Source organism: Shewanella sp. OMA3-2, from assembly GCF_021513195.1.
In the GTDB taxonomy this organism is placed as follows: Bacteria; Pseudomonadota; Gammaproteobacteria; order Enterobacterales; family Shewanellaceae; genus Shewanella.
On sequence record NZ_CP090974.1, the window covers coordinates 1,125,072 to 1,182,742 of the forward strand.

Annotated in this window: 52 protein-coding genes, 1 other RNA gene and 1 pseudogene (1 of these 54 only partly in view); 35 read left to right on the top strand and 19 right to left on the bottom strand. The window is 40.8% G+C overall.

What is annotated here, in order from left to right:
* Nucleotides 1-148 precede the first annotated feature (148 nt).
* From dusA to L0B17_RS05005, 4 genes are all read left to right on the top strand, one after another.
* The gene (dusA, locus tag L0B17_RS04995) at nucleotides 149-1,147 is read left to right on the top strand and encodes a tRNA dihydrouridine(20/20a) synthase DusA (protein ID WP_235088042.1); all 999 of its coding nucleotides are present in this window, start codon (nucleotides 149-151) and stop codon (nucleotides 1,145-1,147) included.
* Between the two features lie 367 nt (nucleotides 1,148-1,514).
* Nucleotides 1,515-1,844 carry a hypothetical protein gene (locus L0B17_RS05000; protein ID WP_235088043.1) on the top strand — a complete coding sequence of 110 codons (330 nt, stop codon included), beginning with the start codon at nucleotides 1,515-1,517 and terminating at the stop codon, nucleotides 1,842-1,844.
* Between the two features lie 2 nt (nucleotides 1,845-1,846).
* Complete coding sequence (locus tag L0B17_RS18085) at nucleotides 1,847-1,969, top strand: hypothetical protein (RefSeq protein WP_268834033.1); 123 nt, start codon at nucleotides 1,847-1,849, stop codon at nucleotides 1,967-1,969.
* A 59-nt stretch (nucleotides 1,970-2,028) separates the two neighbouring features.
* Nucleotides 2,029-2,229 carry a PspC domain-containing protein gene (locus L0B17_RS05005; RefSeq protein ID WP_235088045.1) on the top strand — a complete coding sequence of 67 codons (201 nt, stop codon included), beginning with the start codon at nucleotides 2,029-2,031 and terminating at the stop codon, nucleotides 2,227-2,229.
* Between the two features lie 205 nt (nucleotides 2,230-2,434).
* Here the strand turns inward: L0B17_RS05005 and L0B17_RS05010 are convergent, their stop codons facing one another.
* Entirely contained in the window at nucleotides 2,435-3,169 is a 735-nt protein-coding gene (locus tag L0B17_RS05010; protein ID WP_235088047.1) for an enoyl-CoA hydratase-related protein, read from the bottom strand.
* A 35-nt stretch (nucleotides 3,170-3,204) separates the two neighbouring features.
* Between L0B17_RS05010 and L0B17_RS05015 the strand changes: the two genes are divergently transcribed.
* From L0B17_RS05015 to pyrC, 4 genes are all read left to right on the top strand, one after another.
* Nucleotides 3,205-3,693 carry a copper chaperone PCu(A)C gene (locus L0B17_RS05015; protein WP_235088049.1) on the top strand — a complete coding sequence of 163 codons (489 nt, stop codon included), beginning with the start codon at nucleotides 3,205-3,207 and terminating at the stop codon, nucleotides 3,691-3,693.
* Between the two features lie 12 nt (nucleotides 3,694-3,705).
* The gene (locus tag L0B17_RS05020) at nucleotides 3,706-4,677 is read left to right on the top strand and encodes a DUF2333 family protein (RefSeq protein WP_235089594.1); all 972 of its coding nucleotides are present in this window, start codon (nucleotides 3,706-3,708) and stop codon (nucleotides 4,675-4,677) included.
* Between the two features lie 2 nt (nucleotides 4,678-4,679).
* Nucleotides 4,680-5,453, top strand: coding sequence for a TIGR04219 family outer membrane beta-barrel protein (locus L0B17_RS05025; RefSeq protein WP_235088050.1), 774 nt, complete (start codon nucleotides 4,680-4,682; stop codon nucleotides 5,451-5,453).
* A gap of 342 nt (nucleotides 5,454-5,795) precedes the next feature.
* Nucleotides 5,796-6,827 carry a dihydroorotase gene (gene pyrC / locus L0B17_RS05030; protein ID WP_235088052.1) on the top strand — a complete coding sequence of 344 codons (1,032 nt, stop codon included), beginning with the start codon at nucleotides 5,796-5,798 and terminating at the stop codon, nucleotides 6,825-6,827.
* Between the two features lie 617 nt (nucleotides 6,828-7,444).
* Here pyrC and L0B17_RS05035 read toward each other — a convergent pair.
* The gene (locus tag L0B17_RS05035; protein WP_235088053.1) at nucleotides 7,445-9,205 is read right to left on the bottom strand and encodes a hypothetical protein; all 1,761 of its coding nucleotides are present in this window, start codon (nucleotides 9,203-9,205) and stop codon (nucleotides 7,445-7,447) included.
* A gap of 141 nt (nucleotides 9,206-9,346) precedes the next feature.
* On the opposite strand from L0B17_RS05035, the gene L0B17_RS05040 reads away from it, so the two are divergent.
* Together L0B17_RS05040 and L0B17_RS05045 are read left to right on the top strand one after the other, a co-directional pair.
* Nucleotides 9,347-9,922 carry a pilus assembly protein gene (locus tag L0B17_RS05040; protein ID WP_235088055.1) on the top strand — a complete coding sequence of 192 codons (576 nt, stop codon included), beginning with the start codon at nucleotides 9,347-9,349 and terminating at the stop codon, nucleotides 9,920-9,922.
* A 72-nt stretch (nucleotides 9,923-9,994) separates the two neighbouring features.
* Nucleotides 9,995-10,975, top strand: coding sequence for a hypothetical protein (locus L0B17_RS05045; RefSeq protein ID WP_235088057.1), 981 nt, complete (start codon nucleotides 9,995-9,997; stop codon nucleotides 10,973-10,975).
* A 24-nt stretch (nucleotides 10,976-10,999) separates the two neighbouring features.
* On the opposite strand, the gene L0B17_RS05050 is transcribed toward L0B17_RS05045, so the two are convergent.
* Nucleotides 11,000-12,168, bottom strand: a protein-coding gene (locus tag L0B17_RS05050) for an IS3 family transposase (RefSeq protein ID WP_235088059.1) whose coding sequence is annotated in 2 segments (ribosomal slippage) — nucleotides 11,000-11,922 and nucleotides 11,922-12,168 — 1,170 coding nt in all. Because the reading frame shifts where the segments join, the coding sequence is not laid out codon by codon here.
* 269 nt (nucleotides 12,169-12,437) lie between these two features.
* On the opposite strand from L0B17_RS05050, the gene L0B17_RS05055 reads away from it, so the two are divergent.
* The 4 genes and pseudogenes from L0B17_RS05055 (at nucleotide 12,438) to L0B17_RS05070 (ending at nucleotide 15,269) form a co-directional block, all read left to right on the top strand.
* A complete protein-coding gene (locus L0B17_RS05055; protein WP_235088061.1) occupies nucleotides 12,438-12,929 on the top strand; it encodes a hypothetical protein in 492 nt (163 codons plus the stop codon).
* Nucleotides 12,930-13,040: 111 nt separating this feature from the next.
* On the top strand, nucleotides 13,041-13,754 hold the full coding sequence (locus tag L0B17_RS05060) for a hypothetical protein (protein ID WP_235088063.1): 714 nt from the start codon (nucleotides 13,041-13,043) through the stop codon (nucleotides 13,752-13,754).
* Nucleotides 13,755-13,779: 25 nt separating this feature from the next.
* A pseudogene (locus L0B17_RS05065) lies at nucleotides 13,780-14,415 on the top strand (hypothetical protein); the annotation flags it as partial.
* Nucleotides 14,416-14,681: 266 nt separating this feature from the next.
* A complete protein-coding gene (locus tag L0B17_RS05070; protein ID WP_235088064.1) occupies nucleotides 14,682-15,269 on the top strand; it encodes a hypothetical protein in 588 nt (195 codons plus the stop codon).
* A gap of 108 nt (nucleotides 15,270-15,377) precedes the next feature.
* Here the strand turns inward: L0B17_RS05070 and L0B17_RS05075 are convergent, their stop codons facing one another.
* The 3 genes from L0B17_RS05075 to L0B17_RS05085 all read right to left on the bottom strand — a co-directional run bounded on the left by L0B17_RS05075 (nucleotide 15,378) and on the right by L0B17_RS05085 (nucleotide 18,605).
* On the bottom strand, nucleotides 15,378-16,820 hold the full coding sequence (locus tag L0B17_RS05075) for an OmpA family protein (RefSeq protein WP_235088066.1): 1,443 nt from the start codon (nucleotides 16,818-16,820) through the stop codon (nucleotides 15,378-15,380).
* Between the two features lie 79 nt (nucleotides 16,821-16,899).
* Nucleotides 16,900-17,526, bottom strand: a complete 627-nt coding sequence (locus tag L0B17_RS05080; protein ID WP_235088068.1) for a helix-turn-helix domain-containing protein — start codon at nucleotides 17,524-17,526, stop codon at nucleotides 16,900-16,902.
* A 233-nt stretch (nucleotides 17,527-17,759) separates the two neighbouring features.
* Nucleotides 17,760-18,605 (bottom strand): DUF72 domain-containing protein, encoded by an 846-nt coding sequence (locus L0B17_RS05085; protein ID WP_235088070.1) that lies wholly within the window; start codon nucleotides 18,603-18,605, stop codon nucleotides 17,760-17,762.
* A gap of 304 nt (nucleotides 18,606-18,909) precedes the next feature.
* Here L0B17_RS05085 and L0B17_RS05090 point away from each other — a divergent pair, with 304 nt between their 5' ends.
* Nucleotides 18,910-21,981, top strand: a complete 3,072-nt coding sequence (locus tag L0B17_RS05090) for a transglycosylase domain-containing protein (protein ID WP_235088072.1) — start codon at nucleotides 18,910-18,912, stop codon at nucleotides 21,979-21,981.
* Between the two features lie 181 nt (nucleotides 21,982-22,162).
* Here L0B17_RS05090 and L0B17_RS05095 read toward each other — a convergent pair whose 3' ends face one another.
* Complete coding sequence (locus tag L0B17_RS05095; RefSeq protein WP_235088073.1) at nucleotides 22,163-23,083, bottom strand: manganese-dependent inorganic pyrophosphatase; 921 nt, start codon at nucleotides 23,081-23,083, stop codon at nucleotides 22,163-22,165.
* A gap of 180 nt (nucleotides 23,084-23,263) precedes the next feature.
* Here L0B17_RS05095 and gloA2 point away from each other — a divergent pair, with 180 nt between their 5' ends.
* The 6 genes from gloA2 to L0B17_RS05125 all read left to right on the top strand — a co-directional run bounded on the left by gloA2 (nucleotide 23,264) and on the right by L0B17_RS05125 (nucleotide 28,368).
* On the top strand, nucleotides 23,264-23,653 hold the full coding sequence (gloA2, locus tag L0B17_RS05100; RefSeq protein ID WP_235088075.1) for an SMU1112c/YaeR family gloxylase I-like metalloprotein: 390 nt from the start codon (nucleotides 23,264-23,266) through the stop codon (nucleotides 23,651-23,653).
* A 78-nt stretch (nucleotides 23,654-23,731) separates the two neighbouring features.
* Nucleotides 23,732-24,682, top strand: coding sequence for an ion transporter (locus L0B17_RS05105; protein ID WP_443019923.1), 951 nt, complete (start codon nucleotides 23,732-23,734; stop codon nucleotides 24,680-24,682).
* 149 nt (nucleotides 24,683-24,831) lie between these two features.
* Nucleotides 24,832-25,695 carry an AzlC family ABC transporter permease gene (locus L0B17_RS05110; protein WP_235088077.1) on the top strand — a complete coding sequence of 288 codons (864 nt, stop codon included), beginning with the start codon at nucleotides 24,832-24,834 and terminating at the stop codon, nucleotides 25,693-25,695.
* The gene (locus L0B17_RS05115; RefSeq protein WP_235088079.1) at nucleotides 25,695-25,997 is read left to right on the top strand and encodes an AzlD domain-containing protein; all 303 of its coding nucleotides are present in this window, start codon (nucleotides 25,695-25,697) and stop codon (nucleotides 25,995-25,997) included. The genes L0B17_RS05110 and L0B17_RS05115 overlap by 1 nt, the downstream gene beginning before the upstream one ends.
* A 205-nt stretch (nucleotides 25,998-26,202) precedes the next feature.
* Nucleotides 26,203-26,934: a dihydromonapterin reductase gene (gene folM, locus L0B17_RS05120; protein ID WP_235088080.1), complete on the top strand. Its 732-nt coding sequence runs from the start codon at nucleotides 26,203-26,205 to the stop codon at nucleotides 26,932-26,934.
* Nucleotides 26,935-27,045: 111 nt separating this feature from the next.
* Entirely contained in the window at nucleotides 27,046-28,368 is a 1,323-nt protein-coding gene (locus tag L0B17_RS05125; protein WP_235088082.1) for an O-acetylhomoserine aminocarboxypropyltransferase/cysteine synthase family protein, read from the top strand.
* Nucleotides 28,369-28,498: 130 nt separating this feature from the next.
* Here L0B17_RS05125 and L0B17_RS05130 read toward each other — a convergent pair whose 3' ends face one another.
* The 3 genes from L0B17_RS05130 to L0B17_RS05140 all read right to left on the bottom strand — a co-directional run bounded on the left by L0B17_RS05130 (nucleotide 28,499) and on the right by L0B17_RS05140 (nucleotide 29,847).
* A complete protein-coding gene (locus tag L0B17_RS05130) occupies nucleotides 28,499-29,305 on the bottom strand; it encodes a 5-formyltetrahydrofolate cyclo-ligase (protein ID WP_235088084.1) in 807 nt (268 codons plus the stop codon).
* Between the two features lie 8 nt (nucleotides 29,306-29,313).
* Nucleotides 29,314-29,496: non-coding RNA, 6S RNA (ssrS, locus tag L0B17_RS05135), on the bottom strand.
* 42 nt (nucleotides 29,497-29,538) lie between these two features.
* Nucleotides 29,539-29,847, bottom strand: a complete 309-nt coding sequence (locus L0B17_RS05140; RefSeq protein ID WP_235088085.1) for a cell division protein ZapA — start codon at nucleotides 29,845-29,847, stop codon at nucleotides 29,539-29,541.
* Between the two features lie 216 nt (nucleotides 29,848-30,063).
* Between L0B17_RS05140 and L0B17_RS05145 the strand changes: the two genes are divergently transcribed.
* From L0B17_RS05145 to L0B17_RS05180, 8 genes are all read left to right on the top strand, one after another.
* Entirely contained in the window at nucleotides 30,064-30,639 is a 576-nt protein-coding gene (locus L0B17_RS05145) for a UPF0149 family protein (RefSeq protein ID WP_235088087.1), read from the top strand.
* Nucleotides 30,640-30,730: 91 nt separating this feature from the next.
* A complete protein-coding gene (ubiH, locus tag L0B17_RS05150) occupies nucleotides 30,731-32,014 on the top strand; it encodes a 2-octaprenyl-6-methoxyphenyl hydroxylase (protein WP_235088089.1) in 1,284 nt (427 codons plus the stop codon).
* Nucleotides 32,015-32,085: 71 nt separating this feature from the next.
* Nucleotides 32,086-33,309 carry an FAD-dependent oxidoreductase gene (locus L0B17_RS05155; RefSeq protein ID WP_235088090.1) on the top strand — a complete coding sequence of 408 codons (1,224 nt, stop codon included), beginning with the start codon at nucleotides 32,086-32,088 and terminating at the stop codon, nucleotides 33,307-33,309.
* 231 nt (nucleotides 33,310-33,540) lie between these two features.
* The gene (gene gcvT / locus L0B17_RS05160) at nucleotides 33,541-34,635 is read left to right on the top strand and encodes a glycine cleavage system aminomethyltransferase GcvT (RefSeq protein WP_235088092.1); all 1,095 of its coding nucleotides are present in this window, start codon (nucleotides 33,541-33,543) and stop codon (nucleotides 34,633-34,635) included.
* A gap of 67 nt (nucleotides 34,636-34,702) precedes the next feature.
* A complete protein-coding gene (gcvH, locus tag L0B17_RS05165) occupies nucleotides 34,703-35,092 on the top strand; it encodes a glycine cleavage system protein GcvH (protein ID WP_235088094.1) in 390 nt (129 codons plus the stop codon).
* Between the two features lie 199 nt (nucleotides 35,093-35,291).
* Nucleotides 35,292-38,180: an aminomethyl-transferring glycine dehydrogenase gene (gcvP, locus tag L0B17_RS05170; RefSeq protein ID WP_235088096.1), complete on the top strand. Its 2,889-nt coding sequence runs from the start codon at nucleotides 35,292-35,294 to the stop codon at nucleotides 38,178-38,180.
* Between the two features lie 530 nt (nucleotides 38,181-38,710).
* Nucleotides 38,711-39,241: a mobile mystery protein A gene (locus L0B17_RS05175; protein WP_235088098.1), complete on the top strand. Its 531-nt coding sequence runs from the start codon at nucleotides 38,711-38,713 to the stop codon at nucleotides 39,239-39,241.
* 2 nt (nucleotides 39,242-39,243) lie between these two features.
* Nucleotides 39,244-39,840 (top strand): mobile mystery protein B, encoded by a 597-nt coding sequence (locus L0B17_RS05180; RefSeq protein WP_235088100.1) that lies wholly within the window; start codon nucleotides 39,244-39,246, stop codon nucleotides 39,838-39,840.
* A 78-nt stretch (nucleotides 39,841-39,918) separates the two neighbouring features.
* Here the strand turns inward: L0B17_RS05180 and L0B17_RS05185 are convergent, their stop codons facing one another.
* Together L0B17_RS05185 and L0B17_RS05190 are read right to left on the bottom strand one after the other, a co-directional pair.
* Nucleotides 39,919-40,479: a hypothetical protein gene (locus L0B17_RS05185; protein ID WP_235088102.1), complete on the bottom strand. Its 561-nt coding sequence runs from the start codon at nucleotides 40,477-40,479 to the stop codon at nucleotides 39,919-39,921.
* Nucleotides 40,452-41,066 (bottom strand): hypothetical protein, encoded by a 615-nt coding sequence (locus L0B17_RS05190; protein WP_235088104.1) that lies wholly within the window; start codon nucleotides 41,064-41,066, stop codon nucleotides 40,452-40,454. The genes L0B17_RS05185 and L0B17_RS05190 overlap by 28 nt, the downstream gene beginning before the upstream one ends.
* A 326-nt stretch (nucleotides 41,067-41,392) precedes the next feature.
* On the opposite strand from L0B17_RS05190, the gene L0B17_RS05195 reads away from it, so the two are divergent.
* Nucleotides 41,393-42,865 carry a peptide MFS transporter gene (locus tag L0B17_RS05195; protein WP_235088106.1) on the top strand — a complete coding sequence of 491 codons (1,473 nt, stop codon included), beginning with the start codon at nucleotides 41,393-41,395 and terminating at the stop codon, nucleotides 42,863-42,865.
* Between the two features lie 124 nt (nucleotides 42,866-42,989).
* Here L0B17_RS05195 and L0B17_RS05200 read toward each other — a convergent pair whose 3' ends face one another.
* The 3 genes from L0B17_RS05200 to L0B17_RS05210 form a co-directional block, all read right to left on the bottom strand.
* Nucleotides 42,990-43,682 (bottom strand): transposase, encoded by a 693-nt coding sequence (locus L0B17_RS05200; protein WP_235088108.1) that lies wholly within the window; start codon nucleotides 43,680-43,682, stop codon nucleotides 42,990-42,992.
* A gap of 238 nt (nucleotides 43,683-43,920) precedes the next feature.
* Nucleotides 43,921-45,816, bottom strand: coding sequence for a P-loop NTPase fold protein (locus L0B17_RS05205; protein ID WP_235088110.1), 1,896 nt, complete (start codon nucleotides 45,814-45,816; stop codon nucleotides 43,921-43,923).
* Between the two features lie 548 nt (nucleotides 45,817-46,364).
* Nucleotides 46,365-46,808 (bottom strand): Lrp/AsnC family transcriptional regulator, encoded by a 444-nt coding sequence (locus tag L0B17_RS05210; protein ID WP_235088112.1) that lies wholly within the window; start codon nucleotides 46,806-46,808, stop codon nucleotides 46,365-46,367.
* 179 nt (nucleotides 46,809-46,987) lie between these two features.
* Here L0B17_RS05210 and L0B17_RS05215 point away from each other — a divergent pair, with 179 nt between their 5' ends.
* The 3 genes from L0B17_RS05215 (at nucleotide 46,988) to L0B17_RS05225 (ending at nucleotide 50,484) form a co-directional block, all read left to right on the top strand.
* Nucleotides 46,988-48,064, top strand: coding sequence for an ornithine cyclodeaminase (locus L0B17_RS05215; RefSeq protein WP_235088114.1), 1,077 nt, complete (start codon nucleotides 46,988-46,990; stop codon nucleotides 48,062-48,064).
* Entirely contained in the window at nucleotides 48,064-48,987 is a 924-nt protein-coding gene (gene ctlX / locus L0B17_RS05220) for a citrulline utilization hydrolase CtlX (RefSeq protein WP_235088117.1), read from the top strand. Before L0B17_RS05215 ends, ctlX begins: the two co-directional genes overlap by 1 nt.
* 90 nt (nucleotides 48,988-49,077) lie before the next feature.
* A complete protein-coding gene (locus L0B17_RS05225; RefSeq protein ID WP_235088119.1) occupies nucleotides 49,078-50,484 on the top strand; it encodes an alanine/glycine:cation symporter family protein in 1,407 nt (468 codons plus the stop codon).
* Between the two features lie 465 nt (nucleotides 50,485-50,949).
* On the opposite strand, the gene L0B17_RS05230 is transcribed toward L0B17_RS05225, so the two are convergent.
* Complete coding sequence (locus L0B17_RS05230; protein ID WP_235088121.1) at nucleotides 50,950-52,161, bottom strand: porin; 1,212 nt, start codon at nucleotides 52,159-52,161, stop codon at nucleotides 50,950-50,952.
* A 338-nt stretch (nucleotides 52,162-52,499) separates the two neighbouring features.
* On the bottom strand, nucleotides 52,500-54,101 hold the full coding sequence (locus tag L0B17_RS05235) for a methyl-accepting chemotaxis protein (protein ID WP_235088123.1): 1,602 nt from the start codon (nucleotides 54,099-54,101) through the stop codon (nucleotides 52,500-52,502).
* A 285-nt stretch (nucleotides 54,102-54,386) separates the two neighbouring features.
* On the opposite strand from L0B17_RS05235, the gene trxC reads away from it, so the two are divergent.
* Nucleotides 54,387-54,809, top strand: coding sequence for a thioredoxin TrxC (trxC, locus tag L0B17_RS05240; protein ID WP_272491886.1), 423 nt, complete (start codon nucleotides 54,387-54,389; stop codon nucleotides 54,807-54,809).
* Nucleotides 54,810-54,887: 78 nt separating this feature from the next.
* Here the strand turns inward: trxC and L0B17_RS05245 are convergent, their stop codons facing one another.
* A complete protein-coding gene (locus tag L0B17_RS05245; RefSeq protein ID WP_235088124.1) occupies nucleotides 54,888-55,346 on the bottom strand; it encodes a nuclear transport factor 2 family protein in 459 nt (152 codons plus the stop codon).
* A 456-nt stretch (nucleotides 55,347-55,802) separates the two neighbouring features.
* On the opposite strand from L0B17_RS05245, the gene L0B17_RS05250 reads away from it, so the two are divergent.
* Nucleotides 55,803-57,404: a mannan-binding lectin gene (locus tag L0B17_RS05250; protein WP_235088126.1), complete on the top strand. Its 1,602-nt coding sequence runs from the start codon at nucleotides 55,803-55,805 to the stop codon at nucleotides 57,402-57,404.
* 98 nt (nucleotides 57,405-57,502) lie between these two features.
* Here the strand turns inward: L0B17_RS05250 and L0B17_RS05255 are convergent, their stop codons facing one another.
* A protein-coding gene (locus L0B17_RS05255) for a GGDEF domain-containing protein (protein ID WP_235088128.1) crosses the window boundary here: on the bottom strand, nucleotides 57,503-57,671 show its 3' end. Its footprint extends 833 nt past the window's final position; 169 of the gene's 1,002 nt are visible here — the last part of the coding sequence; the start codon falls outside the window, past its right edge; the stop codon is at nucleotides 57,503-57,505.

A 57,671-nucleotide genomic window follows, 5' to 3' on the forward strand; every position in this document is an offset into this window, starting at 1 on the left:
ATATACATGATATAATCAGTTCATATCGCCAGCTTATGCAGGTTTGTCTCTATCTTAGTTATACCTTAGTTATATCTTCTTTAATGATGTAGTGGTTATCGCTATAGATTAACTAGGGTGTCCGCTTCAGCTACAAATATTGGTTTTTATGACTGCTAATGTAAAAATAGATCGCACCTTTAGCATAGCGCCTATGCTGGACTGGACTGATCGTCACTATCGTTATTTTGCTCGTTTAATGTCTGCTAATACTTTGTTATATACAGAGATGGTGACTACTGGTGCCATTATATACGGTAAAGGCGACTATTTAGCTTACAACGAAGAGGAACATCCTCTGGCGTTACAATTGGGTGGCTCAAACCCAAAAGACTTAGCTCATTGTGCCAAGCTTGCTGCTGAGCGCGGTTATGATGAGGTGAATATCAATGTCGGTTGCCCTTCTGATCGAGTCCAAAATGGTCGTTTTGGTGCCTGTTTAATGGGTGAACCTGAATTAGTCGCTGAATGTGTTGATGCTATGAAGCAGGCGGCTGATATTCCCGTTACGGTAAAAACCCGCATTGGTATTGATGATCAAGACAGTTATGAGTTTTTAACGCGATTTGTGGAAACGGTTAGCGCTAAAGGCTGTACCGATTTTACTATTCATGCGCGTAAAGCTTGGTTACAAGGATTAAGCCCAAAAGAGAATCGTGAGATCCCACCACTTGATTACGATCGTGTTTATCAATTGAAGTGTGATTTTCCTGCTCTTAATATCAGCATTAATGGTGGCATTACTAGTTTAGACCAAGCCAAAATACATCTTCAGCATGTTGACGGTGTCATGGTTGGCCGTGAGGCATATCAAAACCCGTATATCTTAGCTCAAGTGGAGCAACAGCTTTTTCACAGTAATGCAGCACAATTAAGTCGCGAAGAAGTGGTCGAGTTAATGTTGCCGTATATTGAACGTCATATTCAGCAAGGTGGACGACTAAATCACATAACTCGTCACATGATTGGCTTATTTCAAGGCTTGCCTGGCTCAAGAAGCTGGCGCCGCTATTTAAGTGAAAATGCACACTTAGCGGGTGCAGGAATTGAGGTAGTGAGAGGCGCGATAGCCTTGATGGATGAAAATGCACCAGAACCAATAGCCTAACTAATCCCTAAATTAAGCGCTCATAAGAGCGCTTTTTTTTGTGCGTAAATTCAGCTCGGAAGATGATTTTATAAGCATTATGTCAATTATATATTTGGTATTTCTTGAACTATTTATTTGTTGTGTTAATTCAGATTTAACTGAATTAGTAAAATTGACCAATCATGTGGTTAATTTTACTAATTGTTCGTTTTTCATGCTTGAACATGATTTTTAATATACTAAATTCTAACTGAAAAATAATTTTAATTTAAATTATTCAACTACTTACATTGGTATGAAAAAGTTGGCATGTTGTTTGTAATGCTATATCTGTCAGCAGGGAGAAATAGATTTCACTGCACATTAAACAGAAAAGGAAGACATTATGTTTATTTCAAACTCAAAGTTTACCAGCAATTCAAAAAGTCGTTTAAGCCGTATTGCTGGAGTGGCAGTCGTCGCATTAACTATGTCACTAGGTAGCTTTACAGCCCAAGCCAATGACCTAATAGTTCAAGATACCTTTAGAATGCTAGAACAGAATATTTCTACAGCCAGCCAGGATTTGATTTTGTCAGCTAAGCAAGAATTGCTGCTGTCATTAAAAACTCAAATTGCTGAACAAATATTTGATAGTGGTATTAATGCAGACAATAACGTTATAGCCACTGATGTAACGGAACGCTCAGTCAATACAGCTGCGAGTCAAAAGTAATCATGTTTGCTGAACAACTAGGCTTGGTTATGCCTTTACTGGCCATAGTGTTACTGCCCTTTGTGAGCTTTATTTGTTGTGCAGTTATCGCTAATTTGCTGACCAAGTTACAAAATCAAGCTTAATTTAAGCGGATGCTAATTGAAGCTGTTTAGCTCGTATCGTGAAGATGTTAAGGAGTATTATGGATAGAATAATTGCAAAGCTAACCGATCAACCAAAGATCATTTGTGGTGTATGCCATTATCTTGCAAAACAATTTGGTTGGTCTGTCATGTGGACAAGAGTGGTAAGTGTATTGGTATTGTTCGCTAACCCAATAGCGTGTTTATTAGCCTATATTGTTTTAGCTATTATGGTGGATAAAAAATCAACTCACTCTTAAAGGCTCTCTAATTCAGTTCTAAAACGTACTCAATAAGTAACGCAATGCCAGATTGTGAAGATTATATAACCACTGAATTAGAGAGTGCATCTACAAAATGACACTCTCAAACCAGCAAAATATTAAGGTTTTACTGCTATCATTGGTACACATATATGATGATTGCTATATCAAGACTCTGATCATTGCTATACCAAAATTATGATTATTTATTCAAGAAAGCTTGGAACATTTGCTTCGCTTCATCACTTTTTAAGCGTTGTCCGAAATGGGTTAGTTCAAGCTGCATCTGTTGTTTCACTTGCTGCTGGTTGTGACGTAACAACTGTCGTGATATTTGCAACGATTCGGGTGGCTGACTTGCCAACTTTTTAGCTTTAGTAAGTGCAAAATCAATCACATCAGTTTCAATAACTTGATTGATAATATTTAATTCAGCTGCGGTTTTGGCATTAAATGCATCGCCAAGTAAAATAAGCTCAGCAGCTTTTTGCTGACCAACTATTAACGGTAATAATAGGCTAGATGCAGCTTCTGGAACTAATGCTAAACTTACAAAAGGCATTTGAAATTTTGCGCTATTGTCGGCATAGACTAAATCACAATGCAGTAATAGGGTTGTGCCAATACCAACTGCAGCGCCTGATACAGCGGCTACTAGCGGTTTTTTTAACTCCAGTAAGCACATTAAAAATTTTACGGTAGGGTGATCATTATTAAGGTCGCCACTTTGTAAAAAATCAGCAATATCGTTGCCAGCGGTAAAGCAATTTCCTTCACCGTGTAACATAAAGGCACGAATCTCATTGTTGCTATCGCCCTCGATAAGGTATTCTGTGAGTTGTTGATACATCGCAAGATTAAATGCATTACGTTTTTCTGGGCGATTGAAGCTGATGATACGTACACCTTGTTCATCACGTACTTTTATAAGACTCATTCGTTGTTTCCTTTTTGAACACGAGCAGGGATTACATGGAGTTTAAGACATTGAAACCAATATTCAAACATCTGTTTAATTTTTTAGCGCTATCGTTATTATCATTTACTGCAGTAGCTAATGTCGTATTAGTTGATGGGCACGTACGCGCAATGCCTGCATCTGTGCCTAATACTGCCGCATATTTAACATTAGAAAATAATGGTGATAAAACCGTCAATTTAATTGCGATAAAAACACCTATTGCTAAAGAGGCACAGCTGCACACTATTATTGAAGAAAATGGCATGGTTAAAATGCGTCAAATCGAACACTTGCCTATTGCTTCTCATGGGACGCTCAGTTTAAAACCGTCTGGTGATCACATTATGATATTAGGCTTAAATAAGCCACTAGCAGAAAACGATAAAGTAGTATTAACATTGATATTTGATAATAAGCAGCGGTTACAGGTGGAATTGCCTGTGTTAAAACAGGCTGATTCTGAACATCAAGATCATAGCGAACATCATCACCATCATTAAGGAGTAATATTGATGCTATTTACAAGGAATAAAGTTTTTGCCGTCGGTGCTTTAGTCGGTTTAATAGGCTATTTTGTTAGCGTTTGGTGGAGTATAGAGCCAGACCCTATTGAACCCGTTGCTATGCAAACTGATCAGGGAAAGCTTATTACGGGGTATGCGACGACAAACTCGTTGATTGCCACAATGGAAACCTTACTTGATAAGCCTGGTGGTTGGTTAGCTAACGATATGATGCCACCGTCGATATTTATGGATAATATGCCGGCGTTTGAGTTTGGTGCGCTGGAACAGTCACGCGACTTAGCATTGGTTATGCGTAAAGAGTTTAGTCGCTCACAATCTCAGTCTACCGCAGACACGGATTTATCATCTGCACATTCCAAATTAAATATTGAACACACCAGTTGGTTGGTGCCCAGTGCTGAGAGCGAATACCGCGATGCGATTAAATTACTTAAGCTATACCAAGCTAGAATAAGTGATACTGGTAATACTAATGCGCAGTTTTATGCTCGTGCAGATAACCTCAATGAATGGCTCAAAGAAGTACAAAAGCGATTAGGCAGTATTTCTCAGCGCTTATCAGCGAGTGTCGGCCAAGATAGATTGAATACCGATTTAGCCGGTGATTCAGCCGCGCGTCAATCAACACCTTCAGCAATGAGTGCAGAAATTAAAACCAACTGGTGGAAAATTGATGATGTGTTTTATGAAAGCCGTGGGTCAGCATGGGCATTATTAAACTTTATGCGCGCTATTGAAGTTGATTTTGCCGATGTATTAGAAAAGAAAAATGCCGAAGTCAGCTTACGTCAAATAATTCGTGAGTTGGAAGCTACTCAGCTAACCGTGTGGAGCCCGATGGTGTTAAATGGTAATGGCTTTGGTTTGGTCGCTAACCACTCATTAGTGATGGCCAACTATATATCGCGTGCCAATGCAGCGGTAATTGATTTAACTAATTTACTTTCTCAGGGATAACAATGAACAAGACTATTTTAGCGACAGCCATTTTCGGTTTATTAAGTGTTTCTTCTGCACAAGCAGCAACAGTTGTCGGCTTTAAAGTCGGTGGCGATTTATGGCAAACTGACGCAACAGGGACGTTTAATGCCGACAGTAATGTAGGCAATGCAACAGGCCTGGCTCAAACCTATGATTATGATTCTGATACTCAGGGTAGTGTATGGTTAGCGATTGAGCATCCGATCCCGATTGTTCCTAACCTTAAAATTCGTGAAAACCGTTTAGAAGGTTCTGCTTCAAAAGACAGCAGTAGTTTCTATTATAATGGGGTGAACTTTGAAGGGGCATCAAGCGTTTACAATGACCTCAGTAATACTGATTTTGTATTGTATTATGAAATTTTAGATAATGACGTCGTGTCGCTAGACTTAGGTGCGGCGTACAAGCAAATGCACGGCTCATTACGCGTAGATGGCCTGTCATTAGGCGAAGGTTCAGCTGTCGCGACACAGCGTGATATCGATAGCGGCGTTATTATGGCTTACGGTAATGCACACGTTGGCATACCAGGAATAGGGTTGTTTGGTTTTGCTGATGTCATGATAGGCGTCAATGAAACCGGTGTGCATGACTACAGTGCAGGTCTGGGTTGGCAGTTTGATAGTATTGCACTCGATACGCTTATTCGTGTTGGATATCGTGACTTTAGTTTTGATGTCGATGGCTTTTCTGGTACCACCCAAGATATGCAGTTTTCAGGCGTATTTGCTGGTGTTGAGTTAGCATTTTAATCTAATGTGGTTGTGTCGCCATAAGGGGCAGCCCTAGCAGCTATTTCAATATAAGTCTTATTTGTTAGGTGACTTAATTCAGTGGTGTAGTGATATATTTTTTAAAGCCGGATGTCGTTAAGCGATATCCGGTTTTTTTATAGTTATTGACTGACTAAAAATCAATTTGATTGATGCGTCATCCATCATTATCGCCTTTGAGGTGAGGTACAAATCAGAATACATAATGGGTTAATACTATTTGCAATAGCAAAGTCAGCGTTCAAATTCCGCGTCTATTAAGTAAAACCGTTTTCAGGCACAATAACGGCAAAATTTGGCAGCACTTTTTTAGGAATAAATATGACGCAAATTACCCTTACCACCCCTGATGACTGGCATTTACATTTTCGCGATGGTGATATGCTAAAGGAAACCGTACCGGCCACGGCGCGTCTTTTTAAGCGTGCGATAGTTATGCCAAATTTAGTTCCCCCAGTTACTACGGCGAAAATGGCGGTTGACTACCGTGAGCGCATTCTAGCAGCCCGTCCGCAAGGCAGTGATTTTCAGCCGTTAATGACCCTATTTTTAACTAATAATACTACCGCGCAAGATATTATCGACGCAAAAGCTGTGGGTGTTGTTGCGGCCAAGTTATATCCAGCAGGTGCTACCACTAACTCTGATGCAGCAGTTAAAGCGTTAGATGAGCTGTTTCCTATCTTTGAAGTCATGGCTGAACATGGCATGTTATTACTGGTGCACGGTGAAGTAACAGAGTCGCACATTGATATTTTTGACCGCGAGAAATTATTCATCGAACGCTATTTATCGCGCATTGTTTCAACATTACCGCAGTTAAAAGTGGTCTTTGAGCATATCACCACTAAAGAAGCCGCTGAGTTTGTTACCGCGGCATCAGCCAATGTTGCCGCCACGATTACCCCGCAACATCTATTGCTCAATCGTAATGATTTGTTAGTCGGTGGGGTTCGTCCACATAATTTTTGCCTACCGGTGCTAAAGCGTAATATTCACCAGCAAGCGTTACAAGCTGCTGTCGCTACCGGTTCAAGCAAATTTTTCTTAGGTACAGATTCGGCCCCGCATGAAAAGCACCGCAAAGAATCGGCATGTGGCTGTGCTGGGTGTTATAGCGCTTGGAGTGCGTTAGAATTATATGCACAAGTGTTTGATAACTTAGGTGCGTTGGATAAGTTAGAAGGTTTCGCAAGTTTACACGGTGCTGATTTTTATGGTTTACCGCGTAATACGGGGACGGTCACCTTAGTAAAAGAAACTTGGACAGTGCCAGAAGAAATTATACTGCCTAATGGTAGTCCTATCGTGCCATTTTTCGCAGGTCAACAAGTGAGTTGGAAAGTGAAATAATACTATTGAGCAAAGTCACTATATTAAGCCTGCATCTTTGCAGGTTTTTTTATTGTTTATAGCCAAATTTATTCATAATCAACTGAATTGATATAAAGCTGACTGAATGTTAAAACGCACCAATTTAGCAGGGAATGCAAGTGTATATTGAAAGTGTCAATCACCTGATTGTTGCGCAATATGGGTTGTGTCGTTAGTTTTTTTGTTTAATTTCATTGTGGATTTTGATCTAGATTAATGAATAGGTTAATCTCTCCGCAAAGATAGTGGTGCTAAGCCACATGAGATATTATCGCGATGTAATAGCCATGTAGTATATCTTTTGTTATCGGCATATGTTTGCTATATCAAACTATCGTCATAATATGATTTTATTTAACAATTATCGTCCAAATACTATTTAAGGATAAGAGTGGAGCAATGAAAGAGCGGTAGTTCTTAAATAATGGCGAGCTTAATGAACCATTAGGATTAACTAACACAGAAGTATGCCCCCTCTAAAAACAGCCGCAGCGGATGAAATTTAATGACTAAGTATACTTGGTAAGTAAAGTAGCTAAGATTATCGATACATAAACATTGGTAATCTTAGCCAGCTTTATTACTTTTTTTAATACTTAGTTTATTAATAAGCTGCGTAAAGTTTGGAAAAGGTGATTACCAAACTCATAATTATCACCAAAGCTTAATTGCAGGGATGAGGGTGTGTCTACATAATTGAATTTTTCATGTAATTCAACTTCAATAAATACTCCGTCAGTGTATAAATAATAACTTGAAAGCGCATTTTGTTGTTTGTTTTCTGCTAACTGTTGTGTTACTTCAATTAAAGGCAGCATGTTCGGGCTGGTCAATAATTTCCATTCATAAGTTGCCCCAGAATCAATAAATGTATATGTGTTAGCTTGATCATTAATCAATACATCATCAGGTAATATATAAGAGTAGAAAGTACTAATAACGCCTAGCGTATCAAAGGTGGCAGGATTAAAAACATCAGCATATTCATATGTCTCGTACGAATCAGCTTCTCTACACATCACATCCTCCGCCTGTGAAAAGTATAGACGGTAAATTGTGGCAGGCCATTCAATATCGGTTAACTTTAAAAATGAAGGTGACGCCGACAAAAATGATTGCCAAATCTCAGCAGTGGTATCATATTTTTCTACGGTAATTGCTATTGGTACATTGGTTCCTTCATAGACTAAATTTAGCGTGTTACCTTGGATATCAGGTGCTATGGGAAGTGGCGGATTGCTATTTGGCTTAACCCAATTTGACTCTTGGCTATTCCAACATTCTTGCTGTCTTATGTTTTCATTAGGGGAGTCTTCTCGCACAAATCCAAAAAACTGACCAGCATCCATAATCCCTACCAGTGTTGATTTTGGTTGGCTTTTAGCCATAGAAAAAATATGAAAATCACCTATGGAATTCAAAGTAAAGACATTACTCATATCGCTTAGGTTCGCCATCACAGCTTCCCATTCCTCAAATGAAACTATTTGGCTGTCTATAGGTTGTTGAATTAATCCAAGCAGAATCAGCTCATCATTAATGATGAAACGAGCATCAAGAGGATTAGATTGTACAAATTGTTGTGGAGTTAAATTTAGAGTATCAATAAGTATTTCGAATTGATCATAGATATTAGTAAGTAGCAGCTCAATGATAAGAATAACATCAACTTGCCCTGCAATAATTTGTTGCAAATATTCATGTAATAGTTCAACAGTTATTACACGGTCTGAAATAGATTGCGCGGCACTTAATTGATATAAAGAATTAAGCTGCTGCCCGTAAAGAAATGCTAGATAACCATCAAGTTCAGCAGATTGAGTTTGAATCTCGGCAGTTGATAACCCCTGCAACTTCATTGTTGCAAGTCGAGTGGCCTTTATATGAGTTAATCCATTAATTGCACCATTATGTTCAGGTAACGCAATTAACATACCTTGGCCATTTTCATCGACTACTGAAGACGGTGCCTGAATAGGTTGAGCATTTTTAAAATTAGCGCTGAGAACTTTTTCAGGCTTTATTGAAGCCGCAGTTAAAGCAGTCCAATTTGCGAGTAAGTAATACTCAGGTATTTCAACTTCACTTTTCCAATCTACCAGGTAGTGACCATTAACATCAGTAACAGTGGTGGGTTCATCATTATCACACAGCAAATTTTGGTTTAAATCGATGCAGATGCTAGCGCCTGACAAAGCGCCTTGATAAACAGCTAAACCTGCTACTTGATGATTATACTCTGTTGTTGATACAGGTGGTTTTTGGTCTGGAATATCTTGTGCAGGGGTGTCTGATGAACCACCGCAACCAGAAAGCAATGCTAAATACACAAATGAAAACAAATATCCTTTTTTCACAGAAAATCCTTTTAAAAGTTAATTAAAAAACGACGTAATAATAACGATTAAATAAGAATTGTAAAATTTAAATACCTTTATACATCATAAAGTATGTATTTAGATTTTTGAGTAATTATTAGTGATAGTTTTAATTGCACAGTGGGGTTTATTTACTCGGCTAAAAGCACTCTTGATGCCGCAACGGTTAATGCCGTTAGGGCGGGGACATTGCATCATGGTAATATTGATAAAATAACAACAAGTCTTACTGAAGGAATGATGCCGCTTTTTGCTCATGGTACAGATATGTCAGACACCTTAGAGGCGGTAGCAAAGTCTCGTATAGCCGTGGCAATACAAAGTGAAATCACCTTATTAAGCCCTGACAGAGCCACTTTTGACCAATTTAAAATTCGCAGTCGTTATCCTCAAGGTTTTGTGAATGAAATTCCAATCAATACTTTGATGTACCGTAACCCTGCGTTAAAAGATGTAGGGCAAGGTCGAAAATTAGATGTGCAAGACGCCAACTTATTACAAATAGAAGTGCGATGGTGTCAAAAGCTAATCGTACCATTTGCAAATTATGTAATAGAAGAAATTGTTAATTCAGCTTGGTATTTGCCCGGACCAGAACAACTGGCTTGCAATGTATTAAGTCAGGCAACGGGTGATATTTATCTCGCCATGGTTTCGCAGAGATTAATGAGGATGCAAACACCATTTAGAATGTAAGTAACATGAAATTAATTTAAATATAATAGTGATAAAAATTGAAATAAATGGATTTTAATAGGGATATATTCAATGAAACATAATGTACTTTGGTTAGCTATATTATTAGCAGCTAGTGTCGGGATAACAGGCTGTAATGGTGAGTTAGAAGAGGGCGAAGGCGGGCAAACTCCGACAGTGTCAACAAATCCGGTTGATCCAACAGATCCTGTCGACCCAACGGATCCAATTGATCCTACTGATCCAATTGAATTAGTGGGTACCTGGGAAAACAAGGATGAAGATGGTGATGGTGTACCTGATGAGCAGGATGATTATCCGTTTGATGCTAGTAAGAGTAAATATCCCCTATTCATCGAGCAGGAACCGAACGATAACCCTGCAGTTGCCACTCCAATAGAAATTGATCAAGGGGTCATAGTACAAGGCGTGATAGATTCTGAATTGGACAAAGGCGATCTGTTTAAGTTTGTAACAACTGAGCTTAAACAATACACAGCTGTTTTCAAAACATCATCAGTTCGATTTAAACCACAAGTGTATATTTCAAATGAAGATGGCCTTGTTATGAATGACATCTTTTTGTATCAATATGCAAAACCTAATATCTACGTGGTGAACTTTACAATATATGACCCAGGTACATATCAACTGAGTGTGATAGATGAGAATTTTGCTGGAGGGCCAGATCTCTCTTATGAAATTTTATTTTTTAACGATACTGACGTTGATTCATTTGATGATATGAAAGAGCGTGCACTTGGTTCTGATCTACTTGAGAATGACATGGATCAAGATAAGATTTTAGATGGACTCGAGTTTATCTTCGGCACTATAAATAAAAGTATAGATTTTGATAATGACTCCCTTCCAAATTGGCTAGATTCTGACTCTGATGGTGATGGGTTTAGCGATAAATTAGAAGCAAGTGATGATTTAGATAATGACTCCTTTCCAAACTTTTTAGATCGAGATGCTGATGGCAATGGCCTCGATGATAATTTAGAAAGTGGTTCTAATACTCAACCAAATGACTTTGACCTGGTCAACTGAATTCGGTCACCCTAGTTAAGTTCGTTACGCCACTTCTGTTAACGGCTTATCCGTACGCTCAAATTCATTGGGACTTTGGTAATTAAGGTATGAATGCATCCGTTGGCTGTTGTACCACATAGTGATGTAATTCAAGACATCTTGTTGAGCTGCATAGCGTGTTCGATAATTGCGCCAATGAACTCGTTCCTGCTTCAAGCTTCCGAAAAAGCTTTCAGCTACTGCATTATCCCAACAACATCCTTTTTTACTCATACTGCCGACAAACTTATGCAGCCTCAGTATTCGTCTATATTGATGGCTCGCATATTGAACACCTTGATCTGAGTGTATTATCAATCCAGCTTTAGGTTTTCGTTGCCATATAGTCATTGTGAGCGCATCACAAACGAGTTGTGCCTTCATTCTGCTGCCCATACTCCAACCAATAACTTTACGGGAATAGAGATCGATTACGACGGCTAAATACAGCCATCCTTCAGCAGTCCATATGTACGTAATATCTTGAACCCACGCTTGATTGGCGCATTGAACATCAAAATCCTGTTCAAGCTCATTTTCATATATAGGCTTCTTGTGGTCGCTGTTGGTTGTTGCTTTGTACTTCTTTTTATAGCGCACCCAAACGTTTGCTTCTTTCATCAGTTGCGATGTTTTCCTGCGCCCAACAGGGTAATCAAGGGAATTCAATGCCTTTTGAATGCGTCTTTGTCCGTAGGTGTTATCGCTAAACTCGGCAATATCCTTAACCCACTGCAACATCTCTTGATGCTCTGTATCAACAGGTGACTGAGACTTCCGCTTTTGATAGCTGTAGTAATTATTGTTTTTCACACCCAACACGTGACACATTAATATCACAGGCCAGATCTTCTTATTTTGGGTAATAAACGCGTATTTCACTTCGTTTCTTTGGCAAAGAAGACCGTCGCTTTTTTTAATATTTCACGCTCTATTTCTAAGCGCTTTACTTGTGCCTTTAGCTTGCGGATCTCTTCCTGCTCAGGTGTCAGCTTGCCGTTGCCTCTAAATGCATGACCATCATCATTTTCTGCTTCTTTTATCCAGCGGCCGAGCAGTTGAGGAGTCACCTCTAAATTTCTAGCGGCTTCAGCAATACTGTAATTTTGCTCTCTTACCAGTGTAATGGCATCAAGCTTGAATTCTTTTGAATAGGATTTACGTGTTTTCATTTGAATCTCCAGTTAAATCAATTATGTCTTAACTGGGTTAGTCGTATCAATTAAACCACGTCACCCATAAGTGGTATCAAATTACCGTAGAGAGTGGTGCCGAAGTGACAAAGTCACCTAAGCAGGCTCTGCGTGTTCCTATGATCTTGCAACAAGAAAGTGTCGAAGATACAACCGAGTGCCCGGTTACTACAAACTAAACAAAAGCGCCCTTATGGGCGCTTTTTTGATATCATTCAATTAACATATTTTCTTAATAAGGAAGTTAAATGCTAAAACCATTGTTGTCTGCCACACTAATGCTGGTATCTAGCCATACTATGGCCTCTGAATATGATTTGGTTGCTCCCCCTGCCGAGCTTGATATCTCAGTACCACAAGCCAACTGTTTAAAAGCCGTTGATGTTGTAAAAAACCAAGATGTTGCACTTTTTAAATCGATTTTTTACCCTGTTGCGGTAACGGATACACAAGTCGCACAACATCTAAAAATAACACATGATAAATACTACACAAAAAATCATTTCGGGATAAAGAATTTTAATTTAGCCGAGTATGCTAATTATTATTTCGAAGATGCTAAAAATTCAAAAAATAATACAGTAAGCTCTGAAGCAAAACGTCGAGATCATAACATTCAACTCTGGATAGGTTACCATTTTGACTCAATTAACCCCCAAAGCAATAAAGAAGAAGAGAGTTCAGGCCATTGTCGCTTCGCCTTAGTGGAAGATAATTGGTATCTGCTTAACTTGTTATAAAGCGTTAAATTGCGAACAACTATATTGACTCTGTTTAGCCTCAGTTTAGACTCACAATATTAAATATGGCATTGCAGTAATCCATTGGATTACTGCAGCAAAGGCGAGAGTATGCAAGAAAAGTTAACTATTAATGACAAATCTTGGTTTGAAACAACTAATTTTAAAGGGATTGAAACTATTAGTTCCACTAGCGATATGTCGCTTAAAGTGGTTTCTTTTTTCTATCCCCTATATATGCCTACGCAGTTATTGCTAACTTTGGGCTTATTATTAATGGGCTTATTACCTTTTATCACTCCTGGTGCAATTGCGTTATACCCACACTTCCCGACAGTGCCACTGGCACTTGTCATTATCAATGTGTGCCTAGTTCCGGGGCATTTTATAATCAGACATTACTTAATCAAGCGTCAATACAAATTGAATGGTACGCAACAGATACACATCAATAACGACAGAATTTCATTACCTGTCAACAGTCTAGTAAATGAGCCAAATGGTCAATTAGAGCTAGCAAAAACAGATATCAGCGGTATAGATATTGTGTATTGGGTGCAAACCAACAAGGGGGTAACCACTCGTACCATTTACGAAACCCATATCTGCCTAGTATCAGGTAAGTCATTAAAGCTAGACGTCCTTCATTACCCACTGAAACATATGTTTTATTTAATGGTATATTTTGACTACCCAGTCAAAATTATTCAACGACATTGCTCTGCTAAATATATTTTTAAAATCGTGCTTTTAGCATTCCCTGTAGTGGCTCATTTCGCATTAACAATCCTTATGGTTGTGCTGATGACTCCTTTAACAATATAAAAATAACATAACATAGGTAATTAACATGGCCAGACCAAGACAGACAATTGTTAGCTTAGATGACACACCTGCTCCTGCAAATAGAGAGTAGTCACTGCTGTTCGCGACTAGTCCGTAAGGCTTTTCTGTGCGGTTTTGATAACTCAACAGGTGAAAACTTTGAGCATCGACGCGAATGGGTTGACTTTCGAATTCTTGAGCTTGCCACCATCTTTGCTATCGATATCTGTGCCTATGCATTCTTTGTAATGAACAGGGAGCAACCATTTCCATGTGGTGATTAAAGTGGATACTGATAAAGCCAAGCGGTGGTCAGATAAAGACGTACTAGTTCAATGGCACAAAGGTTTTAAAGGCGCATTACTTACACAGAGATTTGTAAAAGGTGAAGACCTAAACGAATTTGAAATGAAAAGGGTGAATGATTGCATTGCCCTATACCGCCAACGCTTAGTCGATATTAGTTGGTTTATGCGTGCTTTAAGTGAACCAATTGCGCGAATCGCCAATAAAGAAATGCACAGGGAGGTTTTATTCGCTGCCATCCATGGCACTTACTCTTCGGGCCAGCTAAAGCTGTTCAAATTTATTCCCGATAAATTTGTGGGAAGGGCACTTTAAATCACAAGCATTATTAGATGAAGCCGCAGTATTAGCTTGTAAGGCCAAGTACGTTTAAAGGCATATTTCCTATGTGTTAATAAGTGTTCGTAAAATGAACACTGCCCAGTATTAAGCTATTTTTATTATTAATTAGTACGTAGGCCTCGACGGTTTACAGATTATGTTAAAAGTGTTGGTAGAATGCGTTGTCACATTAAGGGTTAACAGCAATATGATTATTAATAGTAATGAATTAAAATTATTAAAATAAAGCTGATATTATTGTTATGCATGTTGCATATATAAATAAAGGGATTTAATGGTATGTACTTAGGGAAACAGACTTCGATATTGATGATTGTTAGTGTAATGAGCTTTTCGGTATTTGGGAGTAACCAAGCGGCTATAAAATCGTTTGATGCCAAAACGTTACCGATAACAGAACGCAGTCAAGTAATAACCGATAAACAGCTAGCACTAATGAAAGAGTTTAATCAACTGGCACAAGCGCGTACTAGCGCTGTAGACGTGTTTAAAAGCGGTAAAGTGCGACAGTTGCAACAACTCGGCGAGCAGACTCTGGTTGAAGCCAATAAGTTTGTTGAAGAGTATCAGATTTTTTTAAGCGAACTTCCTGAAACATCGACCTGTTACACACCTGAAAATGTGACTGAATACCAGCGTATGATTGCTGAGCTTACTGAGGCGAATTCAGCATTAAGTCATATTGCTTCATCGGTAGGTGATGATGAAATGGGGGCGACGATGGCATTACTAAATGTGCAAATGCATGCAGGAAAAATAAGTGCATTAGTGCAAATGTTTCAGTTAGTAAAAGTGTGCAATATGACAGATGCTATGGGGATGACTAAAGCAGATGTAGAACGCCAAAGGGCTGAGCAAAATAACTAGTCTATTTCAATATCAACTTATTAACCTATGATAAAACCCAATAAACAGACATATTTTATGTCTATTTATTGGGACTGCTTAAGTCGCTTTAGTCTTCCCGAACTGAGGCTATTTAACGTCTGAGCGCAACACTAGTTCTACTCGACGATTTTTATGCCTGCCGTTTTCATTAAGGTTGTTTGCAACTGGAGCGTACTCACCAATACCTTTGGCTTCTAGCTGTGATGCAGGGATAGAAAATTGTTGCTGCAAAATGCTTGTAACCGCTGTGGCACGTTTTTCTGATAAAGTGTAATTGTACGATTGGCTGCCTTGATCATCTGTATGACCAATAACATAGAACTGTTGTTTTGGATGGCTTTGTAGATATTGGGCAACCACTTTTATCACATCTATGGTTTCAGGTTCTAGTTCATCACTATCGAATTTGAAAATAAGCCCTTCCAGCGCCACATGACCTGTTTCGGCAAGCTTATTAGTTAATCCTTCCAAATCAATTGCGACCCTTTTGTCATTAAGGTCTGTTTGTTCAATAATGCGAATTTCAGCGGATAAATTTCTGTCGTAGCCAATCACAAACGTCATGACCTGAACATTACCCTGGGGTCTTTGTAATTGGTATAGGCGGTAACGCTGGCTGTCATCCATTCCATTAGATTTTAATAATTTCATATGGTTATAAAGCTGACTTGTTTTACCACATGCTTTAGATAAACAGTTAAATTGCTCTACAAAGCCGAGTTGTTTTAATGCGTTTTGATAGTTAGCATCAACCTCGAATTCAGAATATCCACGCGGTAGAGTATAACCAATATCGGTTATTCTACCTTGGTAAGTTTTAACTTGATGCTGATTTTTTAGAATGCCTGTAACTAAGGATGTTTCCCCAAACTCCACCTGCTGATATTCATCAATGTATGCCCCAGGAATACGGGTTAGCATAGGATGGTCTTTAGAATTTTTTTGGTCTTTATGGCTTAAGTCAGCAAACTTTTTCTGAATAATATCCGTGCTTAGGTAAGCTTGATTAATCTTAAGTAGGTCTAAAGGCTCTTCAATCACTTCAATAATATCTAATTGAATGTGAGTCGCACGATGCCAATTCATGGCATACACAGAAACATACAGCTGTTTTTGAGCTAACTGTATCTTAGCTGTTATTAATGATGGTTCATTTTTTGGGGTGGTGTCTAACGGCGAAATAAATCTGGCTAAATCATCTATATCAAAGCAGGTAGGTGTATGGCATTCAAAAATAATTTTTCCCTTTAGGGCGTTAATTTGTTGTTTATAGTTACTAATTAGGTTTTCTGGTGAAAATAAAACCGGCAACTGATAATTAATACTGCTGAGTTGTCCCTTAACCACTTGGCTGTCTATTTTAGTCTTGCTAATTTGAGTGATGATGTCATAAGCGATGAAGTTTCTGGTTTCCGTTTTGGTTTTACTCACTTCTTTAGGGGGACTAAACAAGGTGTCATTTTGTGTTGCTGCTGTTATTGAGGGTGAAATAGCGATGAATGCAAATATGACAAATAATTTGGTAGACATTGTGTACCCTGTATACGATTAAGGTGAGAGATAGCTATCGTGTTAGATAAAAATATGTAGATCAGTTTTGATATTTTTATTACGCGAGTGCAAATAATTGACCACGATTTTTAATTTTGGTCTTTTTATATATATTCTGCACATGCATTTTGACTGTGTTTATTGAAATACCTAACTTGTGAGCGATCTCTTCATTGGAATGCCCATCCCAAATTAATCCTAATATTTGCTGTTCTTTTTTGGTTGTCAGGGCGAGAATTTTTGTTCGATTGGTGAATGAGGGTAAGCGCTTTTTTTGTAATACATAACGTGAAATGGCTTTATGGCTGAAACTTATTTCTTTCGCTTGAACTTGTTTAATTGAATTGATTTTATCTACAACAGAATCATCAGCTTGCATGTTGCAATGAAATCCTGAGGAGATAAAAGTGACTTCTAATTCTGTGGTGAGTTTAGGGCAAATGGCGATATGAAGGTGTGACTTTAGTAATTCACCGTCGACTTTCTCAAGCGAGATTAAAGGCGCTTCGAAATGGTGAACTAAGATGTGCATGGTTTTATTACTAGGTTCAAGCGCGTCTAGTACATTACTAATGTTTTCAGAATGGCATTGAATGAGATTTAATTCTAATAAATTTGAGATATGAACGAATTGAGTTACTTGGTCTTCTGGTAGATCCACAGTAATAATATTTTGTTCAAACATGCCATCATCCTTGAGTCGATATAATTTGCATTCAGTGCAAAAGAAGTTCATAAAGTTGAGCGGAATTTAGCATATACAGTAAAAATGTAAAAGTCATTTTTAATGACAGCGCAGGACTTTTTGTTATTACTTTTGATTTAAATAAATGGTTTTTATCAAGTTAATAGTTATATTTTATTATGTAATAGGCATTATTGCGTGTTGTTATTAGCCTTTATATTAATGATATTTCTTTAGAATAAAAAATCTAATTGGTTTGATGTGTTTTGACTGCCTTGTTGTAAATGTATTTGGGGTAGCGAACTTGGATTTATTACCTCAGTTAACGTGTTGTAAAATGATAAGGCGAGTTCAGGTGCTTGGATATTATCAGGAGTATGAATAAAGAGATAAGGCTGCTTTCCTTCATTTATCCATTGTGCAAGCTTAGTTCGCCAGCGTTGAAAAAAGGCTAGGTTGATTTGTGGGTCACATTGACCAATAAAGCGCACCACAGGTTGATGAGCGGTCGCAATAGGGTGAACAGGAACCTGAGGCTTTTTCTGTTGGGCATCTATCATAATAGGGGTGTCAGCTTTTGCGGCAAATAGTGGTCGGCTATCCATAATAATACGATTGCATTGATGGGTTATTAATAAACGGTTTAATGCTTTTTCATGGTCGCTTTTATTGAAAAATGCCCTATGGCGCACTTCTACACCGTAGGTCAATCCCTTAGGCAATTGTTGTAAAAATCGTTCCAGAGTAGGTAGCAAGCTAGGGCCAAACTGTGCAGGTAGTTGAATTTTCCACATAGCGGTTTTGTCAATTAACGGCTCCATAGTATTAAAAAAGTGGGTTAGTTCCGCTTGGGCATGTTGTAACTGTAAGTCATGGGTGATGGTTTTTGGCAGCTTAAAAGTAAACCTAAAATCATCTGGCACAGCATCCCGCCAGTTCATTACTGTAGGCAGTGTCGGAAGGGCATAAAAAGTGGTATTACCTTCGACAGTATTAAATACTTGAGCATATTTTTCTAAGCGCGCAGATGTCGGTATATCACCATAAAGACAGTGTTTCCATTGCGGTTGAGACCACATTGCGAGGCCTATTCTCAGTATTGATTGACTGCTATTCATTGTTCACCTTTTTTACATTTCTAGTAAAACAGTGGCTTTTATCGCTATTTTGACGCTAGGCCAGAATAGGCCTGCAAAAAGATACTTTATTAGTCTCAATCCATCTATCTCTATTTAGGTCAGATCTGCTAATATGCAGCGGCTTTTGTTGTACTGTGTTGTGCCCATTTTGCACTATGTCTATTTAACACTGGGTTTATTAAATGTTAGGCTTAATTTAGCCGCCCAAAATTGCTGGTATGTTTTTAGTTTCAATGGAGTGATTGTGTCAGATCCAACCCCAGATATGAAGTTTGATAATTATCGAGATCGAACTTTTCAAGAAAAGCAACAGCCAAAGACTAACCGTCGAGCAAAATTGGTATTTTTTTTCATCCTCTTGTTGATCGTTATTGGTGTTTTTACAGCATTTGAAATTAAAACGTCTCATTATCAGGCGATGCTATTCAACCAATATGGAACCAAATTAACCTATCAGGTTGTGCCCTTTGCCACCGATAAGGTTATCTATCCTAAGTACGGCCCATTTGATATTCGTCACGGCTATACGCAATTACCCAAATATATAGATAGACTCGTTAAACGTGGTTTTGTTGTTGAACAACAAGCCAGTTTTTCGCCTATGTTAATGGACTATACCCAGTATGGTTTTTTCCCGCCTTACCATGAAAAAGCCCAATCGGGTTTAATGATTCAAGATTGTCGCAATCAAGATGTGTTTGATGCGCTATACCCAAGTCGTGCCTATCAAGACACCGACATGATCCCAAGTGAAGTGGTTAATACACTACTGTTTATTGAAAACCGTGAACTTTGGAACCCAGAGCCTAAGCATAATCCGGTGATTGACTGGCCACGTTTTGTGGTGGCAAGTATTAGTCAAATAGCCGAAAAAGCAGGCTTGAATATGTCAAAGGCCGGTGGCAGTACTTTAGCCACCCAAATTGAAAAGTTTCGCCACTCTGAGTTTGGTTTAACCTCTAGCATTGAAGATAAGTTGTTGCAAATTGGCTCAGCCATGATCCGCGTCTACCAACAGGGCGAAAACACGCTGGCAGCCAGACAACGTATTGTGCAGGATTATTTAAATACAGTGCCCTTATCATCTGCGCCAGGTTTTGGTGAGGTACATGGAATTGGTGATGGCTTATGGGCGTGGTTTAAAACCGATTTTAATCGGGCTAACAGCTTATTGCTGTCAGGGCATGACCCAGCCACTGCCGCTGAACGTGGTCAAGTGTTTCGACAAATTGTTGCCTTAATGATTGCCCAGCGTCGGCCATCTTATTACTTACTCCAAGGCCATGACGACTTAGAAGAGTTGGTAGACAGCCATTTGCGCTTGCTGGTGAGCTATGCATTGATTGACCCCAAACTCATGAACTCGGCCATGCAACAACAGTTGAAGTTTGACCGCCGCAGGGGTAATCCTGACAATCCTAACAACAAGGGCGTTAATGCGGTTCGCATTAGAACGGCGAGTATGTTGGCGAGCAGCTTATTTGATTTAGACCGTTTAGACTTAACGGTTAACAGTACCTTTCATGGTGATTTACAACAGCAAGTGGGTGATTACTTACGTCGCCTTGGTCAACCAGAATATGCCCAAAAAGTAGGGCTGTTAGGTGAGCGATTACTCACACCTGAACAGCTCCCAAATGTGCTTTATAGTTTTACGTTATTTGAAAAGCATCAAGGTGCTAATCGGGTACGGGTACAAACAGACAGTACTGATCAGCCTTTTGATATTAACGAGGGCAGTAAACTAGAGTTAGGTTCTACGGCTAAATTACGGGTGTTAGCGACATATCTGGAAATTATTGCAGAATTACAACATCGCTTTGAAGACAAAACCGTCACCGATTTATATCGAATAGATGTTGAGCCCAAAGATAAAATTACCCGTTGGGTCGTTGATTATTTAATTGAAACCCGTGACCGAAATTTAACCCGTATGTTAAATGCCGCGCTTGAAAGACGCTATTCAGCATCGGCCGATGAACGCTTTTTTACCGGTGGTGGCTTACATGTTTTCAGTAACTTCCAGAAGAAAGAAAATAGCCGTAATCCTACATTATACGAAGCCTTGCAAGACTCAGTTAACTTGCCGTTTGTGCGTTTGATGCAAGATATTGTTAACTACAGCAGTAGTTATAATAGTGAAGGTAGCATGGCGCAATTACTGCGCAATGATAAAGACCCTCGCCGTGAAGAATACTTAAAAGCGTTTGCTAAGCGAGAAGGGAGCACCTTTGTACGACGTTTTTATCGCAAGTATCAGTCGTTAGCACCAGAGGCAAGATTAACGACCTTTTATAATGGTGTACAGGCAACGGAACATCGACTCAGTGCAACATATCGCTTTTTACAACCCTATAAAAGTGATCAGGATTTAAAACTGTTTTTAGCAGAAAAAATGCCTGATAAAACCTTTAGTGATAAACAAATTAATAGCTTATACAACAAGTATGGCCCAGATAAGTTTAATCTTGCCGACCAAGGGTATATTGCGCGGGTACATCCACTAGAGCTGTGGGTGCTTAGTTATCTGAATGATTACCCTAGCGCTAATATGACGCAAGTATTAGAAGACAGCCAAGCGACTTTAATTGAGGTTTATCGATGGCTATTCCGTACTCGTCATCAAAATGCGCGTGATAGTCGTATTAAGGTAATGTTAGAGGTTGAGGCATTTTTAAGTATCCATCAACGCTGGCAGAGAATGGGTTACCCGTTTGATTTTATTGTGCCATCACTGGGCTCTGCTCTTGGCAGTTCGGGCGATCGTCCGGCGGCATTAGCCGAGTTAATGGGTATTATTCAAAATGATGGTGTGCGAGCGCCAACAATACGCATCGAAAAATTACATTTTGCAAAAGATACTCCCTATGAGGTCAAGCTGGCTAATAGTACTCAACAACCGGTTCGAGTGTTTAGGCCTGAAGTGGCAATAGCGTTGAAAAACGCGCTTGCCAATGTGGTCGAAAAAGGCACAGCAAGGCGATTGAATGGCAGCATTATTAATGTTGATGGTACTTTGGTGCGCTTAGGTGGCAAAACGGGCACAGGTGACAACCGTATCGCCACTGAAATTCGCAATGGCCGTAAGGTATCGTCTACCGCCATGAACCGCACCGCAACCTTTGTGTTTTATTTGGGGGACAATTACTTTGGTACGTTAACCGCATTTGTCCCTGGTGCTGAAGCTGATGACTTTAGTTTTACTTCCGCGTTACCGTTACAAGTATTAAAGGGCATGCTGCCAATATTGACGCCGCAATTATTTAACCAGCAACCTTTGTGTTTAGCAGAATCGACTGGCATCGAGTCGCGTTAAATACTTAACAATAAATGTTGGAAGCGGGGATTTACCCCAAAAAACGAGCAATAAAAAAGTCAGCGATTAAGGCTGACTTTTTTATGGGGTTAAGCTGGTCATTAAAGCCGGCTTAACCGCTTAGGCCTAAGCTATGCTCAGAATCGACTGAGGCCAAGCTTAATCTAAACTAATAGCGATATTAGGCAAAAGCATCTTGTAATGACGGTACAACTTGTTTCTTACGGCTTAATACGCCGTCTAACCAGACTTTACCATCAACTGTTGGCTTGCCATAAGCGCGCTCTGTTAAATCAGCACTGTCAGAAATTACTAGCATTTCAGAGCCTTCTTTCATAATGTCGGTTAACAATAACAATACACTATGACGATTACCTTCTTGCTTTAATAAGGCGATATCAGCCACTAAATCCGCTTTAATCGCATCAAAAACGGCTAAGTCAATCACTTCTAACTGACCAATGCCCACTAGGTTACCGTTCATGTTGAAATCTTTAAAGTCACGCATAACTAAGTCGCGTGCAGGGGTGCCTTCAACCGCAGACTTAACCTTAAACATATCCATGCCTAGTTCTTTAAAGTCTTCAATACCGGCAATAACCGCTAACGCTTCAACACAGCGAATATCGGCAGTGGTACAGGTAGGTGATTTAAAAATTACCGTGTCGCTTAAAATAGCGCACATCATAATGCCGGCGATATTCGCTGGTATCTCGACCTGGTAAAAATCAAACATCATTTTAATGATAGTGTTGCTACAACCCACAGGGCGGATCCAACACTCTAGTGGTGTTGAAGTGGTTAAGTCGCCTAGTTTATGGTGATCAACAATACCAACAATCGTTGCCTGGGCAATATCATCTGGTGCTTGAGTCACTTCAGAGTGGTCAACAATATACACTTCTTCGCCAGCGTAGCTGGTTTTATATTCAGGAGCGTCAAAGCCAAATTTGTCTAAAATAAAAGCCGTTTCAGGTGATAATTCACCTAAACGTGCTGCAATAGCAGGCTCACCAATTTGATTTTTTAAATAAGCTAACGCGATCGCACCACAAATTGAATCAGAATCAGGGATCTTGTGACCCACTACATACATTGACATGATAAAGCTCCTATAAATTTGTTGCCGATTTTAGCAAGATTTAAATGCTTGACCAATCCTTATCCGAAAAAAAGCCATCATGCGGCGTTAAAAAGCTTAAGGACACTGAAATCTCATCCTAGGCGTTAGCCTGACGATACTATAAAGTCAGCAGTATTATAGGTTGAAATTGGATTGGCTATGTTACTTGGTATTCATCATGTGGCGATTATTTGTAGTGACTATGCCCGCTCGAAATACTTTTATCATCAGATATTAGGCTTACGTATTTTAGCTGAGCATTACCGCGCCGAGCGCGACTCTTACAAGCTGGATTTAGCTTTGCCCGACGGTAGTCAAATTGAACTCTTCTCTTTTAACCATGCGCCGCTTAGGCCCAGCTATCCTGAAGCGCAAGGATTACGCCATTTAGCCTTTCGGGTAGATGATATTGCTCAAGTGGTTGCCTATTTGATGGCGCATAACATTGAAGTAGAGCCGATTCGTGTAGATGAATACACCCAAAAACGTTTTACCTTTTTTAGCGATCCCGACGGTTTACCGTTAGAGCTTTATACCAATCATTTTTAGTGCAAAATCAAGCCAAATTCTGTAGTCTCCTGCAACATTTTATCTGTTGTACTTATGCTTGCTGGAGCGCTCATTTTTATGTCTGTTACCGCCATACAAAATAAACTGAAAATCATTGATCGCAGTAAGACTTTTCAAGGCTTTGTGATTTTTGTGATTGTGGTTTCAGCACTCTCTATTGGCGCCCATACCTATCATTTACCCCAATGGTTAGATAAAAGTTTATGGGTGTTAGATATTGTGATCACAGTGTTTTTCTTGTTTGAATTGATTATTCGTTATATCGCCAGTGATGGCGCTAAGAGCTTCTGTTCAAAAGGGTGGAATATTTTTGACACCATTATCGTGATCGGCAGCTTAATTCCATCGGGCGGCTCAACCGTTTTACTGGCTCGATTATTAAGGATATTTCGGGTTCTGCGTTTAGTGTCTATGGTACCAGAGCTGCGAATGTTAATTAATGCCTTACTTAAAGCGATCCCGCGGATGGGATATATAGTGTTATTAATGTTTGTCATTTTCTATATTTATGGCGCTGTGGGCAGCATGTTTTTTGCTCACGTTAATGAGTTTTTGTGGGGCGATGTGTCTATTGCTATGTTGACCTTGTTTCGTATTTCCACGTTCGAGTCATGGACGTCAATTATGTATGAAACCATGGCTGTTTATCCATTAAGTTGGATGTTTTATTTAAGCTTTATCTTTTTAACTACCTTCACTTTTTTGAATATGATGGTGGGAACTATATTAGATGTGATGGCAGAAGAAAGTCGCCTGATGAATGAGCTAAAGGCACAGCGAGCACTTGATGAGCATATTGATGATGATATGAAGAGCAGTGCTGCTGCCAGCTATAAAACGGGTCATCAAACAACTGAACTTGCACATAGCATGGTCCAAGATAGGCCGTACGCGAGTGTAGAGGATATGCAAAAATTACATGATAAAATAGATCAGCTCACCGCGTTGGTGGTTCAGCAGCAAGCATCTGGTTCAACTCATAGTGGCGACAATATTGCAGCGAAGTAAGTTTCGTTAATGTATTAACCCTATATATTGGCAGCGTCTAGCTGCATGAAAACTGTTGATATTAAAAACAAAGCCCTTAAAAGTTTTCAAGGGCTTTTTTTATGGCTTCAGGTTAATCTAACTTATCTATTTATTTATCAGCATAAGGTATGCGAGTGTCGACGCCGAACGTATTGTCTTCTAAAAGTGCCTCATCTAGCTGGGCTAAATCCTATTGGTTAGGAGCGTTAGCCGTTATGCCATTAACCATAGCGGTTATTCCATGGGGCATATTAGCGGGATCATTTGCACTTGAAGTTGGGCTAACAGGTTTACAAAGCCAAGCCATGTCAGCGATCATTTTTGCTGGTAGCGCTCAGTTAGTGGCGTTAGGAATGATAAAAGCCGGAGTCGGTTTAAGCGGCATTCTTATTACCACCTTGCTGATCACTTCACGTCACGTGTTATACGCCATGGCAATGCGCAATCGTATTAGTCCGTTATCGTTGAAGTGGCGACTGTCATTAGGTTTTTTATTAACCGATGAATTATTTGCAATTGCCAATCATGGTCAACAGCACAAGTTCGACCCCTGGTATGCCCTTGGTGGCGGTTTTACTTTTTATCTTGGGTGGAATATTGCCACGTTTATCGGCATTATCGCCAGGAAAAATATTGATAACCTTGGCGAGTTAGGGCTCGACTTTGCTATTGCTGCGACATTTATTGCCATTGTGGTGCCTACAGTCACTAAGCCTTCGGTGTTAATTTGTGTGCTGGTGTCATTAGTGTTAGCGGTAGTATGTGCGGTGTTGGGATTACAATCTGGATTATTAATCGCATCATTGTCTGGCATGGCTGTTGGTTACAGTTATGCTAGATTAACTGGTGAATTACAGCCACAAAGTAGCCAGTCAAGTGAATATCAACTTGATCAAGAACCGCTAAACCATACTGAAACCAACGATTCAGCGCCTAATAATCTTCAGTCAGATAAGGCAAGTAAGCAGATTTCAAACAAGGAGGTGCGCTAATGATTTGGTTAACCATTATATTGATGGCGATCATTGTGTTTGCCAGTCGTCATGTTTTATTAGAGCCTAAAGTACCTATACGCTTAAACCAGAAAACACTGACTTTTTTAAGCTATTCAGCTCCGGCAGTTCTAACTGCTATTTTTGCGCCTATTGTGTTTGCGCCACAAAATCAACTCGATATTTCAGTCTCTAATCCTTATCTTATTTGCGCCATCGTTGCAACATTACTGGCATGGCTGACTAAAAATACTTTATTAACCACTATTGTGAGTATGGGGTTATTTTTTATTATTTATTAAACCGAACGGTCACTTTAAGCGTAATAACTGTCATCTATTTGTATTTTGTATAGGGTAATCTAACCCATGTTATTTTACCCAAGGCTATCATTTCAGAGTATAAACTGAGCATAAATCAGCCTTTACATAGGACGTTATACAAAACATTAAATCTAGTCGGCTTTTGAATATCCAAAACGCTATAGTAGTTAATAAAGAGGATGTTATGAATAAAACGGTATTAATTACAGGCGTGGGCAAGCGAATTGGTTATGCGTTAGCAAAGCACTTTTTAGCCCGTGGAGATTATGTTATTGGCACTTATCGTAGCCACTATGACAGCATAGAACAGTTACGTAAGTTAGGGGCAACGCTTGTTCAATGTGATTTAACTGACACAGCTTCAATTGCGCATTTAATTGAGCAAGTTCAAGTTAATGCCTCTACTCGGTTAGATTGCATTATCCATAATGCCTCAGATTGGCTACCCGATAACAGCGGCTTAAGTGCCAGTGAAACCATTAATCGTATGATGCAAGTGCACGTGAATGCGCCTTACGAAATCAACTTAGCGCTAGCGGATTTATTGACCGCAACAGCACAGTTAAACCATGAGTCAATTGGTGCCAGTAATATTATTCATATCACTGATTATGTTGCCGAAAAGGGCAGTAAAAAACACATTGCTTATGCTGCTAGTAAAGCGGCACTGCACAACTTAACGTTATCATTTGCCGCAAAATTAGCGCCGCACGTTAAAGTAAATTCTATCGCACCCGCAATGATTTTATTTAATGATAGTGATGATGACGCCTATAAAGTGAAGGCGTTAGCTAAAGCCGTTTTACCCAAAGAAGCTGGCAACAGTGAAATTATCGCGCTAGTAGAATACCTGCAATCAAGCCATTATGTTACCGGTCGCAGTTATGCGGTTGATGGTGGCAGGCATCTAGTTTAGTCAACCTAGATTAGGATAAAGACATAAAAAACATTTAGACTTCTGGATGGCTATTTGTTAGTGTGGATATTAGTCAATATTTCACACTAACCATCATTACAAGGAAGGTCTATGTCAGCAGATACTCAGTTCACGGCAAAGTTAAAGCTTGAATCGCTTGCGTTACACCATGGCTATAAGTCAGAAGCGACCACCAAGGCAGCTGCTGTGCCAATTTACCAAACCACGTCATACACCTTCGATGATACCCAGCATGGCGCAGACTTATTTGATTTAAAAGTCGCTGGTAATATTTACACTCGTATAATGAATCCGACTACCGATGTGCTTGAACAGCGCATGGCTGCTATTGAAGGTGGCATTGCCGCATTAGCGGTTGCATCTGGTATGGCGGCAATTACTTATGCTATACAGGCGTTAACCCAGGTAGGCGATAACATTGTTAGTACTAGCCAGTTATACGGTGGCACCTATAATTTATTTGCCCATACATTGCCGCGCCAAGGCGTGGAAGTGCGTATGGCAGCCTATGATGATTATGCCGGACTTGATGCGTTAATTGATGGTAAAACCAAAGCGCTATTTTGTGAATCCATTGGTAATCCGGCTGGTAACGTGGTCGACTTACAGCGATTAGCTGACATTGCCCACAAACATGGTGTGCCGCTCATTGTTGATAATACCGTCGCCACACCTGTGTTATGCCGTGCATTCGACCATGGTGCTGACATTGTTATTCACTCACTAACCAAATACATAGGTGGTCACGGAACCACTATTGGTGGGGTGATTATTGATTCAGGTAAATTTGACTGGGTGGCGAATAAAGCGCGTTTTGGATTACTCAATGAGCCCGATCCGTCTTATCACGGCGTGGTGTATACCCAGGCATTTGGCCCAGCAGCCTTTATTGGCCGTTGTCGCGTAGTGCCGCTGCGCAATACTGGTGCTGCATTGTCACCACAAAGTGCATTCTTGTTACTGCAAGGGTTAGAGACCTTAAGTTTACGGATGGAGCGTCACTGCAGTAACGCGTTAGCTTTAGCTGAGTTTTTAGATAATCACCCACAAGTAAGTTGGGTTAACTATGCTGCGCTACCTAATAGTCCACAATTTGAGCGTTGCCAAAAAATTACGGGTGGCAAAGCGTCAGGAATTGTCAGTTTTGGTATTAAAGCGGATAACGCCGAAGCGGGCAAAGTGGCGGGTGGGAAGTTTATCGATGCCCTGCAAATGGTGTTACGTTTAGTGAATATTGGCGATGCTAAGTCATTAGCCTGTCATCCAGCCAGTACCACCCACAGACAACTCGATGCCGCTGAACTTGCTAAAGCGGGTGTATCAGAGGATCTCGTTAGAATTTCAGTCGGTATTGAACATATCGACGACATTATTGCTGATGTGAGCCAGGCACTGGATAAAGCTTCAAGCTAATGCGCTGTTAACTGCAATACCATTAAGCGTTAAAAGCCAACGCTAGCTCAAACAAAAATCCCCATCACATTGGTATGTGATGGGGATTTTTTGTTAGCAAGTGGCTTATAAAACTAAGTCTGCTTAATCACTAAATACCTGCTTTGGCTAAACGTCTTGTTGGGGTAATCACTAACGGCAGTGGAATATCCCAGCACTCAATTGGTAAATGGCTAACCTGTTGACAATCATGGGCAAATCCAACCGCCAGAGGTTTATTGTTCACGCTATTTTTTAAGGTTCTGTCGTAGTACCCACCGCCCATACCCATGCGATTACAACTGGCATCAAAGGCCACTAATGGGGTAACAATCATGTCTAGTTTTGGGGTGGGAATAATCTCTTGTACGTTAAGTTTGGGCTCTGAAATACCAAATTTATTTTTAATCAACACAGAGTCGCGATGATAATGACAAAATAATAAATGACCCGGACTGAAAGGGTGTATTAAGGGTAAATAGGTTTTTACCCCAATATGCCATAATGCTTCAATTAACTTTTCTGTGGCTAACTCGCCATCATGGCTAAAGTACAGCGCCACGTGCTGCGCATTACGCTGCTGAATTTCAGCCAACATATGACGGCTAGCAATTAAGGCTAATTGGTGTTGTTCTGCAACAGTAAAGCTTTTGCGCTCTTGACGAATGTGGCGACGAATAAAGTCACGGCTCATGCCCTGACTATCAAACAATGCATATCGCTCTTGGTTGCTGAGTTCAAAGCCAGAATCTTGATGGGCTAAATTATCAATATGTAAATGTTGATTATGTGAATCAACAGCAGATAATGCTTGGTTAGCGCTGTCTAAGTGTTTGTTTACTGATGAAAAGTAAGTGGTTTTAGCGGGCTCTGACTCTGCAGGTGATTCAGCAGTGTTCATGTAGCGAGTAATGCTCATAAATTAGGATGCTCCCCAAGATACCGTAGTAGGTGTAAGCCCTTGAACCGTAGGTTCAAGGCGGGTAAATGTTCATATCCTAAGGCTTCTCGATACGAGCCGAGCATGCACAATGTCAATGAAAGCATTCACCCTGGGTTTGTAAATATCGGCACAGGGACATTACCCACACACGCGTATCCCAGGGAGCAAAACAGATCGATAATTGCTAAAGCAACTATCTGAAACTTATTTTAGTCGTCCTTGTGGCTTCTTTCAATCAACGAATGTTCAAGTGTTGATTGTAACAAAGAAATACGCTCGTCCATTTGCGCCATATATTGTCTATTTTTTTGCTTTTCTTCAAATAGCTCATTACCAATATTCAGCGCGGCCATAATGGCTAATTCTTCGCGACTTAAGTTATTGGTACGGGTTTTAAGGTTGGTCAGTTGTGTTTCAACTTCTCTAGCCACCGAGCGTAAGGTATCCTCGCGTCCTTTTGGACATGCGATAGAGTAGGTGCGCCCTAGAAGGGTTATTTCAACTGCACTAGTACTCATAATGTCGCGACGAGATCCTTTAATAAAAGCTTATATTGTTAAAGCCGAACTATATAGGTGTGCCTATCAAAGCGCAAGGCAAGCGCGTGCCTTTTTAACTATTTGCTGCATGTCTGAGCAAATCTGGCTTTTATCTCACATCATGGCTGCAAGTATTTGGCGCAAATAGCGAACTCTGCTAGCATTGGGAAAGTTATCGCCCATTAGGAAAGCACCATGGCAATCCCACCTTCATTATGTATCGACAACCTCAAAAAAGCCCTCGACGACGCCGAAATTGGCCAGCATCCTGTTGAAGTACATGGTGCATTAGTTGGATTAATTTGTGGTGGTGTTGATCAAGACAACCATGCATGGGTAGGACCGTTAATTGATTTAATGAATGACGGTAAACCGCTAGAGCCCAGTTTACTGCAGCTAGTAAACGATCTTTATCAGGACACGGTTGCCCGTTTAGTTGATTTTGATTTTGGCTTTACCTTGTTGCTGCCAGAAGAAGAGGTATCGCTATCACATCGAGTTGAAGCCTTGTCGTTATGGACCCAAAGCTTTTTAACCGGCATTGCCATTATTCAGCCTAAATTGAATCAAGCATCAGCAGACGTTAAAGAAGTGATTAAAGATTTAGCCGAGATTGCTCAGGTTGAATTTGATGTAGGCGAAGATGAAGAGTCAGAAACGGCATATGTCGAGCTGCAAGAGTTTGTGCGTATGGCAGCCATTTTATGCTACGCCGAGTTTGGTCCAGAACCATCAATGGACAACACAGACGAAACCCAAAAGGTGCACTAATATTTAATCCCATTTCGGTCTTTGGTGTTTTTAAGCAGTGTATTTTAATCAATAGATTGGGCGATTTAACCAGTAGCCAGTGAGTTGATATATGAGTTCAGCATCCACAGCAGTAATACAGCCATTTGATATCGTGATTGTTGGCGGCGCCATGGCGGGTGCCACATTAGCCTTAGGGTTAGCTAAGCTAAATAAAGGCCGAACACACGCCTTATCAATTGCTCTTATTGAGGCGCATCAAGCCGACGACAGTCACCCAGGGTTTGATGCTCGCTCTATTGCTATTGCCCATGGATCTATTTTTGAACTTGAACGTTTAGGTATTTGGCCCAAGCTAAGCCATTTAGGCACCGCCATTGCTGATATTCATATCTCAGATCGTGGTCATTTTGGTATGACAGAACTTAATGCCAAACCATTAGGGTTAAGCGCATTAGGCCAAGTGGTTGAACTAGCCCAAGTCGGTAAAGTGTTATTTGAGCAGCTTCAACACGCCAATATCAGCTTATTTTGTCCGGCAAAACTCAGCCAATTAACCACCGATCTTGACGGCCATTATTTAACCCTAGACGATGGCAGCAGACTAAGCGCGAAATTGCTGGTGGCCGCAGACGGCGCTAACTCAGTGGTGCGTCAGCAACTTAATCAAGGCGCTGACAGCATCGACTTTAACCAAAGCGCCATTGTCGCCAATATTCAAACTGACAAACCACATCAACACCGTGCCTATGAACGCTTTACCGAAACAGGCCCATTAGCCTTGCTGCCTATGGGTAATGTCAACGGTATGCTGACTAAAAACAGCGCCAGATTATCGCTTGTGTGGGCAGTATCCCCAGCGCAGGCGCAGCACTTGGCCCAAACAGATGAAGCTGATTTTTTACAACAATTACAACAAGCTTTTGGTAATAGAGCTGGGCGTTTTACCCAAGTGGGTAAACGAGTCACTTATCCACTTACACTAACCACGATGGCACGGCCGATATTTCATCGCTGCGTATTTATTGGTAATGCGGCGCAAACACTGCACCCAATAGCGGGGCAGGGGTTTAATTTAGGCTTACGTGACGTAGTGGGGTTGATCAAAGTGATTGAGTCGGCGCTAAATGATCAACAGATTACAGATGAAAACCGAGCCGCTGAAGTAAGTACCAGTGACGTAATTGATGTGGGAAGCAGTGCTATTTTGCATCAATATTTAGCCTCTCGCCAAAGCGATCGTGACAGCACGCTAGGTAATATTGAATTTTTAGTGCGAGGTTTTTCTAACCAATACTGGCCCTTAGTGGCAGGTCGCTCAATTGGGTTGCGATTATTATCTTGGCTGCCGCCGTTAAAACGTCCTGTAGCCCAAATTGCTATGGGGTGGCGTTAAGCACTTTAGCGCTACATTTAGACACAATACCCGTTCGATTTTTATCACTGACGCTTTAAAAGGACACTGCTATGTATACCACCCAAACCTTTGATGTAGCCATAGTTGGCGGCGGTATGGTCGGCCTAGCCACCGCAATTGGATTAGCTGAGGCGAATTTAAATGTGGTGGTAATTGATGCTAGCAGCACACAAGCCCCCAGTGGTGAACCTAAGCTACGCGTCAGTGCGATTAACAAAGCCAGTCAACAATTATTAACTAATTTAGGCGCATGGCAGTACCTTGACCATAGCCGAGTCAGCCCGTATCAAAAAATGCAGGTGTGGGACAAAGATGGCATGGGCAAAATAGAATTTGATGCCCACGCGATCAGCGAAAATCACCTAGGCGCTATTATTGAAAACGATGCCATAAGTTTTGCCTTAGCAAAACGCGTCAGTGAACTCAGTAACATCACCCATATTGAACAACAAAAACTGCAACGCATTGCCTTTGGTGAGCGCGAAGCCTGGTTAACCCTTGAAAATGGCGACAACATGTCAGCAGCACTGGTTATTGGTGCCGACGGCGCTAACTCTTGGGTGCGTCAGCAATGCCAAATACCACTGACATTTTGGGACTACGGCCACCACGCTATTGTGGCTACCGTTCGCACTGAACTTAGCCATGACGCTACCGCGCGCCAAGCCTTTTTACCCGACGGCCCATTAGCTATGCTGCCGTTATATGATGACAATTTATGCTCAATTGTATGGTCAACATCGCCGCAGCACGCAGAGCAATTGTTGGCAGCAGATGACAACACCTTTGGTAAAGCCCTTACCGCCGCATTAGACAGTCGTTTAGGAGTGTGTGAAGTGGTAAGCGAACGCCATGCGTTTCCGTTAAGAATGCGCTATGCCCGTCATTTTGCTCGCCACCGTTTAGTGTTAGCAGGAGATGCTGCCCACACTATTCATCCACTAGCCGGACAAGGGGTTAATCTAGGCTTTTTAGATGCCGCCAGTATTATTCAAACCGTGGCTGAACTGCATGAGCAAGGCAAAGATATTGGTGATTATCGCCATTTGCGCGCATTAGAACGCTGGCGCAAAGCCGATGCTATGGAGATGATCGCGACTATGGAAGGGTTTAAAAGGCTGTTTGCCGGACGCAATCCGCTTAAAAAAGCCATCCGCGACATTGGATTATCACTGGTTGATAATGTTGCTGGGCTAAAAACAGTGTTCATCAGACAGGCCATGGGCAACAAGATGACATTACCTAAACTGTGTCGCGAATCGATTTCATCCTGATAATCTTTAAAATCGCTTATATATCAGGCCGTACAGCACAATTGATGTTTTGAATCTAAACAGGCTGTAAATTTATTACAGCTTTCACATTAGCTAAACTAATGAGTAGTAAGTCGGATTAGAAAATTTTCTGGTATACAATGTCACTCTGCCGAGTATAATTTTGTCCGAATTTTAGCAAATACCTAGGTCATGTTTATAACATGGCACTACCCACAATAAGGGATAATAATGGCTAGCAAAACGGTACTCTTCAACAAGCATTTAGCATCAAAAGCCAAGATGGTCGATTTCTACGGCTGGGAAATGCCAATCAACTATGGTTCACAAATAGAAGAGCATCATGCTGTTCGTCAAGATGCAGGCATGTTCGACGTGTCACACATGACAGTGGTTGATGTAACAGGCGCAGACGCTTGTGCATTTTTACGTAAATTATTAGCTAACGATGTTGCTAAACTTCAAGTCGCGGGCAAAGCTTTATATTGCGGTATGCTAGACGAGAACGCAGGCATCATAGACGATTTAATCACTTACTACCTTACCGATACCCATTACCGCGTGGTGGTTAACTCAGCCACACGGGTAAAAGATTTAGCCTGGATCAACAAACAAGCCGCTGCATTTGACGTCACCATTACCGAGCGTCCAGAGCTTGCAATGATCGCGGTTCAAGGTCCTAACGCGAAAGCGAAAGCCGCCAAAGTATTTAATGCTGAGCAAAATGCCGCAGTTGAAGGCATGAAGCCATTCTTTGGCGTGCAATCAGGCAGCTTATTTATTGCAACCACAGGTTATACCGGCGAAGCAGGTTATGAAATTATTGTGCCTGAAGACGAAGCTGAAGCCCTATGGCAAGCCTTGTTAGACGTTGAAGTACGTCCATGTGGTTTAGGCGCGCGTGACACTTTACGCTTAGAAGCTGGTATGAACCTATACGGTTTAGATATGGACGAAAGCATTAATCCATTAGCGGCTAATATGGGCTGGACCATAGCATGGGAGCCAAGTGATCGTGACTTTATTGGCCGTGAAGCATTAACGGCATTAAAAGCCGCTGGTACTGACAAATTAGTCGGACTAGTGATGGAAGAAAAAGGTGTTTTACGCCATGATATGGCAGTGTTTTTTACCGACGAAAACGGTGTAGAGCATCAAGGTGCTATCACCAGCGGGACTTTCTCGCCAACTTTAGGCTATTCTATTGCCTTGGCACGTGTACCGAATGGTATTGGTGCTACAGCAGAAGTGGAAATGCGTAAAAAACGTGTTGCGGTAAAAGTCATCGCACCAAGCTTTGTACGCAATGGTAAGCAAGCATTCTAAGTTTATGGTTTTGTACTACAAAAATTTATTGATTAAGCACAAAAATATCAGATAAAGGATAATAACAATGAGCAACATTCCAGCAGATTTGAAATACGCCTCTTCACACGAGTGGATCCGTCTAGAAACCGATGGTAGCTACACAGTAGGTATTACTGAACATGCTCAAGAGCTTTTAGGTGACATGGTATTCGTAGAATTACCAGAAGTGGGCGACACAGTAACTGCAGGTGAAGATTGTGCAGTAGCAGAATCTGTTAAAGCTGCATCAGACATCTATGCTCCTATTTCAGGTGAAGTGATTGCTGTGAATGAATCATTAGAAGATTCACCAGAATTAGTTAACGGTGATGCATTTGGCGAAGGTTGGTTTTTCCGCGTAATGCCATCTGACGCGTCAGAAGTTGACGGCTTATTAGATGCTGAAGGCTATCAAGAAGTTATCGACCAAGAGTAAATCTTGTCGATACTGAGAAGCTCCCTCGGGAGCTTCTTTGTTTTGTGTTGCTAAATGCCGCGTCAATAATGTCAGCCAAAATGAGCCTTTTTTGATGATAGCGGCGTATTAGACTGTTGTTACACATACCACTACTTTACACATACCCAGTTACTGTGCCCTACAGCTCACAACTGGCATTTTGGGAACAAGGTTAACCATGACCAAGCAAACTCTTACACAATTAGAACAGCACGAATTATTTTTAACTCGTCACATTGGTCCTAGTGCAGCTCAACAACAAGAAATGTTGAACTTTGTCGGCGCTGAGTCTTTAGAAGACTTAACCGCACAAACTGTGCTGGGAAAAATTCGTTTACCGCAAGACCTCACCATAGGTGATTCTTGTGGCGAAGCTGAAGGTATTAGCTACATCCGTGATATTGCCGATCAAAACAAAGTATTTAAAAACTATATCGGTATGGGTTACTACGGTGTGCAAGTGCCTAATGTTATTTTGCGTAACGTGTTTGAAAATCCAGGTTGGTACACAGCGTACACGCCTTACCAGCCAGAAATCGCCCAGGGTCGTTTAGAAGCTATTCTTAACTTCCAGCAAGTGTCGATGGACTTAACCGGTCTTGATTTAGCTTCAGCATCATTACTTGATGAAGCCACAGCAGCAGCAGAAGCTATGGCATTAGCCAAACGTGTGTCTAAAGCGAAAAAAGCCAACATTTTCTTCGTAGCTGATGATGTATTTCCACAAACATTAGACGTCGTTAAAACCCGTGCTGAATGTTTCGGTTTTGAAGTTGTCGTTGGCCCAGCAGCGGAAGCGGTAAATTACGAGCTATTTGGCGCGTTATTCCAATACACCAACCGCCATGGCCAAATTAGCGATTATTCAGAATTGTTTGCCACATTACGTGACAACAAAGTCATCGTTACCGTTGCAACTGACATCATGTCTTTAGTGTTATTAAAGTCACCAGGTTCAATGGGCGCAGACGTAGTATTTGGTAGTGCTCAACGTTTTGGTGTACCAATGGGATACGGCGGACCACACGCAGCATTCTTCGTTGCCCGTGACGAGCACAAACGTTCAATGCCAGGTCGTATTATTGGTGTGTCTAAAGACACCCGTGGTAACCCTGCACTGCGTATGGCAATGCAAACGCGCGAGCAACATATTCGCCGCGAAAAAGCCAACTCGAACATTTGTACCGCCCAAATCTTATTAGCCAACATGGCATCGTTTTATGCGGTATTCCACGGCCCACAAGGTTTAAAAACCATTGCGTCACGCATTAACCGTTTTGCTGATATTCTTGCAGCCGGCTTACAAGCTAAAGGCTTAAGCCTAGTGAATAACACTTGGTTTGATACCATCAGTGTTAAAGGCGCCGATGTTGCTGCCATTAATGCCCGCGCCATTGCCGCAAGCATTAACTTGCGTATCGACGCCGACGGCGTGTTTGGTGTCAGCTTAGATGAAACGACCGTACGTAAAGATGTTAGCGCATTATTTGACGTAATTTTAGGCGCAGGCCACGGCTTAGATGTTGCCGCATTAGATGCGCAAATTGTGGCAAACGGTAGCCAATCAATTCCTGAAGCGTTAGTACGTCAAGACGCCATTTTGACCCATCCAACGTTTAATCGCTACCAAAGCGAAACGGAAATGATGCGTTATATTAAGCGTTTAGAAAACAAAGATTTAGCCCTAAACCACTCAATGATCTCGTTAGGTTCATGTACTATGAAGCTCAACGCAGCAGTAGAGATGTTACCGGTAAGCTGGCCTGAATTTGCGAACATGCACCCATTCTGCCCACTTGATCAAGCACAGGGTTACACTAAGCTAATCAATGAATTATCTGAGTACCTAGTTAAAATAACCGGTTACGATGAAGTGTGTATTCAACCTAACTCAGGTGCACAGGGCGAGTACGCTGGCCTATTAGCGATTAAAAAATACCATGAGTCTCGCGGTGACGGGCACCGTGATATCTGTTTAATTCCTCAGTCAGCGCACGGCACTAACCCAGCATCAGCACAACTTGCTGGCATGAAAGTAGTGGTAACCGCGTGTGACAAAGAAGGTAACGTTGATTTAGCAGACTTACGTGCTAAAGCATCAGAGTTAGCCGACAGCCTGTCGTGCATCATGATCACTTACCCATCTACCCATGGTGTGTATGAAGAATCAATTCGTGAAGTGTGTGACATAGTGCACGAGTTTGGTGGCCAAGTTTACCTAGATGGCGCCAATATGAACGCCCAGGTTGGCTTAACATCACCAGGCTTTATTGGTGCTGACGTATCACATTTAAACCTACACAAAACCTTTGCTATTCCGCACGGCGGTGGTGGTCCAGGTATGGGCCCAATTGGTGTTAAAGCTCACCTTGCGCCATTTGTAGCAGGTCACGTTGTGATTAAGCCAGGTCGTGTAAGTGACCATAACGGCGCAGTATCAGCAGCGCCATACGGCAGTGCAAGTATTCTACCTATCAGCTGGATGTACATTAAGTTACTAGGCACTAAGGGTATTAAGCAATCAACCCAAACAGCGCTACTGAATGCTAACTACGTAATGAAGAAGCTTGCACCACATTACCCAGTATTGTTCACTGGTCGTAATGACCGCGTAGCACACGAATGTATTATTGATTTACGCCCACTAAAAGAAACCTCAGGCGTGACTGAAATGGACATCGCTAAACGTCTAAACGACTACGGCTTCCATTCACCAACCATGAGCTTCCCAGTAGCGGGTACGTTAATGATTGAGCCAACAGAATCTGAATCTAAAGTTGAATTAGATCGTTTTGTTGAAGCCATGATCTCTATTCGCGGTGAAATCGCTCAAGTAGAAGCAGGCGAGTGGCCAGTAGACAACAACCCATTACATAACGCACCACACACAATGGCAGACATTATGGACAGCGAGTTTGACTCACGTCCGTACAGCCGCGAAGTGGCCGTGTTCCCAACAGCATCAGTTAAAGCCAATAAATTCTGGCCAACGGTAAACCGTATTGATGATGTTTATGGGGATCGTAATTTGATGTGTAGTTGTGCACCATTATCTGACTACGAATAATTGCTGCTCAGTCTTGCTACTGCTTCGTTAAATTTTCAGCTTTCGTGCTCATTGACAGCCGTCAACTCCGCGCGAAAGCTTTCAATTTACCTTGCATTAACTTCGCCAGCGACGCAATTATGGTGGTAGTGGGCCAAACGTCATTTCGGTAATGCTTCTGAGCCGGAATCTAAAGCTTAAAAAAAGCGACCTTCGGGTCGCTTTTTTGTTGCTAGCGGTTACGCTATTTGGCTGCTTAGGCTTTTTCTCTGCGTTCTCGCTATTTGAAAGGGAACAACCATTACGACATAGCGACGCCTTAATCAAAAAACGCTGGACGCATTCTGAGTGGTCACTTATTAATGCGGATTGGTATTGATGCTGCGTTACCACAAAAAGGCCGCGATTAAGTGATATTTTGTATCTGTTTTAGGGTGCAATAAACAATATATTGTATTAATATTTAGATACTGTTTGTTGTTTTATGTAACCTAAGTTGGATGTATTTAGTTGAAAGTGTATCCAATTTGGATTACGCTAAGGTATTAACAATGGAAAGTGAGATTACTATGTACTCTTTTCAAAGCAATCCGCACAAGCAACAACCTGTTAAGAAAACGGTTTTAAGACAGTACAGAGAACTGGTTGATGCAGTTAAGGGAACGCTATTACCCTCAACACCTAAAGAGGGCTGGATTAGAACAGTAAGAAAGGCGCTTGATATGTCAGGTGCGCAGCTAGCAGATAGAGCAGGCATGACAAGAAATAGAGTTTCGGTGCTTGAAAGGCGCGAGGCTGATGGTGACATAACGCTAAATCAGTTAAAGCAACTAGCTGAAGTTCTAGACTGTGATTTCTCATACACTCTAAAACCTAAAAAGGCTGTTATTGACACAATGCAAGATCGTGCACTTAAGCTTGCAGAAATAGAAGTAAAGAAAGCCTCTAAAAATATGTTTCTAGAGGCGCAGTCAGTAAGCAAAGAGAAAGAAAATATTTTAATAAGTGAGCTAGCCGAAGACATTATGCGTGCCGGTGGGCGCAAGCTATGGGGTAAAAATAAGGAAGACAAAGTATTTTGATTATGAATGAACCAGAAGGTGCGACACCACTTGATCCAGATGATATGGAAGGGTTGAAACACCCACACGTAACAACAAGAGAGCAACTTAACGAACTTGAACAATCTAATATACTAGCAGGCCAGCAATGGGTTAGTGGTATCTCTGGCTTAACGCTGGATGCTATTTTTTCAACTGAGTTCGTTTTTGCACTTCATAAGAACCTATTTGGTGATGTGTGGGCTTGGGCTGGAACCACCTGGAACAAAGAGTTGAGTATTGGCTGCGATCCCTTTCAAATCAGGCCCAAGCTCCATAACTTTCTAGAAGATGCCAAGTGCTGGGTAAAGTTCAAACATTTCTCACATTTAGAGCTCAGCGCTCGTATACAGCACAAGCTTGTTGAGATCCACCCTTTCGCAAATGGTAACGGCAGGCATTCTCGTATATTTACCGATGTTGTTCGCATAGTTCTACTAAAAAAACCGCCGCTTAACTGGGCAGAGGGCAACCTAGAAAAAGTGAGCGAAGAGCGCAAAGCTTATATCACTAGCCTTAAGGAGGCAGACAAAGGTAATTTTGCTCCGTTCGTTAAATACCTAGAGAGCCTTGGCAACTAGCTTAAACGATAATAACCTTTATCTTGTCAGTCTAAACAAGTGTCTCTGCCTGATGTTCAGTTACCGCTACACACCCAGTTATTGAGTCACTGCGGCTAATTTGTGCTGTTCTTTTTTCATTAAGCCTAAAACATCCGCATCTTTAACTAATTCCTGTTCATTTAAGGTCACACTGATGTTGTTGCGGATCGCATAACAGCCATTACGGCCGAAGTTTTTAAATAACGTCGGCACATTCAAGCCAAGCATTTTATGTATTTTATTCAGATCTGCATGGTAAAAACTGTCTTCAACCGTGTTCATCATACCGCCATCAATTTGATCACTTAGCTGTTTTCTGAGGGCAAACTGAATGAATAATAAATGCGGTACGCTGGTTAAACTGTGCATGACAGGCTCATTTTCTGCTGATGCGTTTTGCTGCACACTCACCAACCAACGACGTTGATTGTCAGGATCGCGTTTTCCAGTAACATGAATATTAATCTGATTTTCTGGCAATTTCGCCAAGCTGTTCTCTTTCACTTGCGCGAGCCATTGTTCTTGCAGCCAACTGATAGCGACCAACAGCAACACCATTAATAGCAATATTTTGGAGGTTAAACTAATAATTAACCGCGTTTCGCTAGGGGGTGCCACTGTGCGTCGGTAAACAGATGGGTTATTTCTAACATTTGTGCAAATAATGCATACAAAATAATAGAGCCAGCAATTAATGCGGCTTGTTTGCTGATGCGTTGATAAAAGGTCACGCAAATTACCCAACCTAAAATACTTAAGGTTAGGCTAGATAAAATTACATCCAGGATGTATTTCCAATAGCGATTCTCAATATTGGAGGTAATAGAAGCGACCACCAAACCGCCACAAATCACCATCCACACCCAACGTTCATGCAGTTGAAATAATCGTAAGCGTCTGGGGCCATATTCAAAAAAGGCCGCTGTCAGTAATAAAAACACGCTGTTTAATGTTGATGTATAAAGTCGCATCACATTCACATCGTCAAACATTAACGCCAGTGCAGGCCAAATTGCCCAGGTTAGACTTGCTAGGGCAACAAACAATAGCCCTTTTTCCCGCCGTGGGGCGTCGTGTGGTTCTATATCTGGAGTCGGGTATTTATAGGTTATCCAAAAAATTAAACTCGCCATGCCACAAACACAAAGTTGAGAGATTAAATACCAATGCGGATAGGCAAAGGTTATTGCGGTTAAATTTGGCATAGGGATCACTGAATTAAGTTACCTTGTTAATGTAAAGACGCTTGTATATTGTTCGATTACACCAGCTAGCGATAAAAATACTTATGCTTGAGCATAACGTCTATAAAGCTAAAAAACCAACGTAAATCAAGCTGTAAAGCTTATTTAAAGTCACTTGTAAAACTTGCAAAACTATTTTTCCCATCCGTTAGCTTTAGCTCAGTTGGTCATCATCGGCCGCTCTCTTAACATAATTGCAACCCATCGATTTGGATTCTATTCACAGTCGATTTGGATTCGATTTGATTCTATTCGCATTCTATTTGCACAGTTAGCAGGAGAGCTTAATGTTTAAATCACACCCTCGCGGGCTATCAACCTTATTTTTTATCGAAATGTGGGAGCGATTTAGCTTCTACGGCATGCGTGGATTATTGCTGTTGTTTATGGTCGCCAGCGCAGAGCAAGGTGGCTTTGGTATGAGTACCGAAGATAGCGCCGCTATTTATGGTTTATATACCGCGTTGGTTTATTTATTGGCCTTGCCTGGCGGTTGGATTGCAGACCGTTTAATCGGCCAGCAAAAAGCGGTATTTTACGGCGGCGTATTCATTGCGTTAGGTCATTTCTCGATGGCGATTGCCGGCAAGATTGGCTTTTTTACTGGACTAGGTTTAATCATTATCGGCACCGGATTATTAAAACCCAATGTCAGCGCGATTGTTGGCCAGTTGTATCACAACGATTCTTCAAAACGCGATGCTGGCTTTTCCATTTTTTACATGGGGATAAACTTAGGTGCATTTTTAGGCCCGTTAGTCTGCGGCATGTTAGGTGAAAACATCGACTGGCACCTAGGTTTTGGCGCAGCTGGCATTGGTATGGTATGCGGACTGATCCAATATAGATTTAAGATGAGTGAACTTGGCGATGCTGGCACGTTTAAGCCCACCAACCCACAACAACTCGCAAAAGATAGCAGCCTGTTTGTTAAAATATCGCTTACCATCATAAGCTTGATTGTAGGCGTTACCGTTGCCGCAAGTACTGGAATAATTAATCTCAGCCTAAGCGCAGTGGCCAGTGTCACGGGAGTGATTATTGTCGCTATGGCGATTGGTTTTTTTGTTTATGCGTTAGTGTTTGGCAAATTAATAACCGCACAGAAAAAAAGCATCGGCCTTATCTTTTTATTATTTATTGGTTACGCCATTTTTAATTCTGGGTTTGAGCAAGCGGGCTCTTCAATGAACCTGTTTGCTAAGCAATATACCGACCTTTCAATATTCAATTGGCAAATGCCAGCCAGCTGGCTGCAGTCAGTTAACGCCCTGTTTATTATTATCATGGCGCCGATAATGGGTGGACTGTGGTTGTGGTTAGGGCATAAAAATCCGTCGATATTAGTCAAGTTTAGTCTGGGTTTATTACTGCTTGGTTCAGGCTTTTTTGTACTCGCATGGGGCGCAAGTTTTAGCGATGCCAATTCAGCGGGAGTCAGCCCTATGTGGTTAGTGGTGACCTACTATTTGCATACTATTGGTGAGCTGTGTTTAAGCCCTATTGGTTTAAGCGCGGTATCGCAGTTATCGCCCAAGCATTTAGTCAGTCAAATGATGGGCATTTGGTTTATGGGCGCATCGCTGGGTAACTTAATTGCAGGGCTGGCAGCAGGGCAAATTGGCACATTACCGATGCAAGAGTTATTCACTATTGTAGCGAGTGTGTCGGTAATTGCTGGCGTGATTTACTTGTTAATCTCGCCCTTGGAGAAGTATGTAAAAGTAAATGCGAAAGTTAGAGAACTTGTGAGTGATTGATCGTGGGTAAATGAGTGGATTTAAGTGGGGTCAGAGTCTGAGGGATCCCCACGAATTTAATAGCATGCTTGTGGATCCTTGATTAACGATTGTAGCGTCTTCATAAGTGGGGTCAGAGTAAACTTTATTCAATTAGCTTAAAAGGGCGTCCCATTTTCTTTGGATGCATACTTTTCCCCGTTAGTTTTTCTATTTGGTCTTTAAATGTGTCGCTGCCGATTACCAAGCCTTTATTGGTTGCTTGACGAATATCGTTAATCATTTTTGCATCTAATTGATGTTGAAATAGGGCTCGATAAGATGAATGCCTTGCTTGAGGGTCGTTGCTTATTGAAAGGTAAACTTGATGTGGAGTACAAAGCTGAGAGGCTTTACCTAGGGCGTTGATTTGATAGCTCGACCAGACATATTCGGCAGGGTCATTAACTATATTCGCTCTTACTGGGTTGAGTTCAATATAACGATATAGTTGGATTAAGTATTCTTCGGTTTGCACTAAACAAGATTTGAAACGACCTTCCCAAAGTGTTCCGGTACGTTTGTATGTGTAATTAAAATATCTGACATATTGTCTACCAAGTGATTGCATCATAAGGCTAACAGCATTGGCTTTTTGAGGAGTACAAAGCAAATGAACATGATTTGTCATAAATACCCACGCGTGAATTTCAACATGAAATTTACGTGAATACTCTTTTAGCCATCCAGCATAGGCTTTAAAGTCTTGTTCAGACGTGAAGCAAACGTGGCGATTATTACCTCGTTGAATAACGTGTTGAGGAATACCGATGGGGCAAATTCTTGGGGATCTTGGCATGTGCAACTTCCCTGTTCAAAGTGACTTGAACTAGAGAGTATAGTTGAGAAATTTAAGTTTACTCTGACCCCACTTATTCTGACCCCACTTATTCCCACTCACTTATTCCCACTTATTACTATCATTCATTTTTAACCCTGTTTTAACATCTCTAAAACTCTCTTCTATCTGCAACTCTTCCACTTATTCTTATTTCTTAGCTTTGTGAGCATCCATTAAAAAACATATAGGATTAGCTTTATCTGTCGCGTGCAAGTTGTTTTTCAGTAAAATCAACACTTTCAGATATTTGCTTAATTACATGTCCAAGTATTATGGTAGATATTGATTTTGAAGCAGTCGTTAGATGAGCTTCTAGTTGTTTTTTAAACAATTTAAACCATTCAAATTCAGGGTATAGCTCATCATCAGCACGGAGAATTCGATTTAGACGGTCTTTGATTACGGCAATAAACTGATGTTTAGTTTTATTTGGTAAATTTAAAAAAGCATTAAGAAATTCATTTGCATTTATAAATTGTAATATTGGTTTATTTTTGTAGTGTTTTTTGCTGTCAGACCACTCAAAATAAGACAAAAACTCTTTGGGATCTGAATTCATAACTTGAATTAACTTAACTGATTCTGCTTGCGTTATCTTTTTATTCACATTTATAGCATAATCATTAATCATGTTTGATATTAACTGAAAGTCAGGGTGCCGTTCGCAGGTATAACTTAAACCTTGGTATGAACCAAATTCATTTAATTCTTCTAGTAGTTCATCACCGGTTTCAACAGAGCTTTCTTTATCCAAATCTTTTAGATAATCATTCACATCGTTAACAATATCATCGGGCGTTTTATTCAATAATTCATGTTGTGATTGCAGCAAAAGCATACCTGCAACATGTTTTAATTCGCATAGGTTATTATATTCTCTGTTATTAAATTCATTGACGACCAAACCTTGTAGCCTAGTAAACTCATTATCATCTAGGTTGTAGAAGTACCATAACTTTTTCCAATTAGGTGCTTGTTCAAGAGCATAGAATCTAGAAGCTCTAAATCCAGCATTTATTTTTGTCAAATCGGTACTGTTACTTTCAAAAAAACCTTGCCAAACACTTATATCAATAATTGAATCAGAAAAATTAATCTGATACTTATCTTTTATTTTTTTCTTATTATCCGATTCAGTATTGGTCTCCCCATCCGAGTTATCATCCCATATGTAATCATAATTGAAAAATTCACCCACTTTATCAGCAGGTAAACTTCCGGCATGAACTTCCATTGAAACGGCGATAAATAAAGCAAGAAAATGTTCCATTAGCTCTTCTTTATCCTTAATGTCAGCGTCTAATTTGCTGAACCATAATTCTAAATCTAAAAAGCATTTTCTTAATGATCTTAAGTTGTTATATCCAGAATGAGTAAAAGTACTAATTATAATGGCTTTATACTTCGCAAGTGTTTCTAGGTTAGCGGGTGATATCAAATTTGTTACAAAATGGTCAAATACGCCTTCTACATCGGCTTTGACTTCTATTGTTTTACCAATAAGCTTTTCTTTTATTTTTTGATATTTTATCTGAGACTGGGAGTCTGAATTCGAAAGTTCTATGAGTTTCGACTCATCCGCAATGAGTACAACTTTATAGCCATCCTTCTCTACAAAGTAATTGATATAACCTAGGATAACTTGAATATCCATTGAGCATCGTTCAAGATCATCAAAAACCAAAATGCAATGTTTTGTATCCGTTAAATATTTAGCTAAATTAATTTCTGGAACACTAAGATTGGCTGAGACATCAGTCTTCCCGTCGCCATCCAAGTCAATTTTTAACGCTCCCTTTAAAATGCCTTTTGCAATTTGGCCAGCGAAAATCATTTTTTTACTAGATATAATAGGGTTTAACTGCTCAAAAAACTTTGCTTCAATATCTGTTATATCCCCAATGCCATAAAGGCTGACACGAAGAAACTTGAGGTCACTATTAGCGCATTTCATTTTACTAATAACCTCGTCGACTAGATGTGACTTGCCGCATCCCCAAAAACCTTTGACTAGTAATGCATACTCTGGCGCAACTTCCATCGAACAATAATATTCAATTAAATCTCGTGCATTTTGATTTAGGTCTGTCATGGGCTTTCCTCCTTGAAGTCAATAAAATAGATCAGAGTCACTTTAAAATTTACTCAATTTCTCAAAAATTTATTAGAAATACATCAAAAAGACAAAGGGGGGAGGGCGTTAAGCGTTGTGCTGTGGCTTTGTATAAACGATAGCGGTGGCTATGGTTTCATCCCTGATTTTGATTTGATCACTTGTGTTGCTTTGACTGCTTTCGAGCCTGCATTCCTTGTGTGTCTAGACAATAACCGATTATTAAGCGGTTATTCAATCAATAATTGTACGAGTTATGAGGATAATACGGCAAATGTCATTTATAGAAGGGTCACTAGGGCCTGCTGATCTTTCAAGGCTGAGACTTTGTGGTGTCGCTATGCTAGATAAAACGTCGATAACGCAGTAAACATGGCCAACAAACGCTGCCCTAAGGGGCCGCAACCAGCAAAGAATAAATACCCTAGTATTAAAGTGTAATCAGTAACGGCTTGGCGTTTTATCAACATGCCTCTTGGTTATCCGCTATTGATGCATTAAACCTTGATACAAGTTTGTTGTAGCGATTAAACCGTGCTTAATAAAATGCTGGTTTCGCTGTTAAGCACCCCTTCAATGCTGCGTACTTCTCTTAGCACTTTATCAAACTCTTCTAAACTGGTTGCGCGAATATCGGCGACTAAATCCCAAGCGCCATTAGTGGTGTGCAGTTTTTCAAGCTGTGGTATGCCCCTGAGCTTATTGATTACTTGGGTGGTCGAGCGCCCGACAACCTCTATTAACATAATGGCGCGAACCAGATTAGATTCTAATTGCTCGTGGGCGCGGATAGTAAAGCCCAAAATGGCGCCGCTGCTGACGAGTCGGTCGAGTCTATTTTGCACTGTGCCACGAGACACGTGTAATACTTGCGCCAATTTTGATATGGATGCTCTGCCATCTTTACGCAAAATGGCAATAAGTTGCTTATCCAAGGCATCGTACAAATAAGGGTGGGCAGAAGCTTGCATATGATTGAAGGCCTTAAATTCAGATTGAATTAGCAGTTTATACAATAAAGCTTAGCAATATGACAAATATTAGTACAAATTTTGTAAAGAATTGACATTTTGTTTGGCTGATGCCATCGCTATGATTAATCACCGCCAACTAATGAGTTTGGTTATCGCATTTAAGAGGGATTAATAGGATGAGCTGCGCCATAGATAATAAGCCGAACAATGTTGCCTTTGTTAGTGTCACCGCCATGTTAGATTTACTTAAACAGGTCGGCACTGACGCTTTTTTATTGGGGCTAAGTGCTTACATTGAGCAAGATTATTTGCGTTGGGAGCTATTTGATAAATCACCACGCTTTGCCAGTCATTCAGCCGATGGGGTGATTGAATTAATGCCGACAAGTGATCAACAACAATTTAGTTTTAAATACGTCAATGGCCACCCTAAAAATACTCATATTGGTCTACAAACGGTAACCGCTTTTGGGGTGTTAGCTGATGTTGCCAGTGGTTATCCAGTGATGTTATCTGAAATGACCATTTTAACGGCACTGCGCACTGCTGCTACCTCAGCGATGATGGCCAAATACCTTGCGCCACAAAACGCCAAAACCATGGCGATGATTGGTTGTGGCGCGCAATCAGAATTTCAAATAATGGCATTTAACGTGGTGTTAGGCATTACTCAGTTCAGAATTTACGACATTGACCGAGCAGCGATGCAAAAATGCCAACAAAACTTAGCCTCTGAAGACATTGAGCTTATCTTATGTGACAGCGCTGAAGAGGTCGTCAAAGGCGCTGAGATTATTACCACTTGCACCGCTGATAAGCGTAATGCCACTATTTTAACCAGCGATATGGTATTAGATGGGGTACACATTAATGCCATCGGCGGCGACTGCCCTGGTAAAACCGAATTAGCAGCAGACCTGTTACTGCGCGCCGATGTCTTTGTTGAGTACGAACCGCAAACCCGCATTGAAGGTGATATACAGCAATTAAACGACTCATTTGCAGTAACCGAAATGTATAAAGTGATTCGCGGCGATCGTAAAGGCCGTAGCTATGCAGAACAACTGACCATTTTTGATGGTGTCGGTTTTGCTATCGAAGACTTCTCTGCACTGCGTTACGTCCATGATTTACTGCAACAACAATCGACCCCGCAACAACTGGAATTATTAACTAACCAACAAAACCCACGGGATTTATTTGGTTTATTACATCAATCAGTGCAAGTTACTCGTTTAGCAGTAGGTGCATAATGGCTATTAATCCACAAGCGCCATCGGCAGTGGTGATGATCCGTCCTCATTATTTCAGCCCAAACCCGGAAACCTTGTCAGATAACAGTTATCAAAGTCAGCATTTTAGCCAAGACCAAGCGCTACTTGCCAAACAAGCTTATGATCAAGTCAGCCTGGCACAACAGCAACTGCAAGATGCGGGTATTAACGTGCATGTATTTGAAGACCTTGGGACTCAAACGCCTGATTCAGTATTTCCCAATAACTGGTTTTCAACTCATTTGGGCGGCCATGTAGCCATTTACCCTATGTACGCCAAAAATCGCCGTAAAGAACGTCGTACCGACATTATTGATATGCTCAAGGCACAATATCGGGTGCAAGATGTGATTGATTATTCAGGTTTAGAATACGACAACATCTTTCTTGAAGGCACGGGCGCTATGGTGTTAGACCACGTTGAGCGTGTTGCTTATGCGGTAAGGTCAAAACGCACTGACTCATTGGTGTTAGAACGTTTTTGCACCCAATTCAATTTTGAACCTATGGTGTTTGACGCAGAAGATGAAGCTGGCGTGGCGATTTATCACACCAATGTGTTGATGTGTATTGGCAGTGATTTTGTAATGGCGGGTTTTGGGATGATAAAAGATAGCGCCTGGCGCCAACAAATTATTCGGCGTTTCCAAGACAGTGGCCGCAGTATTATCGAGCTAACAGAAAGCCAAATTAGACACTTTTGTGGCAATGCGCTTGAACTGCAATCTAAGGCTGGGCGTATTTTGGCGTTATCCAAATGTGCCTATGATGCGTTAACCGATGAGCAAATTGGGTTATTAAGCCAGAGTGTGACTCTGCTGCCATTAGATGTATCGGCTATCGAACTGGCAGGCGGTTCTGTACGTTGTATGCTTGCAGGGATCCATTTATCGAAAAGATAACGCTTTCAATCTGCAGCAATAAGCCTTAATTTATTAAAAATAATATAACACTGAATATAAAATTAAATATAAAACAAAGGAAGTTGCTTAATGGTTAATGACATTATATCGCTGGTTAATAACGTTTTATGGGGCGATTATCAAATACTGATCTACATATTAGTATTTGCCGGCATATGGTTTTCATTAAAATTAAGATGTATTCAGTTTCGACATTTCGTGTATATGTTTAAAGTCATGAAAGGCAGTACCCAAAGCGATAAATCAGGGATCAGTTCCTACCAAGCCTTGTGTACTGGCTTATCTGCCCGAGTCGGCACCGGCAATTTAGCCTGGGTTGCGATGGCTATTTCGCTTGGTGGCAGTGGCGCGGTTTTTTGGATGTGGGTGATTGCCCTCTTGGGTATGGCAACTGGTTTTGCCGAAAGCGTGTTAGGTCAGTTATATAAAGTACGAGACGATCATAAAGAATACCGCGGAGGGCCTGCTTATTATATTCGTGCAGGGCTGAATAAACCTTGGTTAGCTGTGTTATTTGCGCTATGTCTATTTTTGGGTTACGGCATTAGTTTCAGCGCTATGCAAGCCAACACCATAACCGATGCACTCAATAACACCTTCGACATTTCTAGCGTTTATTCCGGCGCAGTGATTACCTTAATTGCTGGTATTATCGTCATGGGCGGGCTGCGCAGTATCGCCCGTTTTGCTGAACTTGTGGTGCCGTTTATGGGGCTGGCGTTTATTTTAGCCGCAGTTATTGTCACCTTAATCAATATTCAGCAAGTACCAGCGGTATTGATGGACATATTCAACTCGGCATTTGGACTAACGGAAGCGGGCGCTGGCGCACTGGGCGCTGCAATTAAAAACGGTATTCAACGCGGTTTGTATTCAAATGAAGCAGGTGCCGGTAGCGTACCCCATGCAGCAGCAGGGGCAACGCCAGTACCAAACCATCCGGTGGCGCAGGGTTACGTGCAGATGCTTGGGGTATTTATTGACACTATGGTGTTATGTAGCTGCACCGCGGTAGTGATTTTATTGGCCCAGGGCAATATTGGTACTGAAGTAGAAGGTATCCGCATTACCCAAAATGCCATGACTCACCATATGGGCGTCAGCGGCGATATGTTTGTAGCCATCATCATCACCCTGTTCTCATTTACCTCTGTTGTTGCCAACTATGCCTACGCAGAAAGTAACTTGCACCTATTCAAACTAGATAACATCTATGGCCGCACAGCTTACACCTTGCTGTACTTAGGCATGGTGTATTGGGGGGCTAATGCTTCATTAAAAGAAGTGTGGAACATGGCCGACATGGCATTGGGATTAATGACAGTGGTTAACATCAGCGCCATTATGCTGCTGACCCCGACCATAGTAAATTTAACCCGCGATTATCAAATGAAGTTAAAAATCAATAATAAGCCTGAATTCAAGCTGGCTGATGTGAAAATTCAAGGTAAAACCGAAGACGGCGTATGGTCTTAATTGCCATATTTCAGGCGTTTAGTTTTTTTGAAGTAAATTGATAAAGATAAAAAACTTGAGGGCTTCAAGCTGGGTATAAATACTAGCGCGGTGATTATAGTTTGAACGGTGACTATGAGGTTTTTGGGGTTATATAATTGTTTTTATTGTTATTTGTTTTCACCGCTAGCAGGATGTTGACTGCAAAATTTGAATGGTAAAATCTTACTCGTTTTTATTCAAATCGGATTTATATTGACGATAATTTAATTTTCTATGTTAAAAAATTAAAGCTCACACCATATGTCAGCGTTTGCTGCTAACTCAAATATAGAATAAGTGTACAAAATAGTTTAGTTCACTGATTTATAATAATTAATTAAGTCGCCGCTATAGGTCTATTCTTGGATTTTTTCATAAAAAAAGCCCGAAATATTCATCTCGAGCTTTAGGGCATTATGGCCATTTTTGTATCAGACTAATCGATTACAAGGTGTAACGAATACCAATAGCGATACCATCTTCTTCTGACAGCGACATTCTGGCTTCTTGTTCTTTATCTGCGCTAGTAAAATCACTGAAGTCTTTGCGACCTTCAACATATAACACTGTGTTGGTATCCCATACATAGTGTAAACCTACTACCACGAACTGGCGCTTAAATACGTCGTTTGGATCGGCGTTAAAGTTGGGTTGAATAACATAATCGTTACCTGCATCCAAAATATTATACGATATAAAAGGACGTAAACCGTTTTCAAATTTATACGACAATAACGATTCGATACCGTAGGCGTCTTTGATTAAGCGACCTATGTTATCCGTGTCATGGTTTTCTTGTCTATTATAGTTAGCCGCAGCATAAAGGCCGTTTTTGTCAAAGTTGCCCCAGGTTACACCGGCGCCGTAAATAAGGTCGATAGCGGTTGTTTGTTCGCCATTGCCAAATTGCACATCAAACTCACCTCGGTTAACTCCGGCTGTGAATGTCAGCATACCTGTTGCGTTATAGGTTACAGCACCACCATAGGTATAGTTAAAGTCAACTTGCTGGGCGGCTTTATCGCCAGCTTGAAATAGCTCTTCACAGTCAGTTTGGCTAATTTCTTCACTGGTATCACAGGTATAAAAACTGCTATTTTTTAGCTGTGTTTGAATTGCAAAACTCACATCACCGAAAGCATTACGGTACTGAACCGTTTTGTCACCACGACCGACACCATTTACAGCACCATCATCTTTGTTATAGGTATATACACCAGCTGTATTACCGTCCCACACGAAACCGTAGTTAGTGTTATAAACTACGTCGTACCAAGCGCCCCATTGCTTACCTATGGTTAACGTGCCGTAGTCGTCATGTGCCAGCCCGACATAGCCTAGACGGTTATAAAAAAACTCGTCTTGAACAGACTCAAATCGATTGTTATAAACAATATCACTGTTACCTACAGGGTTAACTCCCCACTCTAATTTAGTAAAAGCACTCCAGCCATGGGTTAATTGACGATTAAACCCGAAGTTAATACGCGAGGCACCATTAACCACTTCTGTTTCACCCTGAGTATTAATGATACGAGCATCTATAAAACCGCCAATTTCGACAGCATTTTTATCATCTTTATAAATTTCTATTGCTGAAACGGTTGGGGCAATAAACAGTGCTGTAAGCGCGGTAGCTAAAAGTGTGGTTTTCATTCAGGGGGCAACCTTTTAATTTGAGCCTGCAAATTGCAGCTCGTTATTATCGTCTTTGTTAATTGGAATTGAGATTAGCAAAGGATTGGCAATCCTTCCAAGATAAAAAGTATTATTACAGACGATAAACGTCACAATTTTTAACTCATTAACGGATGACAAACAGATTTGAATGCTATGAAAACACCGTTGAAACACAGTAGTAACAACACTTACATTAGGGCAATGTTGTTTTTTGGGGCATCGCCATAAATAAGCTGAGATAGTGAGCTGATTTTGTCTTAAAGTGGCTAGGATGATTGGGTTCATCCTAGCTTAGTATGATTAACGTTCAAATATTAGCGTTCAAATAAGTCGACCGTGTTGGTCAGTTTATCAGCCAAGTTACTGAGCTTATTGCCAGCTTGACTGATTTGATAATTCCCTTCTGATACCGTATCGCCTAGCAATTTAAAATCTTGCACCTTAAGTTTGACCGTATTGGCTTGTTGCTGTGATGCTTGCGCTAACATTGCAGCTTCTTGGCTAACAGTAGCAAGTGATAATATCGTCTGCCTGCTTTGTTCAAGTGTTATTACTAGCTGTTTGGCTAGCTCTACTGATGCTTGTGCTTTTTGTTGATTAGAGGACATATTGCCAACCGCAGACTGTATCGAATCAACAATATTTGCCAACATGGTATTAATTTCTACGGTAGATTGATGGGTGCGTATCGCCAAGGTTCTGACTTCGTCTGCGACAACCGCAAAGCCTCGACCTGATTCACCCGCGCGGGCGGCTTCAATTGCGGCATTAAGTGCTAATAAGTTGGTTTGTGATGCAATATCAGCAATGGTTTTTACTACATTTGAGACTTGATTACCGGAGTTTTGTAAGGTGAGTAACATGCCTGCTGTTGTTTCAATATCGTCAGCTAACTCACTTATGCTGGTGGCGGTATGTTGTACCTCTTTTTGACCTGCAGCCATACTTTTAGCCCCTTGCTGGGCTGAGTCTGATGCATTTTGAGAGTGTGCAACACTTTGTTCCATATGATGTTCTAATTGCGACATGACATCGACTAAGCTGACGATAGTGTGTTGTAACTCGTCGACCGAAGCGGATGATGTACCTGAGGAATGACTCAGTTGCGTAACAGTTTGACTTATGCCAGCTATAGCATTGTGTACATCGTTCATACCAAGACGGAATACGTTAATTAAGCCATTAACACTGGTGGCGACATTACTGATTTCGACAATGCATTCATCTGATAATTTGGTGGTTAAATTACGGGTTTGTGCAATGCGGGTTAAGTCGTTAGACAGTTGCTGAATAGGGCTAGCAATTTGTTTTTGCGCCGCTAAATAAGCGCCTATTGCCACGAGTACCATTAAGCCTACCAATACATATATCAATAATGTGTTGTCTCCCAATTCTTGTTGGATATTGATTGCATTATTGTTGGCTTGGGTAGAAATCTCTTGCGCTAATATATCTAACCGGCCCTTTAATTCATTAGCACTCTCGTTTAAGCGGCTTAACTGATCTCGAGCCTTGTCCCAATCTACCGACGGCTGACTCATTGTTGTTTCGAGCGCAGATAAGGACGTGTATAACGCATCAATTTGGGTGACTAATTGTGTTGATACTAGATTGTTTAACTGTTGATGTTGTTGATTAAGATTTTTAGTTAAGGTGGTTTTTTGTTGACTAAATTCGCTGATATTAATGGTCGTACCGTAAAGAGAATATCCCATTAACACTAATTCTTTAGCATGGCTTTGTACTTCAGTGATGCTGTTAAGTGCTGGTAAAGTACCATCAACAAAGCCTGCTACCTCATGCTTAACCGTTTGATTGCTATTACCGAGTAAGCTTGCGGCAATTAACGTCATGATTACTGTGGCGGCATAACCTAATAAAATACGAGCTTTGATGGTATTAAAAGTATGAAGCATAGGGCATATACCTTAGATTTTTTGTCAGAATAGAGAAGACCGGATAATCGTGGTTTTTTATTCAGCTTTTAGATGAGTATTATCATCTTTACTGATGTTAGTTAAATATTGTTTTTAATCCATGTATTGATGTTTGGCTGTGTCATCCGATAAAACGATAAGATAAATATTATTACATTTATTTCGTTTTATATTTGAAGAGTCTGTTGAGCAATTATGGGTGGTAAATGATATTCTGACATCATTTGTTTATGTCAGTAATAATGAAGTTATAAAGGACTGAAGATGATAATAGCTTGCCCCCATTGCGATACGTTAAATCGTGTCCCACAAGAGCGTCTTGAACAACAACCGACTTGCGGTAAGTGTAAACAAAATTTGTTTGTGGCAGCACCTATAGAACTCACCTCGGCCAATTTTAGTTACCATGCGACTAAATCAGAATTGCCATTAGTCGTTGATTTTTGGGCTAGCTGGTGTGGGCCTTGTAAAAACTTTGCCCCAGTATTTACCCAAGCTGCTCAAAAATGGGAGCCCAGATTTCGGTTTGGTAAACTCAACACCGAAGAGCAGCAAGCCTTAGCAGCTCAATTCAATATTCGATCTATCCCCACCTTGATGGTGTTTAAGCAAGGTAAAGTGATTGCACAGCAATCGGGAGCCATGCCAGCTGCATCATTTAATCAATGGCTAGAGTCATTAAAATAGACTTTGGGGCATTCAATAAGCCAATATTGAGGCAATAATAAACGCGACAATATGTCGCGTTTATTATCGATAATCTTGTTATTTATTCTTCCGGTGACCGTAACTTAATACTCGCGTAATTTGCCACTTATCGTCAACCTGGCGCCAAACCATGACAAAATCTGCTTTGCCTTCACATTCATTAGTCTTATTTTGACAAAAAATATGTACCCCTTTAGTGATGGCGCCAAAGTCCTTAATCGAATGCACGTTAAATGTTCCGTCAATCAGTTTACGGCTGTAATGACCACATGCATTGTTTTTAGTGTTGGCTATCATGCTGTCACGATCCCAAGTAACGCCACCATTATCGTGATAAAACTCGACATCAGTCGCAAAAAAACTAGCATGTTTAACAAGCTCATCCGGATTTTGACAGCGATTGAATGATTCAAATAGCGCTGTATCTAGTGCTTTCATTTTGTCTGTCAGTATTAAGTCGTCAGCAACGGAAGTCATCGATAAAAAGGTGAGTAAAACGAAGGCAATCTTTGTCATTTGGTTCGCTTCCTAGCGTAGTGAGTAAGCAGGATGGATGATAATACAGTGAATCAATCACGTTGAGATTACATGAATATAGTAGATGATAGTCGACTTAGTATGAATATCGCTATTTGCCTCTCAATTAACCCCCTCACTTAAGCTACTCACTTAAACCACTGTCTTAGGTCATTTTCACTTTACATCGACAAGCCCTGTTATTTGCATAGATGTATCACGGCTAGGTCAATTCACTTGCTTAAAATTATGTCTGAGCATGCCATTGACAGCCAGTCGACCAAGTCGTTAGTCAATGATTTTAATATAGAATAATATCAGAAGGTTGGTGTTAAATAATTTTGACTATAGTCATAACGCTTGCAAACCATTGTGAGCAATATGCAGGCAATGCATGTTAAGAGGCTGGTTACTGTCTAAGGTGGATCAGTGATTATTTACATAAGGGAATATTGTATGAATAGATTTTATAAAAGAAAGATAAGCGCATTAGTCAGTGGCTTATTACTGTGTATATCGGGTTCCAGTATTGCCCTTGCTAAGCAAGTGACATATGAAAAAACAGGGCTAATGGCTAAGGCGGATACAGCGAAAAGTAAGCTAACTGATCCTGCAGTACTTAATTGCAGTGCTGATGCTAGCTGGTTTACAACACCAAGCTTACCCTCTGAAGTAAAGCAAAGTAATGGTCCTGGAGACAGTTCATTTTGCGACTTTTATCAGTTTTCCTGGCAAACCTTTAGTTACTTAATGGTAAAGTCACAAGCTCATCCTGATGTACTCAATTTTCAAGACACAGACCAATTCTATGAGCTAGAAGTTAATAGTGATGGTACTCCAGCTAACTCCTGTGATGATAAGCACGACTCACATGTACTGTTTATTCGCTCTATGAAACCGCAAGAAAACGGCACTACTTTTACGATACCTGAGCGCATAGGCCAAGCTGGTGGCGGGGCGACTATTTACGATCAAAATGAAAACGTTGTTTATTACGATGTGCGTTTTAGTAAAAACATGTGTGATGTTAAAGCGATACAACAGAAACAAAATTTTCCTGGTGGAACCACTGAGCTTAAAACTGCCTGGAAAGTGCTTGGCGCTAATGATGACCCAAGTAAATTCATTACTATGGATGCCAATATTACCCTGGTAAAAGCAGACCAAAAAAACAGTAAAACCACTAAATTGGGGATGGTTGGTTTTCATGTCGCAGTCGCAACCCCTAATCACCCTGAGTTTGTTTGGGCCACCTTTGAACACAAGCAAAACACCCCAGATTGTACCTTACCCGAATCGACCACTAATTGGTCTTTTGCTAGCCAAGCCTGTACGGCGAGCTTGAAAGATAATAAGGCAAACTGTGATTTTAATAACCCAACTGAACAAACTTCAATTACCGGTAACGCGACAGAAATTTGTCGTATGTATCCTTATGGGTCGTCAGTAGCGGATGCCAATTTTGATGAGAATACAGCTGCCATTAAAACCCTTAACGCTAACGTTCAGCCTTATTTAACGGCTGATTTTAAAGTATTGGCAAACTACTTTAATGTGGGGGCTTTGTGGGTAAGTGACATTTCTGAAGGCTCTTATATTACGCCAACAAACGGTCAGCCTGTGTCGCAAATTGGTAATCAAAGAGGGTCATTAAGACTCGCTAACACGGTTGCTGAGACTGAATATCAAGAGGTAAATACCGCGGCGATAAATCTTAATCCAGATCAAAAAAATCTAGCATCAGCATCATCGCCGTCAGCAGGTTTTGTGTCTAATTGTTTTGGTTGTCATAACTACACTGGCACGGCCAGCAGTGCCAGTAATACCACCTCTAACAGCTTAAGTCATATTTTCGATGATATCGCTGTGGGATCTAATCAGTGTTTAGATGTGCAAGCTGCTAATACTATTAATAGTCAGACGCAAGCTGAGGCAGATTGCCCTAGCACTTGTGCTAACTCTTCTTCGAAACTTAAGTGGAATGGTCAATGGACTAATCAAAGTGCCAGTACTGGTGCACAATTACCACAAACCGTTTGCGGTTGTTGTAATAAATAATGTTAATGTGGATAAAACAGCTGGTGATGTAACCCGCTGTTTTATTTTAGTTGCGAAGCCTTATCGGTTATAAACATAAAGATTTATTGTCGTGCCCATTACTGTTTATAAACAACTCTATTTCTGCCTAAGTGTTTAGCTTTATACAGTTGTGCATCTGCTTCTGATAATACATGAGATAGCGTCATGTCTGTTTCAAATTTGGCCACGCCTATACTTAAGGTGATGGACAATATCTGATCTGCAAAGTTGAACTCACGTTGACTG

Excerpts from the sequence above, each read along its gene's own strand:
- dusA (WP_235088042.1), top strand. The coding sequence starts at position 149 with ATGACTGCTAATGTAAAAATAGATCGCACCTTTAGCATAGCGCCTATG.
- L0B17_RS05000 (WP_235088043.1), top strand. The coding sequence starts at position 1,515 with ATGTTTATTTCAAACTCAAAGTTTACCAGCAATTCAAAAAGTCGTTTA.
- L0B17_RS18085 (WP_268834033.1), top strand. The coding sequence starts at position 1,847 with ATGTTTGCTGAACAACTAGGCTTGGTTATGCCTTTACTGGCCATAGTG.
- L0B17_RS05005 (WP_235088045.1), top strand. The coding sequence starts at position 2,029 with ATGGATAGAATAATTGCAAAGCTAACCGATCAACCAAAGATCATTTGT.
- L0B17_RS05010 (WP_235088047.1), bottom strand. The coding sequence starts at position 3,169 with ATGAGTCTTATAAAAGTACGTGATGAACAAGGTGTACGTATCATCAGC.
- L0B17_RS05015 (WP_235088049.1), top strand. The coding sequence starts at position 3,205 with ATGGAGTTTAAGACATTGAAACCAATATTCAAACATCTGTTTAATTTT.
- L0B17_RS05020 (WP_235089594.1), top strand. The coding sequence starts at position 3,706 with ATGCTATTTACAAGGAATAAAGTTTTTGCCGTCGGTGCTTTAGTCGGT.
- L0B17_RS05025 (WP_235088050.1), top strand. The coding sequence starts at position 4,680 with ATGAACAAGACTATTTTAGCGACAGCCATTTTCGGTTTATTAAGTGTT.
- pyrC (WP_235088052.1), top strand. The coding sequence starts at position 5,796 with ATGACGCAAATTACCCTTACCACCCCTGATGACTGGCATTTACATTTT.
- L0B17_RS05045 (WP_235088057.1), top strand. The coding sequence starts at position 9,995 with ATGAAACATAATGTACTTTGGTTAGCTATATTATTAGCAGCTAGTGTC.
- L0B17_RS05055 (WP_235088061.1), top strand. The coding sequence starts at position 12,438 with ATGCTAAAACCATTGTTGTCTGCCACACTAATGCTGGTATCTAGCCAT.
- L0B17_RS05060 (WP_235088063.1), top strand. The coding sequence starts at position 13,041 with ATGCAAGAAAAGTTAACTATTAATGACAAATCTTGGTTTGAAACAACT.
- L0B17_RS05070 (WP_235088064.1), top strand. The coding sequence starts at position 14,682 with ATGTACTTAGGGAAACAGACTTCGATATTGATGATTGTTAGTGTAATG.
- L0B17_RS05075 (WP_235088066.1), bottom strand. The coding sequence starts at position 16,820 with ATGTCTACCAAATTATTTGTCATATTTGCATTCATCGCTATTTCACCC.
- L0B17_RS05080 (WP_235088068.1), bottom strand. The coding sequence starts at position 17,526 with ATGTTTGAACAAAATATTATTACTGTGGATCTACCAGAAGACCAAGTA.
- L0B17_RS05085 (WP_235088070.1), bottom strand. The coding sequence starts at position 18,605 with ATGTGGTCTCAACCGCAATGGAAACACTGTCTTTATGGTGATATACCG.
- L0B17_RS05095 (WP_235088073.1), bottom strand. The coding sequence starts at position 23,083 with ATGTCAATGTATGTAGTGGGTCACAAGATCCCTGATTCTGATTCAATT.
- gloA2 (WP_235088075.1), top strand. The coding sequence starts at position 23,264 with ATGTTACTTGGTATTCATCATGTGGCGATTATTTGTAGTGACTATGCC.
- L0B17_RS05105 (WP_443019923.1), top strand. The coding sequence starts at position 23,732 with ATGTCTGTTACCGCCATACAAAATAAACTGAAAATCATTGATCGCAGT.
- L0B17_RS05110 (WP_235088077.1), top strand. The coding sequence starts at position 24,832 with ATGCGAGTGTCGACGCCGAACGTATTGTCTTCTAAAAGTGCCTCATCT.
- L0B17_RS05115 (WP_235088079.1), top strand. The coding sequence starts at position 25,695 with ATGATTTGGTTAACCATTATATTGATGGCGATCATTGTGTTTGCCAGT.
- folM (WP_235088080.1), top strand. The coding sequence starts at position 26,203 with ATGAATAAAACGGTATTAATTACAGGCGTGGGCAAGCGAATTGGTTAT.
- L0B17_RS05125 (WP_235088082.1), top strand. The coding sequence starts at position 27,046 with ATGTCAGCAGATACTCAGTTCACGGCAAAGTTAAAGCTTGAATCGCTT.
- L0B17_RS05130 (WP_235088084.1), bottom strand. The coding sequence starts at position 29,305 with ATGAGCATTACTCGCTACATGAACACTGCTGAATCACCTGCAGAGTCA.
- L0B17_RS05140 (WP_235088085.1), bottom strand. The coding sequence starts at position 29,847 with ATGAGTACTAGTGCAGTTGAAATAACCCTTCTAGGGCGCACCTACTCT.
- L0B17_RS05145 (WP_235088087.1), top strand. The coding sequence starts at position 30,064 with ATGGCAATCCCACCTTCATTATGTATCGACAACCTCAAAAAAGCCCTC.
- ubiH (WP_235088089.1), top strand. The coding sequence starts at position 30,731 with ATGAGTTCAGCATCCACAGCAGTAATACAGCCATTTGATATCGTGATT.
- L0B17_RS05155 (WP_235088090.1), top strand. The coding sequence starts at position 32,086 with ATGTATACCACCCAAACCTTTGATGTAGCCATAGTTGGCGGCGGTATG.
- gcvT (WP_235088092.1), top strand. The coding sequence starts at position 33,541 with ATGGCTAGCAAAACGGTACTCTTCAACAAGCATTTAGCATCAAAAGCC.
- gcvH (WP_235088094.1), top strand. The coding sequence starts at position 34,703 with ATGAGCAACATTCCAGCAGATTTGAAATACGCCTCTTCACACGAGTGG.
- gcvP (WP_235088096.1), top strand. The coding sequence starts at position 35,292 with ATGACCAAGCAAACTCTTACACAATTAGAACAGCACGAATTATTTTTA.
- L0B17_RS05175 (WP_235088098.1), top strand. The coding sequence starts at position 38,711 with ATGGAAAGTGAGATTACTATGTACTCTTTTCAAAGCAATCCGCACAAG.
- L0B17_RS05180 (WP_235088100.1), top strand. The coding sequence starts at position 39,244 with ATGAATGAACCAGAAGGTGCGACACCACTTGATCCAGATGATATGGAA.
- L0B17_RS05190 (WP_235088104.1), bottom strand. The coding sequence starts at position 41,066 with ATGCCAAATTTAACCGCAATAACCTTTGCCTATCCGCATTGGTATTTA.
- L0B17_RS05195 (WP_235088106.1), top strand. The coding sequence starts at position 41,393 with ATGTTTAAATCACACCCTCGCGGGCTATCAACCTTATTTTTTATCGAA.
- L0B17_RS05200 (WP_235088108.1), bottom strand. The coding sequence starts at position 43,682 with ATGCCAAGATCCCCAAGAATTTGCCCCATCGGTATTCCTCAACACGTT.
- L0B17_RS05205 (WP_235088110.1), bottom strand. The coding sequence starts at position 45,816 with ATGACAGACCTAAATCAAAATGCACGAGATTTAATTGAATATTATTGT.
- L0B17_RS05210 (WP_235088112.1), bottom strand. The coding sequence starts at position 46,808 with ATGCAAGCTTCTGCCCACCCTTATTTGTACGATGCCTTGGATAAGCAA.
- L0B17_RS05215 (WP_235088114.1), top strand. The coding sequence starts at position 46,988 with ATGAGCTGCGCCATAGATAATAAGCCGAACAATGTTGCCTTTGTTAGT.
- ctlX (WP_235088117.1), top strand. The coding sequence starts at position 48,064 with ATGGCTATTAATCCACAAGCGCCATCGGCAGTGGTGATGATCCGTCCT.
- L0B17_RS05225 (WP_235088119.1), top strand. The coding sequence starts at position 49,078 with ATGGTTAATGACATTATATCGCTGGTTAATAACGTTTTATGGGGCGAT.
- L0B17_RS05230 (WP_235088121.1), bottom strand. The coding sequence starts at position 52,161 with ATGAAAACCACACTTTTAGCTACCGCGCTTACAGCACTGTTTATTGCC.
- L0B17_RS05235 (WP_235088123.1), bottom strand. The coding sequence starts at position 54,101 with ATGCTTCATACTTTTAATACCATCAAAGCTCGTATTTTATTAGGTTAT.
- trxC (WP_272491886.1), top strand. The coding sequence starts at position 54,387 with ATGATAATAGCTTGCCCCCATTGCGATACGTTAAATCGTGTCCCACAA.
- L0B17_RS05245 (WP_235088124.1), bottom strand. The coding sequence starts at position 55,346 with ATGACAAAGATTGCCTTCGTTTTACTCACCTTTTTATCGATGACTTCC.
- L0B17_RS05250 (WP_235088126.1), top strand. The coding sequence starts at position 55,803 with ATGAATAGATTTTATAAAAGAAAGATAAGCGCATTAGTCAGTGGCTTA.